The sequence below is a fragment of the Streptomyces smyrnaeus genome (assembly GCF_017676345.1).
Taxonomy (GTDB): domain Bacteria; phylum Actinomycetota; class Actinomycetes; order Streptomycetales; family Streptomycetaceae; genus Streptomyces; species Streptomyces smyrnaeus.
In genome coordinates, this window is record NZ_JAFFZM010000008.1 from 1 (window position 1) to 57,671 (window position 57,671).

At 71.4% G+C, this 57,671-nt stretch carries 46 protein-coding genes (1 of these 46 running past the window's edge); 17 read left to right on the plus strand and 29 right to left on the minus strand.

Features of this window, described 5'->3' with window-relative positions; all coding sequences use genetic code 11:
- Window positions 1-308 precede the first annotated feature (308 nt).
- A complete protein-coding gene (locus JW613_RS14535; RefSeq protein ID WP_209211249.1) occupies window positions 309-1,316 on the minus strand; it encodes a stage II sporulation protein M in 1,008 nt (335 codons plus the stop codon).
- A gap of 93 nt (window positions 1,317-1,409) precedes the next feature.
- Here JW613_RS14535 and JW613_RS14540 point away from each other — a divergent pair, with 93 nt between their 5' ends.
- Window positions 1,410-2,252 carry an RDD family protein gene (locus JW613_RS14540; RefSeq protein ID WP_209211250.1) on the plus strand — a complete coding sequence of 281 codons (843 nt, stop codon included), beginning with the start codon at window positions 1,410-1,412 and terminating at the stop codon, window positions 2,250-2,252.
- Between the two features lie 40 nt (window positions 2,253-2,292).
- Here the strand turns inward: JW613_RS14540 and JW613_RS14545 are convergent, their stop codons facing one another.
- Both JW613_RS14545 and ahcY read right to left on the minus strand, forming a co-directional pair.
- Complete coding sequence (locus tag JW613_RS14545) at window positions 2,293-2,907, minus strand: hypothetical protein (protein WP_209211251.1); 615 nt, start codon at window positions 2,905-2,907, stop codon at window positions 2,293-2,295.
- 185 nt (window positions 2,908-3,092) lie between these two features.
- On the minus strand, window positions 3,093-4,553 hold the full coding sequence (gene ahcY / locus JW613_RS14550; RefSeq protein ID WP_099881570.1) for an adenosylhomocysteinase: 1,461 nt from the start codon (window positions 4,551-4,553) through the stop codon (window positions 3,093-3,095).
- 396 nt (window positions 4,554-4,949) lie between these two features.
- Between ahcY and JW613_RS14555 the strand changes: the two genes are divergently transcribed.
- Window positions 4,950-7,211 carry a fructose-specific PTS transporter subunit EIIC gene (locus JW613_RS14555; protein ID WP_209211252.1) on the plus strand — a complete coding sequence of 754 codons (2,262 nt, stop codon included), beginning with the start codon at window positions 4,950-4,952 and terminating at the stop codon, window positions 7,209-7,211.
- Between the two features lie 116 nt (window positions 7,212-7,327).
- Here the strand turns inward: JW613_RS14555 and JW613_RS14560 are convergent, their stop codons facing one another.
- From JW613_RS14560 to JW613_RS14585, 6 genes are all read right to left on the minus strand, one after another.
- A complete protein-coding gene (locus tag JW613_RS14560) occupies window positions 7,328-8,296 on the minus strand; it encodes a cation diffusion facilitator family transporter (RefSeq protein ID WP_209211253.1) in 969 nt (322 codons plus the stop codon).
- A gap of 38 nt (window positions 8,297-8,334) precedes the next feature.
- Window positions 8,335-9,567, minus strand: a complete 1,233-nt coding sequence (gene manA, locus JW613_RS14565) for a mannose-6-phosphate isomerase, class I (protein ID WP_209211254.1) — start codon at window positions 9,565-9,567, stop codon at window positions 8,335-8,337.
- Between the two features lie 66 nt (window positions 9,568-9,633).
- The gene (locus tag JW613_RS14570) at window positions 9,634-10,953 is read right to left on the minus strand and encodes an SIS domain-containing protein (RefSeq protein WP_209211255.1); all 1,320 of its coding nucleotides are present in this window, start codon (window positions 10,951-10,953) and stop codon (window positions 9,634-9,636) included.
- A gap of 117 nt (window positions 10,954-11,070) precedes the next feature.
- Window positions 11,071-11,244, minus strand: coding sequence for a Trm112 family protein (locus JW613_RS14575; RefSeq protein ID WP_099881579.1), 174 nt, complete (start codon window positions 11,242-11,244; stop codon window positions 11,071-11,073).
- 90 nt (window positions 11,245-11,334) lie between these two features.
- Window positions 11,335-12,720: a phosphomannomutase/phosphoglucomutase gene (locus tag JW613_RS14580; RefSeq protein ID WP_209211256.1), complete on the minus strand. Its 1,386-nt coding sequence runs from the start codon at window positions 12,718-12,720 to the stop codon at window positions 11,335-11,337.
- Window positions 12,721-12,804: 84 nt separating this feature from the next.
- Window positions 12,805-13,251: a DUF3499 domain-containing protein gene (locus JW613_RS14585; RefSeq protein WP_099881583.1), complete on the minus strand. Its 447-nt coding sequence runs from the start codon at window positions 13,249-13,251 to the stop codon at window positions 12,805-12,807.
- Window positions 13,252-13,540: 289 nt separating this feature from the next.
- On the opposite strand from JW613_RS14585, the gene JW613_RS14590 reads away from it, so the two are divergent.
- Window positions 13,541-13,990, plus strand: coding sequence for a metallopeptidase family protein (locus JW613_RS14590; RefSeq protein ID WP_209211257.1), 450 nt, complete (start codon window positions 13,541-13,543; stop codon window positions 13,988-13,990).
- Window positions 13,991-14,039: 49 nt separating this feature from the next.
- Here the strand turns inward: JW613_RS14590 and JW613_RS14595 are convergent, their stop codons facing one another.
- The 3 genes from JW613_RS14595 to JW613_RS14605 all read right to left on the minus strand — a co-directional run bounded on the left by JW613_RS14595 (window position 14,040) and on the right by JW613_RS14605 (window position 20,052).
- Window positions 14,040-15,641, minus strand: coding sequence for a DUF5719 family protein (locus JW613_RS14595; protein WP_209211258.1), 1,602 nt, complete (start codon window positions 15,639-15,641; stop codon window positions 14,040-14,042).
- Window positions 15,638-19,507, minus strand: a complete 3,870-nt coding sequence (locus tag JW613_RS14600) for a glycosyltransferase family 2 protein (protein ID WP_209211259.1) — start codon at window positions 19,505-19,507, stop codon at window positions 15,638-15,640. The genes JW613_RS14595 and JW613_RS14600 overlap by 4 nt, the downstream gene beginning before the upstream one ends.
- A 281-nt stretch (window positions 19,508-19,788) precedes the next feature.
- The gene (locus JW613_RS14605; protein WP_004952403.1) at window positions 19,789-20,052 is read right to left on the minus strand and encodes a WhiB family transcriptional regulator; all 264 of its coding nucleotides are present in this window, start codon (window positions 20,050-20,052) and stop codon (window positions 19,789-19,791) included.
- Window positions 20,053-20,883: 831 nt separating this feature from the next.
- On the opposite strand from JW613_RS14605, the gene JW613_RS14610 reads away from it, so the two are divergent.
- The 3 genes from JW613_RS14610 to JW613_RS14620 all read left to right on the plus strand — a co-directional run bounded on the left by JW613_RS14610 (window position 20,884) and on the right by JW613_RS14620 (window position 23,980).
- Complete coding sequence (locus JW613_RS14610; RefSeq protein ID WP_209211260.1) at window positions 20,884-21,384, plus strand: cysteine dioxygenase; 501 nt, start codon at window positions 20,884-20,886, stop codon at window positions 21,382-21,384.
- Window positions 21,385-21,455: 71 nt separating this feature from the next.
- Window positions 21,456-22,460 (plus strand): 2-phospho-L-lactate transferase, encoded by a 1,005-nt coding sequence (cofD, locus tag JW613_RS14615; protein ID WP_209211261.1) that lies wholly within the window; start codon window positions 21,456-21,458, stop codon window positions 22,458-22,460.
- A gap of 149 nt (window positions 22,461-22,609) precedes the next feature.
- Window positions 22,610-23,980, plus strand: a complete 1,371-nt coding sequence (locus JW613_RS14620) for a coenzyme F420-0:L-glutamate ligase (RefSeq protein WP_307865915.1) — start codon at window positions 22,610-22,612, stop codon at window positions 23,978-23,980.
- Between the two features lie 19 nt (window positions 23,981-23,999).
- On the opposite strand, the gene JW613_RS14625 is transcribed toward JW613_RS14620, so the two are convergent.
- The 3 genes from JW613_RS14625 to JW613_RS14635 form a co-directional block, all read right to left on the minus strand.
- Window positions 24,000-24,914, minus strand: a complete 915-nt coding sequence (locus JW613_RS14625; RefSeq protein WP_209211262.1) for a DNA-3-methyladenine glycosylase family protein — start codon at window positions 24,912-24,914, stop codon at window positions 24,000-24,002.
- Window positions 24,915-24,970: 56 nt separating this feature from the next.
- Complete coding sequence (gene manB, locus JW613_RS14630; RefSeq protein WP_209211263.1) at window positions 24,971-26,053, minus strand: mannose-1-phosphate guanylyltransferase; 1,083 nt, start codon at window positions 26,051-26,053, stop codon at window positions 24,971-24,973.
- 160 nt (window positions 26,054-26,213) lie between these two features.
- Window positions 26,214-27,830, minus strand: coding sequence for an N-acetylmuramoyl-L-alanine amidase (locus JW613_RS14635; protein WP_245225688.1), 1,617 nt, complete (start codon window positions 27,828-27,830; stop codon window positions 26,214-26,216).
- A 79-nt stretch (window positions 27,831-27,909) separates the two neighbouring features.
- On the opposite strand from JW613_RS14635, the gene JW613_RS14640 reads away from it, so the two are divergent.
- From JW613_RS14640 to JW613_RS14655, 4 genes are all read left to right on the plus strand, one after another.
- On the plus strand, window positions 27,910-28,665 hold the full coding sequence (locus tag JW613_RS14640) for a TIGR03089 family protein (RefSeq protein ID WP_209211265.1): 756 nt from the start codon (window positions 27,910-27,912) through the stop codon (window positions 28,663-28,665).
- 198 nt (window positions 28,666-28,863) lie between these two features.
- Window positions 28,864-30,015 carry an LCP family protein gene (locus JW613_RS14645; protein WP_209211266.1) on the plus strand — a complete coding sequence of 384 codons (1,152 nt, stop codon included), beginning with the start codon at window positions 28,864-28,866 and terminating at the stop codon, window positions 30,013-30,015.
- Between the two features lie 147 nt (window positions 30,016-30,162).
- Entirely contained in the window at window positions 30,163-31,983 is a 1,821-nt protein-coding gene (locus JW613_RS14650) for an LCP family protein (protein ID WP_209211267.1), read from the plus strand.
- 70 nt (window positions 31,984-32,053) lie between these two features.
- Window positions 32,054-33,823, plus strand: coding sequence for an LCP family protein (locus JW613_RS14655; RefSeq protein WP_209211268.1), 1,770 nt, complete (start codon window positions 32,054-32,056; stop codon window positions 33,821-33,823).
- 130 nt (window positions 33,824-33,953) lie between these two features.
- Here the strand turns inward: JW613_RS14655 and JW613_RS14660 are convergent, their stop codons facing one another.
- Window positions 33,954-35,009: a glycosyltransferase family 2 protein gene (locus JW613_RS14660; protein WP_099886544.1), complete on the minus strand. Its 1,056-nt coding sequence runs from the start codon at window positions 35,007-35,009 to the stop codon at window positions 33,954-33,956.
- A 187-nt stretch (window positions 35,010-35,196) separates the two neighbouring features.
- On the opposite strand from JW613_RS14660, the gene JW613_RS14665 reads away from it, so the two are divergent.
- Window positions 35,197-36,639 carry an LCP family protein gene (locus JW613_RS14665; protein ID WP_245225690.1) on the plus strand — a complete coding sequence of 481 codons (1,443 nt, stop codon included), beginning with the start codon at window positions 35,197-35,199 and terminating at the stop codon, window positions 36,637-36,639.
- A 21-nt stretch (window positions 36,640-36,660) separates the two neighbouring features.
- Here JW613_RS14665 and JW613_RS14670 read toward each other — a convergent pair whose 3' ends face one another.
- Window positions 36,661-37,200 carry an acyl-CoA thioesterase gene (locus tag JW613_RS14670; RefSeq protein ID WP_209211269.1) on the minus strand — a complete coding sequence of 180 codons (540 nt, stop codon included), beginning with the start codon at window positions 37,198-37,200 and terminating at the stop codon, window positions 36,661-36,663.
- Window positions 37,201-37,387: 187 nt separating this feature from the next.
- On the opposite strand from JW613_RS14670, the gene JW613_RS14675 reads away from it, so the two are divergent.
- Window positions 37,388-38,647, plus strand: coding sequence for an LCP family protein (locus JW613_RS14675; protein WP_209211270.1), 1,260 nt, complete (start codon window positions 37,388-37,390; stop codon window positions 38,645-38,647).
- A gap of 136 nt (window positions 38,648-38,783) precedes the next feature.
- Here JW613_RS14675 and JW613_RS14680 read toward each other — a convergent pair whose 3' ends face one another.
- Complete coding sequence (locus JW613_RS14680; RefSeq protein ID WP_209211271.1) at window positions 38,784-39,167, minus strand: VOC family protein; 384 nt, start codon at window positions 39,165-39,167, stop codon at window positions 38,784-38,786.
- Window positions 39,168-39,283: 116 nt separating this feature from the next.
- Here JW613_RS14680 and JW613_RS14685 point away from each other — a divergent pair, with 116 nt between their 5' ends.
- Window positions 39,284-39,832: a CGNR zinc finger domain-containing protein gene (locus tag JW613_RS14685; RefSeq protein WP_209211272.1), complete on the plus strand. Its 549-nt coding sequence runs from the start codon at window positions 39,284-39,286 to the stop codon at window positions 39,830-39,832.
- Window positions 39,833-39,887: 55 nt separating this feature from the next.
- Here the strand turns inward: JW613_RS14685 and JW613_RS14690 are convergent, their stop codons facing one another.
- Window positions 39,888-41,231 carry a UDP-glucose dehydrogenase family protein gene (locus JW613_RS14690; RefSeq protein WP_209211273.1) on the minus strand — a complete coding sequence of 448 codons (1,344 nt, stop codon included), beginning with the start codon at window positions 41,229-41,231 and terminating at the stop codon, window positions 39,888-39,890.
- 220 nt (window positions 41,232-41,451) lie between these two features.
- Here JW613_RS14690 and JW613_RS14695 point away from each other — a divergent pair, with 220 nt between their 5' ends.
- Window positions 41,452-42,618, plus strand: a complete 1,167-nt coding sequence (locus JW613_RS14695; protein WP_280635170.1) for an acyl-CoA dehydrogenase — start codon at window positions 41,452-41,454, stop codon at window positions 42,616-42,618.
- 64 nt (window positions 42,619-42,682) lie between these two features.
- Here JW613_RS14695 and JW613_RS14700 read toward each other — a convergent pair whose 3' ends face one another.
- From JW613_RS14700 to JW613_RS14715, 4 genes are all read right to left on the minus strand, one after another.
- Window positions 42,683-45,952: an amidohydrolase family protein gene (locus tag JW613_RS14700; RefSeq protein WP_209211274.1), complete on the minus strand. Its 3,270-nt coding sequence runs from the start codon at window positions 45,950-45,952 to the stop codon at window positions 42,683-42,685.
- Window positions 45,953-46,113: 161 nt separating this feature from the next.
- Window positions 46,114-47,313: a dipeptidase gene (locus JW613_RS14705; RefSeq protein WP_209211275.1), complete on the minus strand. Its 1,200-nt coding sequence runs from the start codon at window positions 47,311-47,313 to the stop codon at window positions 46,114-46,116.
- Entirely contained in the window at window positions 47,310-47,822 is a 513-nt protein-coding gene (gene purE / locus JW613_RS14710; protein WP_099886547.1) for a 5-(carboxyamino)imidazole ribonucleotide mutase, read from the minus strand. Before purE ends, JW613_RS14705 begins: the two co-directional genes overlap by 4 nt.
- Window positions 47,823-47,955: 133 nt before the next feature.
- Window positions 47,956-49,161: a 5-(carboxyamino)imidazole ribonucleotide synthase gene (locus JW613_RS14715; RefSeq protein ID WP_209211486.1), complete on the minus strand. Its 1,206-nt coding sequence runs from the start codon at window positions 49,159-49,161 to the stop codon at window positions 47,956-47,958.
- A gap of 48 nt (window positions 49,162-49,209) precedes the next feature.
- On the opposite strand from JW613_RS14715, the gene JW613_RS14720 reads away from it, so the two are divergent.
- The gene (locus JW613_RS14720; protein WP_209211276.1) at window positions 49,210-49,719 is read left to right on the plus strand and encodes a protease inhibitor I42 family protein; all 510 of its coding nucleotides are present in this window, start codon (window positions 49,210-49,212) and stop codon (window positions 49,717-49,719) included.
- Between the two features lie 141 nt (window positions 49,720-49,860).
- Window positions 49,861-50,508 (plus strand): GtrA family protein, encoded by a 648-nt coding sequence (locus tag JW613_RS14725; protein WP_245225692.1) that lies wholly within the window; start codon window positions 49,861-49,863, stop codon window positions 50,506-50,508.
- On the opposite strand, the gene JW613_RS14730 is transcribed toward JW613_RS14725, so the two are convergent.
- Both JW613_RS14730 and JW613_RS14735 read right to left on the minus strand, forming a co-directional pair.
- Entirely contained in the window at window positions 50,428-51,714 is a 1,287-nt protein-coding gene (locus JW613_RS14730; RefSeq protein ID WP_209211277.1) for a sensor histidine kinase, read from the minus strand. The genes JW613_RS14725 and JW613_RS14730 overlap by 81 nt on opposite strands.
- Window positions 51,715-51,780: 66 nt before the next feature.
- Complete coding sequence (locus tag JW613_RS14735; protein WP_099881627.1) at window positions 51,781-52,461, minus strand: response regulator transcription factor; 681 nt, start codon at window positions 52,459-52,461, stop codon at window positions 51,781-51,783.
- Between the two features lie 321 nt (window positions 52,462-52,782).
- Here JW613_RS14735 and JW613_RS14740 point away from each other — a divergent pair, with 321 nt between their 5' ends.
- On the plus strand, window positions 52,783-54,309 hold the full coding sequence (locus tag JW613_RS14740; protein ID WP_209211278.1) for a peptide MFS transporter: 1,527 nt from the start codon (window positions 52,783-52,785) through the stop codon (window positions 54,307-54,309).
- 91 nt (window positions 54,310-54,400) lie between these two features.
- Here the strand turns inward: JW613_RS14740 and JW613_RS14745 are convergent, their stop codons facing one another.
- From JW613_RS14745 to JW613_RS14760, 4 genes are all read right to left on the minus strand, one after another.
- On the minus strand, window positions 54,401-55,522 hold the full coding sequence (locus JW613_RS14745) for a neocarzinostatin apoprotein domain-containing protein (RefSeq protein WP_209211513.1): 1,122 nt from the start codon (window positions 55,520-55,522) through the stop codon (window positions 54,401-54,403).
- Window positions 55,519-56,583 carry a COG1470 family protein gene (locus JW613_RS14750; RefSeq protein WP_307865902.1) on the minus strand — a complete coding sequence of 355 codons (1,065 nt, stop codon included), beginning with the start codon at window positions 56,581-56,583 and terminating at the stop codon, window positions 55,519-55,521. The genes JW613_RS14745 and JW613_RS14750 overlap by 4 nt, the downstream gene beginning before the upstream one ends.
- A gap of 3 nt (window positions 56,584-56,586) precedes the next feature.
- Window positions 56,587-57,354 (minus strand): LPXTG cell wall anchor domain-containing protein, encoded by a 768-nt coding sequence (locus tag JW613_RS14755; RefSeq protein WP_209211279.1) that lies wholly within the window; start codon window positions 57,352-57,354, stop codon window positions 56,587-56,589.
- A 173-nt stretch (window positions 57,355-57,527) separates the two neighbouring features.
- Window positions 57,528-57,671, minus strand: partial view of an ATP-binding protein gene (locus tag JW613_RS14760; protein ID WP_099886549.1) — the 3' end only. The gene runs 333 nt beyond the window's last position; the window shows 144 of its 477 coding nt (coding positions 334-477); its start codon lies beyond the right edge, outside the window; its stop codon occupies window positions 57,528-57,530.

Below are 57,671 nucleotides of genomic sequence, written 5' to 3' on the forward strand. Positions count from 1 at the left end.
CTTTTGGCACGCTGTTGAGTTCTCAAGGAACGGACGCTTCCTTCGAAACCATCTCACTGGTTTCTCCGGACGTTTGCCCTTTCGGTGTCTCCGACTCTATCAGATCGAATCTGCCTCGAGTTTCGGAGTGCTTCTCGCGCAGAATTCCGTTGCCGGATTTCTTTGCTCGAAGCGGAGAAGAATCTAACTGCTGCTGCCGAGCTTGTCCAACTCTAGGCAACTGTTCGAATCTACTGCCCATGGTTCACCGCGTCAACGGTTTTCCGGGGCGGAGAGGACAGTAGCAGGTTCCCTGCGGTCCGCGCACATCATGCGGCAGTCGGCACCTCGGCCGAGCGGTCCGACACGGCGATGTCACCGGTTTCGCCCACCTTGGCCGCTCGTCGGCCCACCACATGGACGTAGGCGAGGAAGAGCAGCTCCGCCAGGATCCCGATGAGCACACGTGCCCAGGTGGGCAGGCCGGAAGGGGTCACGAACGCTTCGATGACGCCGGAGACCAGCAGGACGGCTGCCAGACCGAGGGCCATGCCGACGGCGGCGCGCCCCTCTTGGGCCAGCGCCGTGCGTCGGCTTCGCGGGCCCGGGTCGATGACTGTCCAGCCGAGGCGCAGTCCGGTCCCCGCTGCCACGAAGACGGCCGTCAGTTCGAGCAGCCCGTGCGGGAGCAGCAGGCCGAGAAAAGTGTCGAGTCGGCCGGCGGAGCCCATGAGACCGATGCCGACACCAAGATTGAGGACGTTCTGGAAGAGGACCCAGAGCACCGGGAGGCCGAGGAAGGCTCCGAAGACGAGACAGATGGCGGCGGCCTGGGCGTTGTTCGTCCAGACCTGGGCCGCGAAGGACGTCGCGGGATGGCTCGAGTAGTACGCCTCGTACTGGCCACCTGGCCGGGTCATCTCGCGCAACTCTTCCGGAGCTCCGATGGTGGCGCGGACTTCCGGATGCGTAGCCACCCACCAGGCGATGAGGGCGGCCAGGACGGTGGACAGGAGTGCGGTGGGGACCCACCAGTTGCGGGAGCGGTAGACAGCGGCGGGGAAGCCCGCTGTGAAGAAGTGCGCGACATCGCGCCATGAGGCGGTGCGTGCTCCGGTGACCGTACTGCGGGCGCGGGCGACGAGGCGGGTGAGGCGGTCGGTGATCGCTGGGTCCGGAGCAGTCGACTGGACCTGGGACAGGTGTGTGGCGGCGCGCTGGTAGAGCGTGACGAGCTCGTCCACTTCCGCTCCGGAGAGGTGACGGTGGCGGCGCAGCAGTTCGTCCAACCGGTCCCACTCGGCGCGGTGGGCCGAGACGAAGACATCCAGGTCCATGGAGAGAGCTTGGCAGATCGTCGTACTGGAAGACTGGGCCCGAGGATGAAGTGTCAGGTGCCAGGCGACACGGGCCGGGGACTGGGGTGTGGGATGAGTGAGCTGGTCACAGGGGATGGTGTCGTGCTCGGGCTGCGTCCGGCGCGGCTGCCGAGCAGAGCGTTGGCCATCTGTGTGGACCTGCTGCTGGCCTGGGGCATCTATCTGGCTTTGTCTCTCGCACTGCTCACCGCCGTGTCCTCTCTTGATGTGGCTGCATTGGCGGCTGTCCAGGTGGGGCTCTTCCTCCTGGTCCTCGTCGGGGTGCCGATCGCTGTCGAGACGCTCACCGGCGGGCGCTCGGTGGGGAAGATGGCAGCGGGGCTGCGGGTCGTCAGGGACGACGGTGGGCCGATCCGGTTCCGGCATGCACTGGTGCGGGGAGCGCTGGGCGTGGTGGAGATCCAGTTGTTGTTCGGACTGGTGGCCTGTGTGACGTCGCTGGTCTCCGAGCGGGGGCGTCGGCTGGGAGATGTGTTCGCCGGGACGCTGGTGGTCCGAGAGCGCCTTCCGGCGGCTCAGGAGATGTTCGTGCCGCCTCCACCGCAGTGGCTGGGCGAGCAGTTCGCGGAGCTGGATCTGTCGCGTGTTCCGGACTCGCTGTGGCTCGCGGTACGGCAGTTCCTGCTGCGGGCGGGGCAGTTGGACCCGGCCGTCCGTCACACGATGGGCGAGCAATTGGCCGATGACGTCAGGGCGTGGGTCGGGACATCGGCCCCGTACGGGACACCCGCCGCCGACTATCTGGCGGGGGTTGTGGCGGAACGTCGGCGGCGGGAAGCGCAGCACGCCTTCCCCGCGCCCGGGGCGGCTCCCTCATTGCCCGGTACGCCGGTCCCCGAGGAGGACGGGGGTGGGCCACCTCCGCCGGCCACGGGCTTCGTGCCGCCCACGTGAGTCTCCGGAGCGGGTCGGCAGTCTCGGAGCGGGTCGGCCGTCAACCGAACGTCGACGGTGGTGTTTCAAGATCCTCCAGCTCGATGCCGGGGGCTGCGAGGACGACGTCGCCGGCGAGGTGCACGGCGTGCTGCTCCCCCGTCTCCAGGTCGTTGACCTGGTAGTTCTCCACGACGAGGGAGCCGTTGTCGGTGGCGTGTGTTTCTCTGTTCAGCAGCGCCCAGGACTGGTCGAGAGTGCGGGGGGCGAGGACGGGGGGTGTGAACGCGACGAGGCGGACGCGAGTGGCCCGGTCACCGGGAGCCGGGCGCAGCAGCCGCGAGGTCGCGACGAGGAACGCGGGGGATGCCCCGGTGAAGGAATGGGCGGCGACGTTGCCCTCCTGGGCCTGCTCACCCGTGGGGTCCGAGCGCACCCAGGTGACGCCGTCCAGTGCGGCGCCACGGACCTGCCAGTTCGCGGCGTGGAGTTCGAGCCGGATGGGGCGGCCGAGCTCGTCGAGGGTGAGGTCGACGGAGCCCGCGTGCTCGCCCGAGGGGGTGGTGAGCTGGGAGAAGTAGCGCCAACCGGAGGGGCCGGTGGCGCAGTGGAAGTGCTCTTCGCCGAGGAAGGTGTGGTCGTGCGGATCGTGAAGCGAGTATCGGCCGCGGGGCATGGGCGAGGTCCGGAGTCGGTGCGGTGACGGGCAGGCCCCCGCCGGGGCGGGGGCCTGGGACCGTGCTGCCTCCCGGCCGACCCGGCGGGCTGTGCCGCCGAGCTCGGCGCGGGCAGGTCAGAGACGGAGCGTCATGAACGGGTCGCTACCTGGACCGGTAGCGGGATCACTGGTCGCTGTCCGGCTCAGTAGCGGTAGTGGTCCGGCTTGTACGGGCCCTCGACCGGGACGCCGATGTAGGCCGCCTGCTCCGGGCGGAGGGTGGTCAGCTTGGCGCCGAGTGCCTCCAGGTGGAGACGGGCGACCTTCTCGTCGAGGTGCTTGGGCAGCACATAGACGTCGGTCGGGTACGACTCGGGCTTGGTGAACAGCTCGATCTGGGCGATCGTCTGGTCTGCGAAGCTGTTGGACATCACGAACGAGGGGTGCCCGGTGGCGTTGCCCAGGTTCAGCAGGCGGCCCTCGGACAGGACGATGATGGTCTTGCCGTCCGGGAAGGTCCAGGTGTGGACCTGCGGCTTGACCTCGTCCTTGACGATGCCCTCGATGGCGGCGAGACCGGCCATGTCGATCTCGTTGTCGAAGTGGCCGATGTTGCCGACGATGGCCTGGTGCTTCATCTTGGCCATGTCCGAGGCCATGATGATGTCCTTGTTGCCGGTGGTGGTGACGAAGATGTCGACGGTGTCGACCACGTCGTCCAGGGTCACCACCTGGTAGCCGTCCATCGCCGCCTGCAGGGCGCAGATCGGGTCGATCTCGGTGATCAGGACACGGGCGCCCTGGCCGCGCAGGGACTCGGCGCAGCCCTTGCCCACGTCGCCGTAGCCGCAGACGAGAGCGGTCTTGCCGCCGATGAGGACATCCGTGGCGCGGTTGATGCCGTCGATCAGGGAGTGGCGGCAGCCGTACTTGTTGTCGAACTTCGACTTGGTGACGGCGTCGTTGACGTTGATGGCCGGGAAGAGCAGGGTGCCGGCCTGGTGCATCTCGTAGAGACGGTGCACGCCGGTGGTGGTCTCCTCGGTGACGCCGCGGATCTCGGAGGAGAGCTGCGTCCACTTCTGCGGGTTCTCGCCGAGGGTGCGGTTGAGGAGCTGGAGGATGACGCGGTGCTCGTCGTTCTCGGCGGTGTCCACCGAGGGCGCGGCGCCGGCCTTCTCGTACTCGACGCCCTTGTGGACGAGGAGGGTGGCGTCACCGCCGTCGTCGAGGATCATGTTCGGGCCGCCGGTGGTGGCGTTCGGCCAGGTGAGGGCCTGCTCCGTGCACCACCAGTACTCCTCCAGGGTCTCGCCCTTCCAGGCGAAGACCGGGACGCCCTGCGGGTTGTCCGGGGTGCCGTTGGGGCCGACGGCGACGGCCGCGGCGGCGTGGTCCTGGGTGGAGAAGATGTTGCAGGAGGCCCAGCGGACCTCTGCTCCCAGGGCGACCAGCGTTTCGATGAGCACGGCCGTCTGCACGGTCATGTGCAGGGAGCCGGTGATGCGGGCGCCCGCCAGGGGCTGATCCGCGGCGTATTCCTTGCGGATCGCCATCAGGCCGGGCATCTCATGCTCGGCCAGCGTGATCTCCTTGCGGCCGAAGGCCGCCAGCGAGAGGTCCGCGACCTTGAAGTCCTGGCCGGTCGTGGAGGTCGTCGTCATTGCGAGCTGCTCCTCGGTGTCGAGATATAAGGCTGGCTGGTCCGTGCTGCGGCGCGGGACGGTGTGGTGCCGGTCGCGCGGAGGCGCACATCGTCGCCGGGCACACTCGTCCCCTGCTCGCAGCTCAGTCCGTCGGAGGCCCTCTCTCCCTCGGTGGCCCGCGGTACGGGCCTCCCGACCGCCATCAGCAGCGACGTCTGGCTCTACGAATCTACACCGCCCGTCCAGGGGACCGGACGGGCGGCGGTGACAGCAAGTGCGCCTCGGGGTCGGTTTTCGGCCGCTTGCTTTTTTGGCCGTCCGGCTGGTTCGGTGCACCCTGCGGCCTCTGCGACTGCGACTGCGATGGCGCGAGAACGCATCCCTCCACACACTGGCCGAGCTAGGAGTTCCCACGTGACCAGTCCTGCCGATCCCCGTGACGGAGCGGCTCCCCCGGCCGAGCCGGGGCTGAAACTGCTCGCCGTGACGGCGTGTCCCACCGGTATCGCTCATACGTACATGGCCGCGGAAAAACTGACCCAGGCCGCACAGGCCCGTGGTATCGCCATGAAGGTGGAGACCCAGGGCTCCATCGGGGCTGAGAACGTCCTCTCCGACAACGATGTCAATGCCGCGGACGGTGTGATCGTCGCCGCCGACAAGGACGTGGATCTCAGCCGGTTCGGGGGCAAGCGGGTGCTGGTCGTCGGAGTGGCCGACGGCATCAGCGACCCGGACGGCCTCCTCGACCGCGTACGCCGAGCGCCCGTCCACCAGGGCGGTGCGGTCTTCGACGCGGCCGACGGCGGCCGGGGCGACGGCAGCGGCGCGGACGGCGGCGGCCCGGAAGGCGGCACAGGTGGTGCCGGCACGGGCGGCGCCGGGGCGGGCGGCGGACTCCAGGGTCCGGCGGGGGCCAAGGGACGCGAGCGCAGCGTCGGCTACAAGGCGCTGATGAACGGCGTCTCGTACATGATCCCGTTCGTGGTCGTCGGCGGTCTGCTGATCGCCCTCTCGCTCGCCCTCGGCGGGCATCCACAGGCCGACGGCGGTCTGGTGATACCCGACGGGAGCTTCTGGAAGCACGTCAACGACATCGGCACCATCGGGTTCACGCTGATGGTGCCGATCCTCTCCGGCTACATCGCCTACGCGATCGGCGACCGGCCCGCCCTGGTACCCGGCATGATCGGCGGCTGGATCGCGAACACGGGCGAGCTGTACGACTCCAAGTCGGGTGCCGGCTTCATCGGCGCGATCGTGACCGGGTTCCTGGCGGGGTATCTCGTCCGCTGGATCAAGCTGGTGCCGGTCTCCCGGTTCGTGCGGCCGATCATGCCGATCATCGTGATTCCGATCGTGGCGACCTCCGCGCTCGGGCTGTTCTTCATCTACATCATCGGGAAGCCGATCTCCTGGGTCTTCGAGAACCTGACCGACTTCCTGGGCAGCATGACGGGTACCAGTGCCGCCCTGCTGGGCGTAGTGCTCGGACTGATGATCGCGTTCGACATGGGCGGCCCGGTCAACAAGACCGCGTTCCTGTTCGGGACCGGGCTGGTGTCCAAGAGCCCCGAGGTGATGGGCATGTGCGCGGCGGCCATCCCGGTGCCGCCGCTGGGACAGGGCCTGGCGACACTGCTGCGCCGCCGGTTCTACTCCGACCAGGAGCGGGAGACCGGCCTGGCCGCGCTGTTCATGGGCTTCTTCGGCATCACGGAGGGCGCCATCCCGTTCGCCGCCGCGCGGCCGGCCACGGTGATTCCGGCGAACATGCTCGGTGGCGCCGTCGCGGGCGGCATCGCCGGGCTCGCCGCGGTCGGTGACAACGTGCCGCACGGCGGGCCGATCGTGGCGGTGCTGGGCGCGATCGACGGAGTGGCGCTGTTCTTCGTGGCGCTACTGGTGGGCACGGCGGTCACCGGGCTGACCACGGCCGGACTGGTGACGGTGGGGGCGCGCCGTGCTGCGGAGCGTACGAAGGAACAGGACGCCCCCGTGGCCGCCGACGCCCGAGGCGCCGCGGCCACCACCGAGGCGACCGGCGCGCAGGGCAGCGACTCCGGTTCGTCGGCCGAGGAGCCCGTCGTACCGCCTCAGGCCGCCCCTGCCGAACCGGCGACGACCGGGCTCGAGGAGACGAGCACCGGGGCTGAAGAGAAAGCCACCGGGGCTGAGGAGGAAACCGCCGGGGTCGAGGGGAAAGCCGCCGGGGCGGCCGGAGTGCTGTCGGGGTACCTCACGGTGGACACCGTCAGCGAGCAGTTGGCAGCGGACGACAAGGAAGCCGGTATCCGGGAGATGGCCGCGCTGTTGGACCGCAGCGGCAAGGTCACCGACAGCGCGGCGCTCGTACGGGCCGCGCTCGCCCGGGAGGAGCAGGGCACGACGGGGCTCGGCGAGGAGATCGCGATTCCGCACGCCAAGACGGACGCGGTCACGGCTCCGGTCGTCGGGTTCGCACGGTCGGCCGAGGGCATCGAGTGGGGCGCGCTGGACGGGACGAAGGCACGGCTAGTGTTCATGATCGCCGTGCCCGAGGCCGCTGCGGGTGACGAGCATCTGCGCATCCTGGCGCTGCTGTCCCGCAAGCTGATGGACCCGGCGTTCCGCACCCGGCTGCTGGAGGCCCCCGGCAAGGAGGCGGTGCTGGACGCGCTCGCCGAGATCGAGTGACGGCCCCGGGCCGGTCGGGCGGCTGAGCCCACAGCGTGACGAGGGCCCGCCCCGGGATTCCGGGGCGGGCCCTCGTCACGCTGTGGCCGTACGCGGCAGCGGGTGGCCGCTCGCGGTCAGGCGCGCGGCCCGGTCACGTCCGACGGCTCCGAGACCGACTCGCCCTCGGTCTCCTGCGCACGGTAGATGTCCGGCTCCAGATAGATGACCCGGGCGATCGGCACGGCTTCGCGGACGCGCCCCTCGGCGGCGTCGATGGCGTCGGCGATCTGTACGGCCGTGTCGTCGTGCTGGACGGCGACCTTGGCGGCCACCAGGAGCTCTTCCGGACCGAGGTGCAGGGTGCGCATGTGGATGACGCGGGTGACGGTCTCACCGTCGACGAGTGCGGCGTTGATCTTGTCGCGTTCGGCCGGGTCGGCGGACTCGCCCAGCAGCAGCGACTTGGTCTCCACGGCCAGCACCAGTGCGATGACGACGAGCAGCGCACCGATGCACATGGTGCCCACGCCGTCCCAGACGCCGTTGCCCGTCAGCAGCGCCACTCCGACGCCGCCGAGGGCGAGGAAGAGGCCGACGAGCGCACCGAGGTCCTCCAGCAGGACGACGGGCAGTTCCGGCGCCTTGGCGCGGCGGACGAACTGGCCCCAGCTGAGCTTGCCGCGGACCTGGTTGGACTCCTGGATGGCGGTCCGGAAGGAGAACGTCTCGGCGATGATGGCGAAGACCAGAACGCCGACCGGCCAGTACCAGTGCTCGACTTCGTGTGGGTGAGCGATCTTCTCGTAACCCTCGTACAGGGCGAAGACGCCACCGACGGTGAACAGGACGATGGAGACCAGGAAGCCGTAGATGTAGCGTTCGCGGCCGTAGCCGAAGGGGTGTTCCTCGCTGGCCGCCTTCTTGGCCTTCTTCCCGCCGAGCAGGAGGAGCGCCTGGTTTCCGGAGTCGGCGACGGAGTGGACGCCTTCCGCCAGCATCGAGGCCGAGCCGCTGAAGCCGGCTGCGACGAACTTGGCGACGGCGATGGCCAGGTTGGCGCCCAGCGCGGCGACGATCGCCTTTGTTCCGCCTGATGCACTCACGAGTCCCGGATCCTTCCTGCTGCTGTGCGACCGTCCGGTCAGACGGCCACTGTGGCGCGGAAGAGCGTACCGTCCCCCGAGATCCGGACCGGCTCTCCTGCCGGAACGTACGCGGATTGTCCGGGGGCGAGGTCGATGTCCGCCGCACCGCCTTCGGCAGCACCGTCGGCGCCGCCCTCCGTGCGGCGCCGACCGGCTTCCTGTCCGCCGTGCAGGACGACTGCTCCCTCGGTGCACAGCAGGATCTGCGCGGCGGACGCGTGCAGGGTGTGCGGTGCGGCGCCGGGTACGAGGACGAAACGGGAGAGGCGGAACTCGCCGACGGGCGTCTCGTAGATCTCCTCGCCGGTCGCCTCGTCGGCCTCGGGGCGCAGGATGCCTGGTTCCGCCGGCTCGAAGCGGACGATGCGCAGCAGTTCGGGCACGTCCACGTGCTTGGGCGTCAGGCCGCAGCGCAGCACGTTGTCGGAGTTGGCCATGATCTCGACGCCGAGGCCGCCGAGGTAGGCGTGCGGGACGCCCGCGGCCAGGTACAGCGCCTCGCCGGGGCGCAGCACGACGTGGTTGAGGAGCATCGCGGCCAGTACCCCGGGGTCGCCCGGGTAGTGGTGTGCGATGTCCGCGTACACCGCGTACTCGGAGCGCTCGGACGCCGCCTCGGCGGCTTCGGCGACCGTGGCGGCCATCGCGTCCTTGTCGGCCGTCAGAAGAGCCGTCAGGACCTCGCGCAGCGCCTCGCTCTCGGGGCGGGCGCGCAGGATGTCCACGTACGGCTTGAGGCCGTCGACGCCGAGCCCCTCCAGCAACGCAGCGGCCTCCTGCGGGTGCCGGAAGCCGCACAGCCCCTCGAACGGGGTGAGGGCGCAGACGAGTTCGGGCTTGTGGCTGTCGTCCTTGTAGTTGCGCTCGGCCGCGTCCAACGGGATGCCGCGCGCCTCCTCGTCGGCGTAACCCTGGACCGCCTGCGTGCTGTCGGGGTGCACCTGGAGGGAGAGCGGGGCGGCGGCTGCGAGCAGCTTCAGCAGGAACGGCAGTCGGGGCCCGAAAGTGCGCACTGTCGGGACGCCCAGTTCGCGCTCCGGGTCGGCGGCGATCACCTCGGACAGCGGGAGCGGGCCGGTGCCCCTGTCGATGCGGGACGGTGCGCCGGGGTGGGCGCCCATCCACAGCTCGGCCTGGGGCTGACCGGTGGGCTTCTCACCGAGCAGTTCCGGGAGGGCGGTGGTGGAACCCCAGGCGTACGGCCTGACGGTGTTCTCCAGACGGTCCATGAGGTGCGCTGTTCCTGTCGTGCTCAGAGGGCCTGTGCGAAGTACGGGGTACTGGGTACGGGGTGGTCACGCCCAAGGGGAGTCGCTGTCGGCGAGCGTGAGGTAAACGGCGCAGAAATCGGCGGTGGCGATCAGCTCGGCCGCGGCCTCCAGCGCGCTGCTGCCCTCGGCCGGTTCCAGCTCGCTGAGTGCCGCCTCGTGCGCGTAGGCCAGGTCGCGGGCGGCCACGGTCGCGGACTCGCCGCCGGGCGCCGCCTCGCGCAGCAGGACGACCCGGGCACGCGTCGTCTCCGGTTCCTCGACCCGGTCGCGGAAGAAGTCGTCCGGGTCGGAGCCCGGCGCGAAGGGCCCGGCCAGCAGTGCGCCGTGTGCCGACATGGCCTCGGGCAGTTCGGCCGGGAGGGCGGGCCGGCCGCAGAGCGCTGCCAGCACGGCGGACCAGTGGCGGGCGGCGGCACCCGCGATGGCGCCCTCGCTCCACAGCAGCGGTACCGCGCCGGACAGTTCGACGGCCAGGGTCTTGCCGGGGTTGCTGTAGGGCGGGATGGCGGGGCCGCAGCGTTCGGCGATCTCGTCCAGCCGGTCGGCGAGCGCGGTGAGGGCCGACGGGCCGGTCTGCGTCAGTCCGAGGCGGTCGCACAGCAGCAACAGCGGGGTGAGCAGCGCCCACAGGGTGCCGGGGACGTCGACGGGCCGCCCGGCCGGGGTTCCGGCGCCCCGCCGCCCCTCCCGGTCGCCGTCCCGGTCACCTTCCTGGTCGACGCCGCCGTTCACGCCGCCTTCGCCGCCGAGGCCGCTTCCCCCGTCGAAGCCGTCCGAGCCGGGTGGGGCGGCGGCAGCGTCCACGTCCAGCGGGTGCGCGGGGACGTCCGGCGAGGGGTAGACCTGGTACGGGCCGGGCGCCAGCGGTACGGCCAGGCCCCGCGTCTCACCGAGCGCGTCGACGAGCGGCGCGCCCTGCGGGGTGACGGCGACGACGGTGCAGCCGCGGCGGTACGCCTGGTCGACCAGGGCGATGAGGCCGGGCTCGGTGCCGTCCGGGGTGACGAGCAGCAGCAGATCGAGCGGCCCCGCCCAGCCGGGCAGCGACCAGCGCAGCGCACCGGTGGCCGCCAGGGCGCCGGAGGGACGCAGCCCGGTGACGGGCACCGCTCCGTTGGTGAGGGCGCCGAGCAGATCGGTGGCACAGGCGGTCGCCGGACCCGGCCCGGCGACCAGGAGCGCGCGGGGCCGGCCCTCGGGCTGGAGCTTGTCCAAGCCCGCCTCGGCGGCCTGGCGCACCCCCGTGCGAACGCGTGCTCCGGCCTGTGCGGCGCCACGCAGCAAGCCGCGTACGTCGGCACGGGCCAGAGCCTCGGGGGTGTCGAGGAGCGTCTCGTCGAGCATCTTCCGTGGCCTCCGATCGGCTTCCGGTGCTGCGGGTACGCCTGCTGGTCGGGCCTGCTGGGCGTACGGCGCGTGCAGCGCGTCCCGGCGGGAGCGCTGGGGCTCAGCCGTACCGGCTCAGGCGGGTCGGCGTGCCTCGTCCACCAGGAGCACCGGGATGCCGTCGCGCACCGGGTACACCAGGCCGCACTCCGCCTCCGAGGTGCACAGCAGCTCGTCGCCCTCCTCGCGCAGCGGCGCGTGGCACGCCGGACAGGCGAGGATCTCAAGAAGTCCGGCTTCGAGCGGCATGTGTTCCTCCTGGTGCGGTGCGCGGCAGCTGTGTGCTGACTGTGCGGTCAGGGTACCGCCGGGGGCGGCCGACGGTACCCGGGGCGGCCGTCAGACCGCGGAGGTGGGCTCCTCCTCCGCCCGGACGATGGCCAGCACCTCGTCGCGGACGCGCTCGACGGTGGCGGTGTCGCGGGCCTCCACGTTCAGCCTGAGCAGCGGTTCGGTGTTGGAGGGGCGGAGGTTGAACCACCAGTTGACGCCGGTGACGGTGAGTCCGTCGAGCTCGTCCAGTGTGACGCCCTCACGGCCGGCGAAGGCCGCCTTGACGGCTGCTGTGCGGTTGAACTGGTCGCGAACGGTGCTGTTGATCTCTCCGGAGGAGGCGTAGCGGTCGTAGCGGGCGACCAGCTGGGAGAGGGTGCCGTCCTGCCTGCCGAGCGCGGCCAGCACATGCAGCGCGGCGAGCATGCCGGTGTCGGCGTTCCAGAAGTCGCGGAAGTAGTAGTGGGCCGAGTGTTCGCCGCCGAAGATGGCGCCGGTCCTGGCCATCTCCTGCTTGATGAAGGAGTGGCCGACGCGGGTGCGGACGGGCAGGCCACCGCTCTCCCTGATGACCTCCGGCACGGACCAGGAGGTGATGAGGTTGTGGATCACCGTGGAGCCGGGCTCCTTGGCCAGCTCGCGGGAGGCGACCAGCGCGGTGATCGCGGACGGGGAGACCGGGTCGCCGTTCTCGTCCACGACGAAGCAGCGGTCGGCGTCTCCGTCGAAGGCCAGACCGATGTCGGCGCCGACCTCGCGCACCCGCTGCTGGAGGTCGACGAGGTTCTTGGGATCGAGCGGGTTGGCCTCGTGGTTGGGGAACGTGCCGTCCAGCTCGAAGTACATCTGGTGCAGTTCGACCGGCAGCCCGGCCAGCACGAAGGGGACGGTCAGACCGCCCATGCCGTTGCCGGCGTCGACCACGACCTTGAGCGGGCGGCTGTCCGTCAGATCGACCAGGGAGTGCAGATGCGCCGCGTACTCCTCCAGCATGTCCCGCTGGGTGACGCTGCCTTGCGGCTTGTCCGCCGCCGGAGCGCCGCCCGCGTCGCTCCACCGTTCCACCAGGGAGCGGATCTCGGCCAGCCCGGTCTCCTCGCCCACCGGAGTGGCACCGGCGCGGCACATCTTGATGCCGTTGTACCGGGCGGGGTTGTGGCTGGCGGTGAACATCGCGCCCGGCAGATCGAGTTTGCCGCTGGCGAAGTAGAGCTCGTCGGTGGAGCACAGGCCGATCTCGGTGACGTCGGCGCCCTGGCCGGACGCGCCCCGTCCGAACGCCCGGACGAGGCCGGGCGAGGAGGGCCGCATGTCGTGTCCGACGACGACGGCCGAGGCCCCGGTGACGCGGACGAACGCGGCGCCGAAGAGCTCGGCCGTCGTCTCGTCCCACTGGTCCGGAACCACACCGCGCACGTCGTACGCCTTCACGATCTGAGACAGATCAGCCACGGCCAGCCTCTCCTGGGTCGTCGGTCGGCAACGGTCCCAAATCTACCCGCGCGGGTGAGGGCTGCGGTGCGGCAGCACGGTGGGCTACGGCTCCGGGGACCGCAGGACCCTCAGATGGCCGCGCCGGGCGACCTCCATCGGATCGGCGTCGCGCCCGCCGGGGCCCCTGAGCCGGTCCTTGGGGCCCGGGTCCGGCGGCTCGGGGCGCGGTGTCCTGGCCGCCTCACGGACGGCGTTGGCGAGGGCTTCGAGGTCGTCACTGCTGGGCCGGGCCGCGGCCGTGTCGACGGCCAGCCTGACCACCTCCCAGCCGCGGGGCGCCGTGAGCCGCTCGGAGTGCTCGGCGCACAGGTCGTAGCAGTGCGGCTCGGCGTAGGTGGCGAGGGGCCCCAGGACGGCGGTGGAGTCCGCGTAGACGTACGTGAGCGTCGCGACGGCGGGACGACCGCAAGCGGTGCGCGAACAGCGACGTACAGGGCTCACGACGTTGGACCGTACCGCACTCTTGAGCGGGCTGCGACGACTCTCCATGACGTCACCCTGCCGTGTCGTCCGCGTTCGCCGGAAACGCCTGATCTGCTGAAAGGTGTGCGCGTCGAGCGGGCGAGCGCCCCTTGGCCGACGACCGGCGGACACGGTCCGATCATCAAGCGTTCGCTATTCACCTGATTACGGTCATTTCCCACCCTCCGTTCCATCAAAAAGGGTGATCAGAGCGGCAGAAAGAGCAAAGAGGCTTCATGCGTTGATATGCGCGAGATGCTCCGCGCCCGCCCGTCGTGCCCCGCGTGCGACCTGCGGCGGGCTAGGCTCGGACGTGATGGACAGCCCCGTACCGCCGCGCCGGGCCGACGCCCGGCCGCGCCGCCGAGACCGCCACGGCCGTGGCATGCGCGGCCCCATCGCCCCTCCCCAAGTGCCGCTCGCCATCAGCCGGGCGGAGGCGTTCGACGATCTGGTGCGAGATTCGGTGACCCGGCTGGAGAGGCACTGGCCGCAGCTGGCCACCGTCGAGTTCGCCGTCCAGGAAGTGCCCCGGTCGGACAACGGCGAGGTGCGCGAGGGCGACGACGCCGTGCCGCTCGGCCGGGTCACCGAGGGCGGCGGCGAGCACCCGGACCGTGTGATCGTCTTCCGGCGCCCGGTGGAGATCCGCAGCAGGAGCAGGGACGAGCGGGCCCTGCTCGTGCACGAGGTCGTGGTCGAGCAGGTGGCCGAACTGCTCGGGCTGGCGCCGGAGTCCGTCGACCCACGGTACGGGCAGGACTGACCGGGCGCCCGTGCCACCGGTGGGCACGAGCGCCTGGCACACGTGCGGCTCAGTTCTCGTCGTTCAGCACCGAAAGATCCTGCTCCGACCCGGGGACCGCGACCGTGCTCCTGTCGTCCGGAAGCGTCTGCACGGTGAAGGCCGGAAGTCCGGACTGTTCGTCCTCCAGCGTGCGGGAGGCGTACAGCGGGCCGCCCGAAAGCCGCTCCACCGTCACCGCGTAGGTGCCCTTGCTGCCGGTGGGCCGCGGTGGGGTGAACGCTTTGGTGGTGTGGGCCTTGACCGTGACGGTGGTGCTCTTGGGGCTGCCGCCGTCGCTGCCCGGCGAAGCGGTCACCCGAACCTTCACCCCGGTCTCCGGAGCGGTCAGCGCCAGGGTGGAGCCGGTCGCCGTGTTGCCCGCGGCAGTGGCCCGCTTGTGCACCGGCGCCGTCGCGGGGATGAACGCCGTCTCCTGCTTGTCGCCCTTGCCGCGCAGGACCCGCGCCGCCGCCACCACGTCGGGGGCGTCGGCGCCGCCCTCGGCCGGGGAGAGCACCAGCGAGCCGGCCTCGCCCTTGGTGAGGTCCTTGAGGTCGACGGTGGTGACCATGCCCGCCTTCACATGGAGGGACTCATGGCCCGCCGGACTGATCAGCCCGTTCCGCCCCGCGAGCTTCACCTTGAGGTCGGCGTCCTCGTCCCCGGGGGCGAAGACGGACAGCCGGACGGAGCTCGCGTCCTCGGGGATGCCGGGCAGCACCAGGCGGGGGCTCGGGGCGGTTGCGGGCGGCAGCCAGTCGCCGCCCAATTCGCGGTCGGACGCCTGTACTTGCGCGCCCACCCGGCCGGACCGCGCGGTGACGCGCAGCGTCACATTGGTGACCGGTTCGGCGGTCAGGGTGGACAGCAGGACCGGGACGGTGGAGTGCGGCGGAACGGTGATGGCCTCTCCGGCGCCCGCACCGGCCTTCTCCTTGCCCTTCTTGCCGTACACGTCCAGATCGACGACCGCGCTGGTGCTGTCCGGGTTGGTGAGGTGGACGTAGTCCTGTCGGTCCTCGGCCGTGCTGGCGCCGGGGAACCAGAACGAGGTGTCGGGTGCCGTGCAGGAGGTGCCCTGCAGACCGCGGCCCGCGCCGGCGCCGATACTCGTGGTCTGCTGCACCGTCCAGCCGGGCGCGAAGGGGCCGTCTGCCGTGCCGGTCAGCGCGGGCGCCTTCGGGTCCTGCGTGTCAGCGGTCACGGGCGTGCCAGGGCTGCTGAGACGCAGGAAGGGCTTTCCGCTCCCCTTGTCGCCCTTCTCGCCGCCCTTGTCGTCCTTGCCGTCCTTCTCCCCCTTGCCTTCCTTGTCATTCTTGTCTTTCTCGCCCCCCTCGTCGTCGGGGCTCTGCGGCGTGCCCGTCTCGACGAGCTCGGCGGGGTACAGCGCAGCGCTGCCCTTCTTGCCGGTGCCGCCCTTGGGCGTGAACGCCTCGTAGGAGGTCTCCGCGACATCGGAGGCACTCGGCCGCGGGCAGACCAGTGTGGAGCGCTCCACGGGCTTGTGAGCGGCCGGCTTGGCGCTCTCCCCGCCCTGCGCCGCCTCGTCCGGGGCGGAGAGTGCGGCGACCCCGGTCACCGCGGCGAGCGCGACAGCGACGGCGCCGAAGCTGAGGACTGTGCGGTTCACTGCTGCTCGCTCCCGTTGCCGTTGCCGTACCTGCTGTCGTAGCCGTCGGGCTGGCGCGCCCCTGTGCCCTCGTAGCCCTGCTGGTAGCCGTAGGGGTCGGCATGCTGCTGGGCCGCGTACTGCTGGGCCTGCCACTCCTCGTAGGAGACCTGCTGCTGGTACGCGTCGTACGTGGACTGCGGGTCGTACGCGGACTGCGGGTCGTAGGGCGGCTGCTGGTACGGCTGCTGCTGATACGACTGCTGGTCGTACTGCTGCGGCTCGTACTGCTGGTCGTACTGCTGCTGGTCGAACTGCTGGCCGTACTGCTGGTCGTACGACTGCTGCTGCGGAACCTGGCCGTAGGTCGGCCGGCCGTAGGCGTCGTAGGCCGGCTGCTCGTACGGCCCCTGGCCGTGCCCCTGCCCGCCGGCGTCGTACGGCTGCTGCTGCGGGACGTAGGGCTGCTGACCGTAGGGGTCGTGGTCCGGCTGTGCGGGCACGTCCTGCGGGGAGGGCGGCGCCTGCGGCGGCACCGGCTCCTGCGGGGACTGCTCGGGCGGCGCCTGGGCGGCCTCGGCGGCAGCGCGGAGCCTGCGGGCCCTGCGGCCGTCACCGGCGGCGGACAGGTCGGGTTCCACCGGGGCGTCCGGGAGGTCGTCGTCCACGTCGCGCCGACGGCCCGGCAGTGCCAGGACGAGGACGACCAGCAGGAGGAAGCCCTGCGTCCAGACCCAGACCGTGTGGGTGAGCGGGGTCTCGTGGCCGAGGTCCAGCTTGCCGCCCTCGGCGGGCAGTTCGAAGCCCTGCGCCCAGCCGTCGACCGTGACGCTCTTGAGCGGGCTGCCGTCGAGCGTGGCCTGCCAACCGCTGTCGGCCCGGTCCGCGAGCCGCAGCACCCGACCCGACGGGCCGGACGGCAGTGTCGCGTGCGACTCCACCGGACCGGCGGGAACGGCGACCGGGGCGGTCACCGCACCGCCCGCGCCGTCCTCCTGCTCACCGGGGACGATGGAGACGCGGGAGACCTGACGGTCGACGCGCCACAGTGCGCTGCCGTCCGCCTGGCTGAGCCGGGTCAGGCCCGGCGTCGCGTCCAGGGTGCGGCTCGTCTCGCGTGAGGCGCCGTCGCGCAGCAGGACGTACCGGACGGCGTAACCGCCCAGTTGGCTGGACTGATCGGCGCCGGAGCCCGCGACGAGGTTGGAGACCACGTCGTCCAGACGCGTGTCGTCCCCGTCGGCCGCCGCGAGTTCGGCGTCCCCCAGCCGGGCGCCGGAGCCGCGCGCCAGCGTGTAGGTGACGTTCGAGGCGCCCTCGGGCTGGTCGAGCACCAGGGTGCGGGCCTGGTCGCTGGTGGTGCTCTCCTCCGCGACGAAGGCCGGCACCTGCACCGGGTCGCGCCGCGAGAGCGGTCCGTCGGCGCCGCGCACCATCCAGCCGGCGGCGGCCACCAGCGGTGCCAGTACACAGGCTGCGGCGATCAGTGCGGCCACGGGCTGCCGCCAGCCGAAGCTCTGTGCCGCGACGCGTTCCTTGGCGCCCTCGGCACCTACGGCGGCGGCGCACAGCAGCGCGAGGCCGTAGACGAGCGTGGCGGGCCCGGCCCAGGCGGAACCGTTGGACAGTGCCGCCGCCAGCAGTCCGGCCAGTGCGGCGACCCATGCGGACCGTACGGCCAGCTGGCGCTCGGTGCGCAGCAGTGCCGCGAGTCCGGCCGACACCAGGCCGACCAGGAACAGCCCGTCCGTCGTGCCGGGGCCACCGGGCGAGAGGGTCAGCAGATCGAGGGCGGAGGCCGCACCCGTGCCGTACTCCAGGCCCGCCTCGGAGAAGAACTGGTCGGGCTGGGTGAACAGCGACAGCGACCAGGGCGCGAGCAGCACCAGTGGTGTCACCAGGACGGCGGCCTGCCGGGCCAGGAGCGCACCGAGGGAGGCGCCTTCCGCCCGGCGCACCGCGAGCACCGCGAGTGCCAGCACGGCGGCGAGCGGCCACACGACAGGGGTGAATGCCATGGTGAGGGTCAGCAGCAGCGCGTACGCCCACGCCGAACGCCAGCCGCTCTTTCCGCGCAGCCCGCCGGCCGCCACCGCGGCGCGTGCCAGCAGGGGCAGCAGTACGGCGAGCACGGCGGTGCCGATGCGGCCCTGGGCGAGTGCACCGGTGGCGGCGGGCAGGAAGGCGTAGGCGACGCTTCCCCAGGCGCGCAGCAGACGGGAGTCGACCAGCGGCCGGGAGGCGAAGTAGGCGGTGACACCGGCGAGCGGGACCGAGCACACCAGCAGCAGCGTCAGCGCCAGGCCCGTGCTGCCGAACAGCAGCGTGGCGAACGTGGCGAGGACGGCCAGATAGGGCGGCGCCGACTCGGTGCCGCCCGTGCCGACCGGATGCCAGCCCTCCGCGTACCGTGCCCACAGGCCCGACACGCCGTCAGGGGCGGGCAGCAGCGCGCCTCCGGCCAGGGAGCCACCGCCGAGCAGTGCCCGGCAGGCCACCAGGGAGACGACGAGCAGTACGGCGAACAGGACGGGACCCGGCTTGTGCGCGAGCCGTTTGAGGCGCGCGAACTGTTCGACCTCCAGGAAGTCCGCGTCCTCGTCCCCCGGGCCGGATTCGACGGCGCCGTGCCGGCCTCCGGCGGACGAATCGGGCTCGGAGCGGCCGGTGAAATTGCTGGTGACCTGTTCCAGGGTGGCCCGCAGGGTGGCTCCGGGCGGCGGGAAGAGGGGGCGCAGCTCCTTGTGCGTCACGGCGGGTCTGCCCCGCCTGCGGCGTGCGGTCAGGACGCTTCCGCCGCGCAGCAGGGTGCCGGACAGTCCGGCGATCTCGTCCAGAGCCTGTCCGGGGACCTTGCCGACGAGGTAGGCGAGGGTGCGCAGCAGTGTGCCGACGACGAGGCGCAGCAGTACCCATGGCAGCAGTGCGCCCGGCATGTTGGCGAGCAGTGTGTAGACGGCACCCGCCTTGTCGACCCGGTGCGGGCTGGCGCCGCGGCTGGCGCGGCCGACGCAGTCGACGGGGCGGCGTTCCCGTGAGGCCGCCTCGGCGTGCCGCATCACGGCTTCCGGCGCGGTCAGCACCCGGTGCCCGGCGGCCTGGGCGCGCCAGCACAGGTCGATGTCGTCGCGCATCAGGGGGAGTCGGCGGTCGAACCCGCCGAGCTGGTCGAAGACGTCGCGGCGGATGAGCATGCCGGCGGTGGAGACGGCCAGTACCGGGCGCACCTGGTCGTGCTGGCCCTGGTCCTGCTCGCGGCGTTCGATGCCTGTCCAGCGCCGGCCGCTGTGGGCGATGGAGACCCCGGCCTCCAGCAGCTGCCGGTGGTCGTACCAGCTGCGCAGCTTGGGCCCGGTGACGGTGACCGACGGGTCGGCGTCGACGACGCGCAGCAGTTGCGCGAGGGTGTCCGGCTCAGGTGCGCAGTCGTCGTGCAGCAGCCACAGCCACTGCACCGGCTCTCCGTAGGGCAGTTCCGGCATGTCGTAGGCGTCGTCGCGCCAGGTGCGGTTGACCGGGTCCCAGCCGCTGGGCCGCTTGAGGTACGGCAGGTCGTCGGGGGTGAGCCAGCGCGCTGCGCGGGCGGCCTCCTCGACGGCGGTGCCGAAGCCGGTGCGTCGCGCCATGTGCAGCACGCGCTCGGCGCCGAGCGCTTCGGTCAGCAGCTGTGCCGAGTTGTCCGCGCTGCCGGTGTCGGCCGCGACGATGTTCTGGACCGGGCGGTTCTGCTCCAGCAGCCCGCTCAGCGCCTCGGGAAGCCAGCGGGCGCCGTCGTGGGCGACGATGACGGCGGTGACGACGTGCCGGGGGAACTCGGGCGGCTCCAAGGTGGCCAACCCTGCTGCGGCCGCTTCGTAGTGGGCCGCCATATGGCTGTGCACGGACATCGAGGTAGGGGCCCTCCCCGGGGTGCCGGGGCCTCGCGGCGGTGCCGCGGTCGGCTGCAAGCCCCCGGAAGACGCGTATCGGAGCGGTGAACGCACGCCCTTGGCAGGGTGGTGCGTCGCGGACGGCCCCACACTAACGGCTCGTCCTCACGGGTCCGGCGCTCCGTCGCAACTGTCCCGGGCGGGCTCCTGGTTGCCCGGTGAGCGGTGCGGGGGCACGGCTCGGGTTGCCGGGGCCGTGCTGAGCTGCGGCCGGCCGACCCTGTCCGGTAGGGACCAGGTCAGACAGCGGCTTTCTTCAGGCGGCGCCGTTCTCGTTCGGACAGGCCACCCCAAATACCGAAACGCTCGTCATTGGCGAGGGCGTATTCGAGGCATTCGGAGCGGACTTCACACGCAAGGCAGACTTTTTTCGCCTCGCGGGTGGATCCGCCCTTCTCGGGGAAGAACGACTCAGGGTCGGTCTGAGCGCACAAGGCGCGCTCCTGCCAGCCCAGCTCCTCGTCCGCCTCTTCGACGAGCAGTTGTTGGAACAGCTCGGTCATGTGCGCCCCTCGATCCGTCTCTTCGACCCCGTGATGCTGTCGTTATCGAACCCTCTTGAACGACACGAGTGAAATTACAAGTGTGCCGATCCGGGGCAGTCAAGCCGAGATCTGCTATTGAGCCCGTTATTCACCCGGCGGAACCAAGCCTTCGCAGTAAGTGTTCAAATCACTACGAAATATGACACTCGCGCCTGGAGCCGGGGCGTTTTGCCCGACTCCTGTATGCAGAACGCGATGACCTGCGATCACGTTCCGCACCACCGCCCGGATGGCCCTGATCACACTCTGATCACGGAAGTGCAACGGCGTACAGGCAGGTCTCGGGCGCCACCTCTCCCGCCCGGGACGGCACAAACCTTTCGCCAGCCATGGGGACCGGAAGGGATGAAACATTCACCACAAACGCGACAACAGGTTGACACCTGGGGCACGGGGGCGCTGTTCTGGAGCGCATGGCAGTGACCTCTGAGACCCGTACGACCCGCGGCCCCCTCGCCGCGCGGTCTGCCGGGGGTGCGCCCGTGCTCCCCCGCGCCGCCTCTCATGTCCTGGAGCCCCGCCGCTGTCGCTGTCCGCGTGGGTGTAACGCGCGCTGTTGCCGCTGAGGTCCGGCTCGTGCCGCTGTTGAGGACCGGCTCGGTCTGAGCCGGACGCCGGCAGTCCCGCCGTCGAGCACCCGCTCCGGCTGAACGTGTCGCGCGCCGCGTCCTTCCGTACCTCTCGACACGCCCGCCCCCGCCCTGTGCCGTGCCCGCTCCCCCACCGGAGCGGCCCCTCCCTGCTCCCGTCCGGCCCCCGGCCGGCCCTCCGACGAAGGCATCCCCGAACGTGAACAGCGACCTGGAAATCGCGGGCGACCTGCTCGCCATTCCGCATCTCCTCCCCCCGGCCCCCGCTCATCCCGTCACCGTCGCGGACTTCGCCGGGCTCATCCGCGAGCTCGCCGCCGACCGCGCCGCCTGGGCGCCGCTGGTGCGCTACGACCCGACCCTGCGCTGGTACCACCGGCTGCGCACCGGCCCCGGCTACGAGGTGTGGCTGCTCAGCTGGCTGCCCGGGCAGGGCAGTGGACGACACGACCACGGGCGTTCGTTCGGCGTGTTCGGCGTACTCGAGGGCGAGTTGACCGAACACGGCGAAGCCAAACGTGTGCTCGACGCCGGAACGGTGCGGGTCTTCGCTCCCGGATATGTGCACGAAGTGGTCAACGACGGGCTGGAACCCGTCGTGAGTGTGCACATCTACGCACCCGGGCTGACCGAGATGCCGCAGCACTGCTCCATCGGCCCCGCCACCACACGCGATGCCACCCACGAGGCCCTGGCCTGACGCCGTGCCACCCGTGCCGGGGCCACGGACCTGATGTCGGGGCCGAGCACCGGGCTGCGAGACTGGTGCCCATGCAGCGCATTGTGGTTCTGGCCGGGGGCATCGGCGGTGCCCGCTTTCTGCGCGGGCTCAGGTCCGCGGTGCCCGACGCGGAGATCACCGTCGTCGGCAACACCGGTGACGACATCCATCTGTTCGGCCTGAAGGTCTGTCCCGACCTCGACACCGTGATGTACACCCTGGGCGGGGGCATCCACGAGGAACAGGGCTGGGGCCGGGCCGAGGAGACCTTCACCGTGAAGGAGGAACTGGCCGCCTACGGCGTGGGCCCGGAGTGGTTCGGACTCGGCGACCGCGACTTCGCCACCCATATCGTCCGCACCCAGATGATCTCCGCGGGGTATCCGCTCAGCGCCGTCACCGAGGCACTGTGCGCGCGCTGGCAGCCCGGGGTGCGGCTGCTGCCGATGACGGACGACCGGGTCGAGACGCATGTGCTGATCGACGACCCGGACGCCGAGGACGGCCAGGGCGACACGGACACCGCGGGCGGCCGGGGCGGTCGCAAGGCGGTGCACTTCCAGGAGTACTGGGTGCGGCTGCGCGCCTCCGTGGACGCGCACGCCGTGGTGCCCGTCGGCGCCGACGCCGCGAAGCCGGCGCCGGGCGTCCTGGAGGCCATCGCCGAGGCGGACACCATTCTCTTCCCGCCGTCCAACCCGGTCGTCAGCGTCGGCACGATCCTTGCCGTGCCCGGCATCCGGGAGGCCATCGCCGACGCGGGCGTACCCGTCGTCGGCCTGTCGCCCATCGTCGGGGACGCACCGGTCCGGGGGATGGCGGACAAGGTGCTGTCGGCCGTCGGCGTCGAGACCACCGCTGCCGCGGTCGCCGCGCACTACGGCTCGGGGCTGCTGGACGGCTGGCTGGTCGACACCGTGGACGCGGGCGCCGTGCAGACCGTCGAGGAGGCGGGCATCCGCTGCCGTGCCGTTCCGCTGCTGATGCGCGACGAGGAGGCCACGGCCCAGATGGCGCGGCAGGCGCTGGAGCTGGCCGAGGAGGTACGGGCGTGACGGCGGCGGTGACCACGGGAACGACGGACCCGGCCGACACCCCGAAGGACCCGGCCGCCGGCCCCCCGGAGACGGCACGGAACGCGGAGCCGGCGCAGTACGCGGAGGCGGCGCAGTACGCGGAGGCGGCGCAGGGCAGCTCGTACGAGGTGTGGTCGCTGCCCGGTATCCCGGAGGTGCGGCCCGGCGACGACCTGGTCGAACTCATCCTGGCCGCCGCCGCTGCCCCCGGCGGACGAGGGCTGGTCGACGGTGATGTGCTGGTCGTCACCTCGAAGATCGTCAGCAAGGCCGAGGGCCGCATCGTGCAGGCGGACGACCGCGAGGCCGCCATCGACGCCGAGACCGTACGCGTCGTCGCCCGGCGCGGCGCCGCCCGCATCGTGGAGTCCCGGCACGGTTTCGTGATGGCGGCTGCCGGGGTCGACGCCTCCAACACCCCCAAGGGCACGGTGCTGCTGCTGCCCGAGGACCCGGACGCGGCGGCCCGGCAGGTGCGGGACGGGGTACGGAAGGCGCTCGGGCTCACCGTCGGCGTCGTCGTCACCGACACCTTCGGCCGGCCCTGGCGCGAGGGGCAGACCGATGTGGCGATCGGCGCCGCCGGGGTGCGGGTGCTGGACGATCTGCGCGGCAGTTTCGACATGTACGGCAATCCGCTGGGGGTGACCGTCACCGCCGTCGGGGACGAACTCGCGGCGGCCGGTGAGCTGGTCAAGGGCAAGGCGAGCGGGCTGCCGGTGTCGGTGGTGCGCGGACTGGCCCACCATGTGCTGCCCGCGGCGCGGCAGGGCCACGACCACGCGGACGGCGCGGCCCCCGACGGCGGCGCGGCCCCCGACGGCGGCGCGGCAGCCGACGGCGGCGGGGCGCGGGCGCTGGTGCGCGACGCCGCCAACGACATGTTCCGGCTGGGCACCTCGGAGGCCGTACGCGAGGCGGTGACCCTGCGGCGGACCGTACGGGAGTTCACCGCGGAGCCGGTGGACGGGCAGGCCGTACGGCGTGCGGTCGCCGCCGCGGTGACCGCGCCCGCCCCGCACCACACCACACCGTGGCGGTTCGTGCTGCTGGAGAGCGCCGAGTCCCGCACCCGGCTGCTGGACGCCATGCGGGACGCCTGGATCGAGGACCTGCGCGGCGACCGCAAGAGCGAACAGAGCATCGCCAAGCGGGTCAAGCGCGGCGACGTGCTGCGCAACGCCCCCTGCCTGGCCGTCCCCTGCCTGGTCATGGACGGCTCGCACACCTACCCAGACGAGCGCCGGAACGCGGCCGAGCGGGAGATGTTCGTGGTGGCGACGGGCGCGGGCATCCAGAACTTCCTCGTCGCGCTGGCCGGAGAGCGACTGGGCTCGGCGTGGATCTCCTCCACCATGTTCTGCCGCGAGGTGGTGCGCGAGGTGCTGGAGCTGCCGGCGGACTGGGACCCGATGGGGGCGGTCGCCATCGGCCACCCGGCGGCCCCGCCCCGGGAGCGCCCGGCGCGCTCCGCCGCCGACTTCGTCGTCGAGCGGTGAGCGGGAGCGCCGGGCACCCCTACAGCGGGGCTATGTTCCCCACCGGGAAGCGGGGCTGACGGCGTGGCATGCGCGGGCCGCCCAGCAGGATGAGACGGGAGGCGCGGTGCCGCTGCCCCTCGTAGGGGGCCAGCAACTCCAGCATGCCGTCGTCGTCGGTGCCCCGTGCGCCGGTGAGCGCGTAGCCGACCAGGCGCGGCAGATGCAGATCCCCGACCGTGACGGCGTCCGGCTCCCCGTTCGAGCGCTGCAGCACCTCGGCCGCCGTCCAGGGACCGATACCGGGGATGGCCTGGAGACGGGCCAGCGCGGCGTCGAGATCCATGTGTGCCGCCTCCTCCATCCGGCCGGCCCGTTGCAGGGCGCGCAGGATGGCGGCGGAGCGCTTCTGGTCGACACCGGCGCGGTGCCACTCCCAGGAGGGGATGCGCAGCCAGTCGCGCGGGTGCGGCATCACCCACAGGTCGGGGTGCGGTCCCGGGGCGCGCTCGCCGAACCGGCGGACGAGCAGCCGCCAGGCGCGGTACGCCTCATCGGTGGTGATCTTCTGCTCCAGGACAGTGGGGATCAGCGCTTCCAGCACCCGTCCCGTGCGGATGAGGCGCAGCCCGGGGTTGCGGCGGTGCGCCTCGTGAGTGATGTCGTGGTGCGGGACGAAGGCGTCCGGGTCGTCGTGGGCGCCGAGCAGTGCGGGCAGTCCGTCCAGCAGCCACTCCGCGCCCGGCCCCCATGCCTGGGCGCACACGACGCCGTGCGTTCCACCGCGCCGTACGCACACGCCGAGCGTCGCCGGACCGTCCGGAGTGCGGGTGCCGCGCCAGATCGTGCCGCCCTCGGTGCGGTACGTCGGGTCGTGCGGCCCGCGGCGCAGCACGCGGAGGTTGCTGTGCAGGTCGTACGGGCCCGGCGGGGTCCAGGAACGGGTCAGTGACACGGGCAGCAAGCGTACGGCCCGGCTCTGACAGCAGGCCGCCCGGTCGCCGGGGGCGGCTAGCGGTCGGAGGAGAAGCGCACCGCACCGGCCGGGATGCGGGCGTGGCACCACACCCGGATGCCGCCGCGCAGTTCGTTGCCCTCGCCGATGACGGCGCCGTCACCGATGACCGCGCCGTCCAGCACGGTGTCGGCGCCGATGCGGGCACCGGCGCCGATCAGTGAGTCCCTGATGCGCGCTCCGGGTGCCACTACCGCACCGTCCAACAGTGCGCTGCCGTCGATCCGGGCACCGGCTCCGACCTCGGCTCCCGCCCCGGCGACGGTGCCACCGGTGAGCTTCGCGTCCCGCGCCACTGCTGCTCTCTCCAGTATCAGCCGCTCCCCGCATCTGCCCGGTACGGCGGGCGAGGGGGCACGGCCCAGTACGAGGTCGGCGGAGCCGCGGACGAAGGACTCCGGGGTGCCCAGGTCGAGCCAGTAGGTCGAGTCGACCATGCCGTGCAGCTCGGCCCCGGCCGCCAGCAGTCCGGGGAAGGTCTCCCGCTCCACCGAGACGGGCCGCCCGGCGGGGATGGTGTCGATGACGGAACGGGTGAAGACGTAGGCGCCCGCGTTGATCTGATCGGTGACGATCTCCTCGGGCGTCTGCGGCTTCTCCAGGAACGCAGTCACGCGTCCGGTGCTGTCCGTGGGGACGAGCCCGAAGGCACGCGGGTCACTGACCCGCGTCAGATGCAGCGAGACGTCGGCGTCGGCCCGGGTGTGCTGGTCGACCAGGGCGCGGATGTCGAGGCCGGAGAGGATGTCGCCGTTGAAGACGAGCACCGGCTCGTCGGGGCGCGAGTGGAGCCGGGAGGCGACGTTGCGGATGGCGCCGCCGGTACCGAGCGGCTCCTCCTCGGTGACGTACTCCAGATGCAGCCCCCACTGGGACCCGTCCCCGAAGTACGGCTCGAAGACCTCGGCCAGGTAGGAGGTGGCCATCACCACATGGTCGACACCCGCGGCGCGGGCCCTGGCCAGTTGGTGGCTGAGGAAGGGCACCCCGGCGGCGGGGACCATGGGCTTGGGGGTGTTCACCGTGAGCGGACGCAGCCGGGTGCCCTTGCCCCCGACCAGAAGGATCGCTTCTGTCACCTGTTGTCTCTGCTTCCTGCCGGGGTCCGCCGACCGCCCTTCGGGTGGTCGGCGGACAGTGTATGCAGACACCTGCGGACGCGTGGTCGGCCCTGTGCGCCCGTCCCCGGCAGACGCCTTCGGCGGCCGGACGGTTCACCGGCGGTCGGCGGCCCGGCGGTCAGCGGCCCTGCAGCCGGGCTGCAGCGGTGCGGATCTCGCCGAGCTTGCCGTAGAGGCGGGCGCCGGGACACTCGGTGACATACCCGTCCTTGTGCCCGGAGACCGTATGGAATCTGATCTTCCGGCCCTTCTTGAACTTTCCGCCGCCTGACTTCAGCCAGGTCTTGCCGGCCGGGTCCACTCCGAACAGGCCCAGCTTCCAGCCGGTGAGCCGGGCGATGGCGTCGACGGCACGCTTGGAGGGCTCCGTCTTGTCGTAGGAGCCGAGGACGGCGATGCCCGTGGTGTTGGTGTTGAAGCCGTAGGTGTGTGCCCCCATCACGGGCTTGGCCACGCCACCGGCCCGGCCTTCGTAGATGGTGCCGCACTTGTCGACGAGGAAGTTGTAGCCGATGTCCCGCCACTTGCTGCTCTTGACGTGGTAGCGGTACATCGCACGAATGATCGAGGGTGCCTGGCCGCACTTGTAGTGGTTCGTCATCGCGGTGTGGTGCACGAAGGCGGCCTTCACCGTCTTGGTGTAGGCGTGACCGGACTCCCGGAGCTTCTCGTCCGCGCCCCAGCCCTTACGGGTGACGATGCGCGGGCGGGGACCGACGAACGACTCGGCGGTCGGATACTGCTTCCGGGTCGCCTCCTTGGAGAGCGCGGGCAGTACGGCGGCGCCGGCCTCGGCCTGGCCGCCCGCACCCCCGGCTTCGGCTCCGGCATCCGTCCCCCCGCCGGTTCCCGGGTCCGTTCCGGCTCCGGTGTCCGTTCCGACCCCCGGATCCGTTCCGGGTCTTGTGTCCGTTCCGGGCCCTGTGTCAGCTCCAGGCCTCGTATCCGTTCCGGCTCCGGTGTCCGTTCCGGGTCCCGTCTCGGTGCCCGTGTCGGGCCCGGCGCCGGTGCCGGGCTCCGAGCCGGTTCCGGGCGCCTTGTCCGGGTCGGGTACCTGGCCCGGGTCGGGGGCCTTGTCGGCGCCGGGGCGCCGGGTCGGCTCCGCGGGCTTTGCCGGCTCTGCCGCGTCGGGCGCCTGCGAGGGGTCGGCGGTCTCGCCCGATGCCGTCCCGCCCGGCCCCGGGTCGACCAGTTCCAGACGGAGCCCCTCCGGCAGCGCCGGGTCGGCGTCCGTCCGCTCCAGCAGTACGCGGGCCTCGACGCCGTCGGAGGCACCGACCCACAGCGGGGCCGTCGCACCGCGCGCCCCTGCGCCCTCTCCGGTGCGCCCCGCGCCGCTGGGGTGGACGTCCAACTGCCGCCACGCCGACCAGCGGCCGGTGTCCGCGTCACGCGTGCGGACTTCGACGCGCCCGGGGAGCGGTTGGTCGGCGCTGTCCCAGACGACGCCGAGCAGCGAGTACGGGCGCACCGTTCGGGCGGCCAGCCGCACCGAGGTTCGCGCTTCGCCCGGGGCGCGGGTGCCGGGTGGCTCCGCTGCCGCGTCACCGAAGGAGAGCGACTGGGTGTGGCCCGGGATCTCGTCCGGGGAGGAGGCGGCGGACCGCGAGGACGGCGATGACGGGGAGGTCGGGGCGGAGGGGGACAGCGCGGCTGCCGTGGCGAGGGGAGCGAGCGGCAGCAGCAGGGCCGCCGCACTCGCGACACCGATCGATTGAGCAAGATTGGCACGCATACCCATGATCATGGGCATATGTGATCATTCCTGTCTATTGACGCACCGCCAGCTGGGCGCCCGGCGTACGCTTGCGCGGATGAACGACTCAGACCGCACCCCCGCCGACCTGCTGCGGACCGCCCTGTCCGACGACCCGTCACGTCCCCTGGTGACCTACTACGACGACGCCACGGGCGAACGTGTCGAGCTCTCGGTCGCGACGTTCGCCAACTGGGTGGCCAAGACCGCGAACCTCCTCCAGGACGAGCTCTCGGCCGAGCCCGGTGACCGGCTCGCGCTGCTGCTGCCGGTGCACTGGCAGACGGCCGTCTGGCTGCTGGCCTGCTCCTCCGTGGGTGTCGTCGCCGATCTGGGCGGGGACGCCTCGGGCGCCGATCTGGTGGTGAGCGGGCCGGACACGCTGGAGGCGGCCCGGGGCTGCTCCGGCGACCGGGTGGCGCTCAGCCTGCGCCCGATGGGCGGGCGCTTCCCGCAGCCGCCGGAGGGTTTTGTGGACTACGCGGTGGAGGTTCCGGGCCAGGGCGACCAGTTCGCACCGTATGTCCCCGTCGACCCGGACGCGCCCGCGCTGGCGCTTCCCGACGGCAGTGAGCTGACGGGTACGCAGGTGGTGGAGCGGGCGCGGGCGGACGCCGCCGCGCGCGGACTGGGGCCCGGTGGGCGGCTGTTGTCCGCACTGCCGTACGACGGCTGGGAGGGCGTCAGCGCGGGGTTGCTGGCGCCCCTGGCGGGAGGCGGTTCGGTGGTGCTCGCGCCGCGGCTGGAGCGGCTGGACGCCGCCTCGCTCGACCAGCGCAAGGAGAACGAGCGGGTCACGCACACCGTCGACTGAAGAGCGCGAGGACCGCGATCCAGGGCCTGCGGATGGCCCACGTCGCGGGTCGGTGGAGGGCGGTGCGCGGCGTGAGTCGGATGGTCCGTACAACCTTGCGAGTGGTTCGGGCGTCTGTCTTCATGACCGGCGCACCCGTACGTGTGTACGCCCTGTACTCCGTGTGCGCCGGCGTCGTCACCCGAGGGATGAACAGCCGTGACCGAAGCGGGCACCACCGAAGCCGACCCCGGCGCGTCCAGTTCGGCTTCCGTACGCCCCCGTAGGCGCCACTGGCTGCGCTGGGGCGCCCTGGGGGCCTCGGTCCTCGTGCTGGCCGTCGCGGCCACCGGCTGGTCCCTCTACCGGAAGCTGGACGGGAACATCCGAACCGACTCGGACACCGCCCAGGCGCTGGCGCCGTACGAGAAGGAGCGCCCCACTCCGGTGCGGGCGGCGGGCAAAGCACGCAACATTCTCGTCCTGGGCTCGGACAACCGCGGCGACGGCAACGGCGCCTACGGCCGCGACGAGGGCAGCCAGCGCTCGGACACGGCGATTTTGCTGCACATAGCGGCCGACGGGCGCAGTGCGACGGGGGTGTCGATACCGCGTGACCTGATGGTGGACATCCCCGACTGCCGGCGGCCGGACGGTTCATCCCGCCAGGCGCAGTTCGCGCAGTTCAACTGGGCGTTCCAGACCGGTGGCGCGGCCTGTGCGATCCGCACGGTGGAGAAGATGACCGACATCCGCGTGGATCACCATCTGGTCGTGGACTTCCAGGGCTTCAAGAAGCTGGTGGACGCGGTGGACGGGGTGGAGGTCTGCCTGGCGGAGCCGGTGCACGACCGGGAGGCGAAGCTCGATCTGCCCGCCGGACGGCAGACGCTGAACGGCGAGGACGCCCTCGGATACGTCCGCGCCCGGCACGGCCTGGGCAACGGCAGCGATACACAGCGCATCGAGCGCCAGCAAAGATTCCTGGGATCTCTGGTGAAGAAGGTGCGCAGCAACGGCGTACTGCTGAATCCCACCCGGGCGTATCCGGTGCTGGACGCGGCGACCTCGTCATTGACCGCTGATTCCGGTCTTGATTCCCTCTCCGAACTGTACGAACTGGTGCGGAGCGTGCGGGATATCCCCGAAGAGCACATCCGATTTCTCACGGTGCCCCGGCAGTCGTACAGACTGGACATCAATCGGGACGAGTTGGTGCAGCCCGCCGCCGACGAGCTCTTCACCAAGCTGCGCGAGGACCGCCCGGTACACGTCGGGGACAAGAACGCGGAGAAGAACGACGGAAAGGAGAAGCCGGACGGGGCGTACCGCGGGACAACGGCAGACGTGGACATCTGCGCGAACGAATGACGCTGGGAATGAGGCGAATTGACCGTTTCTGGGTGCACCGAATTTGTCACCAGCGTCGCTAGCCGCAGAACCTGCCGGATAGTGTGAGCGCTCCGGTCGGCCCCGGGGCGGCATCAGCAGCCGGTTCTATGGAGGACTTACGCAATCGTGGACGCGCAAGGCCGTGGGCACGCGGGAGATGTCGATCCCGCGGATCAGTGGGTGTTCAACCCGAACACCGGCAGCTACGAACTGCGACTGAACCCCGTCGCCGACGACTCGCAGAGTCGGTACGGCTCCCGCCGCACCTCCGCCCCGCGCCAGAGAAGTTCTTCCCCCGATGAGCGCACTTCCACACCTGCCGAGCCCGGCGCCGGTGAGCGTTCCGGGGGGCGCACCGGGGATCGTGTGCGCTCCCGTACCGGTGAACGCGCGAGTGAGCGGGCCGACCGCCCCGGCTCACGCTCGGCCCGGCGCGCCGAGGCCAAGCTTCCCGCCCAGCGGCGGGCCCGCGCCTCCGAGCGGTCCGGCTCGGCGGAGGGGCCGGGCAGGGGCGGCGGCCGGGGGCGCAGAAAGGCCAAACGGCAGCTCTCGGGCAAGCAGAAGGCGCTGCGCATCGGCGGCGGCGTCGTCGGTCTCGTCCTGGTGGGGGGCTGCATCGCCGGCACCGTCCTCTACCAGAAGCTCAACGGCAACATCAACAAGATCGACGTGGGGGAGAACAACCCCGCCGTCACCGACGGTCCGGTCAACATCCTGGTCATCGGCACCGACGCCCGCTCCGGCAAGGGGAACACCGGCTACGGGGACAAGGGCAGTGTCGGCCATGCGGACACCACGCTCCTCTTCCACGTCTCCGAGGACCGCTCCAACGCCACCGCGCTCTCCATCCCGCGCGACATGATCACCGACATCCCCCAGTGCGAGACCACGCTGGAGAACGGCGAGAAGAAGATCATCCCGGGTGAGCAGGGCGTGCGCTTCAACACCAGCCTCGGCCAGGCGGACCGGAACCCGAAGTGCACCTGGGACACCGTCGAGAAGCTGACCGGTGTGCAGATCCACCACTTCATGATGGCGGACTTCAACGCCGTCAAGGAGCTGTCCACGGCGATCGGCGGCGTCGAGGTCTGCACACGCAAGCCGATAAACGACCCCAAGTCGCATCTGAAGCTGAAGGCGGGCAAGCACGTCGTCGAGGGCGAGCAGGCCCTCGCATTCGTACGGACCCGGCACGCGGTCGGCTTCGGCAGCGACCTGGACCGGATCAAGCTGCAGCAGCAGTTCCTCAGCTCGATGATCCGCAAGATGAAGTCCAGCGGCACGCTGACCAGCCCCTCCAAGCTGTTCAAACTGAGCAACGCCGCGACCAAGGCGCTGACGGTGGACACCGGGATCGGCAGCGTCAAGAAGCTGATGGACCTGGCGAACGACCTCAAGCGCGTGAACATCAAGAACATCACCTTCGCCACGGTCCCGGTCGTCGACAACCCGAACGACCCGGCCACGGTGGTGCTCAACCGCCAGAAGGCCGAGCCGCTGTTCGAGATGGTCCGCGAGGACAAGTCGCTGACCGGGAAGAACAAGAAGAAGAAGGCGGACAAGCCGAAGGCGAAGAAGGCTCCGGCCTCCGAGGTGAACGTCTCCATCCTGAACGGCGGCGGCCCCTCGGGTGCGGCGGCGACAACGGCGGACTGGCTGCTCAACAGGGGCGTGGGGCAGGCGGCGTCCGGCGGCAACGCGGCGCAGCAGCTGTCCAAGACCCGGCTGGAGTTCCCCCCGTCGCAGGAGGGTGAGGCGGCCAGGCTGGCGGACATGCTCAAGCTGCCGGCCTCGGCGCTGAAGAAGACCGAGGACTCGGGATCGAGCATGACGCTGACGCTCGGCAAGGACTTCTCCGAGCCGGGCAAGTCACCGGGCGCTCCCGACAAGGCGCCTTCCGGGGTCGACAAGGTCCGTGCCAATGACAAGAACGTGTGTGCGAAGTGATTTCTACCCCTCCGGTACGTCCCGCCAGGCGCCCGGGGGCAGCACAACCTGAACATCTCGGGGAGGTCCCGTGCGGCAGAACGACACCGGCGGCGGCAGGGAGGCGCAGCGCGGCGCCCCCACCGCCGCCGACCGCGGCTGGGACGAAAGCCTGTACGGGGCCCACCCGGCAGAGCGGGACCCGAGCCCCGAGAGCGCATCCGGTGCGGCGTCCGCACCCCTGGATACGCCCGGCGCCGACGGCGGCCGGGGCCGCCGCGGACAGCGCGGGAGCGAGAAGACAAGCGGGGCGGGAAACAGAGCCGGCCGGGGCGGCGGAGGCGGGGCAGCGGTGAGCCGTGCCAAGCGGCCGAGCCGGGGCAAACGCGCGCTGCGCTGGTCCGCGGTCGTCCTCGCGGTGCTCATACTCGGCACGGCGGGAGCGGGCTACCTCTACTACCAGCACCTCAACAGCAACCTCGACAAGGACGAGCTGAACCTCGGGGACAACAAGCTCCACCGCTCCGACCCCAACGCCGCCGGACAGCGGCCGATGAACATCCTGCTGCTGGGCTCCGACTCACGCGCCTCCGAGGAGAACGTACGGCTCGGCGGCTCCCGCGCCGACCGCGACCGGCCGCCGCTGGCGGACGTACAGATGCTGCTGCACGTCTCCGCCGACCGCAGCAACATGTCGGTCATCTCCGTACCGCGAGACACCAGGACGACGATCCCCAAGTGCACCGACCCGGACGACGGGAAGGTCTATCCGGCGACCACCGACAAGATCAACACCAGCCTGCAGCACGGCGGCCCCGGGTGCACCGTGGCCACCTGGGAAGAGATGACCGGCATCCCGATCGATCACTTCATGATGATCGACTTCTCAGGCGTGGTCTCCATGGCCGACGCGGTCGGCGGTGTCCCGGTCTGCGTCAAGGAGAACGTGCACGACCCGAAGTCGAAACTGAAACTGAAGAAGGGCACCTCCGTCATCAAGGGCGAGCAGGCCCTCAGCTGGCTGCGCACCCGGCACGGCTTCGGCGACGGTACGGACATAGGGCGTGCCAAGGCGCAGCACATGTACATGAACGCGATGGTGCGCCAGCTCAAGGCGGGCACCAAGCTGACCGACCCGGGCAAGCTGCGCGATCTGGCGGAGGCCGCCACCAAGGCGCTCACCGTCGACAAGGGCATCGGCTCGGTCAAGAAGCTCTACGACCTTGGCAACGATCTCAAGCAGGTGCCGACCAAGCGCATCACCATGGCCACCATGCCGTGGGAGTACGGTCCCGGCGGCAGCTATGTGGTGCCCAAGGAGGGCGACGCGGACAAGGTCTTCTCCCTGGTGCGCAACGACGTGGCGCTCGACGGCAAGGACAAGAAGAAGGCCGAGGCCAGCAAGTCGGCGCAGCCCACCGAGCCGTCGCAGCCGAAGGCCGAGATCCCGATCAGCGTGATGAACGGAACCGGCACCGCGCTCCAGCGGCCGGTCACCGGCCGGGCGAGCGTCATCGCGGGCGCGCTGGCCAACAAGGGCTTCCGCCAGGCCACCGCCGACCAGACGCCCCAGTCGCGCGCCGACACCACCATCAGCTATCCGCGTGAGGAACAGCGCGGTGACGCGCTGGCCGTCGCCAAGGCGCTCGGCATCCCGGAGCGGCTGGTCAAGCACTCCGCGGGCGTGCAGCGGGTCACCCTCATCATCGGGGCCGACTGGCGTGAGGGGCCGAGCTATCCCAAGGGAGACAGCGGCGCGGACGGCAAGAAGGACGACCAGAAGGCGCCCGACAGCGCGGACGCGCTGCGGGGCGACAACAAGAAGGCGTGCATGGACGTCAACCCGAACTACACGTGGTGAGGCGCTGACGCCGCCCGCGGCGGGTGACGCGGCTGAACGCGTAGGACGCAACTGAACGCGTAAGGGGCGCCCTCCCAGGGAGGGCGCCCCTTACATACGTTCGTCCGCCGCCGGTGCGCTCCGGCTGCCGCTACTGCGTGGCCGGCACCGGCGCCCGCCGGCTCGCGATGACCTTGCGGGCCAGCTTCTTCGGGCTGGTCAGGAAACCCCACCCCCACGACATGTGCATGGTGGCGAGCGCGACGGGGATCTGGGCGCGGGCCTTCAGCGACAGCCCCCGGCCCGCGGGCAGCGAGCCGGCGACGATGGCCGCCAGATAGCCGCCGGGCACCACCAGCCCCCACGGGGTGACGGCGACGCCCACCACCAGGCCGGCCGCGATGGCGCACACGGCGGCCGGCGGTGCCAGATAGCGCAGATTGATGGACCCGGCGTGGTAGCGGGCCACGACGTGCCGCCAGCGGCCGTAGTTGCGGTACTGCTTGGCCAGCGCGCGCACGCTGGGCCGGGGCCGGTAGGAGACCCGCAGTTCGGGCGAGAACCAGATCAGCCCGCCCGCCTCGCGGATGCGGAAGTTCAACTCCCAGTCCTGGGCGCGGATGAACTCCTCGTTGTAGCCGCCCTGCTGCTCCAACACCTCGCGGCGGAAGACACCCAGATAGACCGTCTCGGCCTCGCCGGCGGTGCCGCCGGTGTGGAAGGCGGCGTTTCCCACACCGATCTTCGAGGTCATCGCCGCCGCGACGGCGTGCTCCCAGGCGTTCTCGCCCTCGGCGTGCATGATGCCGCCGACATTGGCGGCGCCGGTCTCCTCCAGCAGCCGCACGGCCGTGGCGATGTAGTCGGCGGAGAGCATCCCGTGCCCGTCGACACGCACCACCACCGGATGCCGGGACGCCTTGATCGCGGCGTTCAGCCCGGCCGGGGTACGGCCGGTGGGGTTGGGCACCGTGTGCACGCGGGGGTCCTCGGCGACCAGCTCGGCGGCGATCTCGTCCGTACGGTCCGTGGAGGGCCCCAGCGCGATGACCACCTCCAGCTCGCCGTCGTAGCGCTGCTGCAGGATGTGCCGCACGGAGCTGCGCAGATGCCGTTCCTCGTTGAGGACCGGCATGATCACGGAGACGGGAGGCTGGGCTGCGTCCGGGGGGGAGTCCGGGGAAGGACGTCGGTTCTCGCGAGTCACGGCGCTCACGTTACCGCGATCGGGCGAACGGTCCGTACGCCCGCGCCCCTCCTGGGGCCGGTCCCGGGACGGGACGGCGTGTACGCACGATCCGGAGATCGTACCGGCATACAGTGTGGGAACTTCAAGTCACCGTATTGTCACCCTAAGTACTTTCTCTGTTCGTCTCTGCGGAAGGCGGCCACTCTTGCCTCGACGCGCCTCCTCCCCCCACAACGGCCCACGCCGACGCCGTCAGGGCCCGCGCTGGGGCCTGCGGATCGCCACGGGCACCTCCGTGCTGCTGCTGGCCGCCGGTGGCGTCGGGCACGCGATGGTGACAGGACTGAGTTCGGACGTGCGCAGGGTCGACCCGTTCGACGGACTGGACACCGACAGCCGCCCCAAGGACGACAACGGCGTCAACTTCCTCGTCGTCGGCACCGACCGCAGAGACGGGCTCTCGGCCACCCAGAAGGAGCGCTACAACCTGGGCGGCTCGGCCTGCGACTGCACGGACACGATGCTGCTGGTCCACCTCTCCGGCGACCGGGAGCGCGCCACGGTCGTCAGCCTGCCGCGCGACACCTACACAAAACTGCCGCCGCACAAGGACCGCACCACCGGCAAGCGGGTGGCCGAGCGACCCGCCAAGCTGAACGCCGCCTACACGGCGGGCGGCGCCCCCTTGACCGTGCGGACCGTGGAGAAGCTCACGCGCGTCCATGTCGACCACTACCTGGAGGTCGATTTCACCAGCTTCATGAGCACCGTGGACGTGCTGGGCGGCGTGCCGGTCTGTACGACCAAGCCGCTCAAGGACAGCTACTCGGGTCTCGACCTGCCCAAGGGCACCACCAAGCTGAACGGCGGACAGGCACTGCAGTACGTCCGGGCGCGGCATCTGGACGGCGGCTCGGACCTGAGCCGGATGAAGCGGCAGCAGCACTTCCTCGCCTCGGTGATGTCGCGGGCCACCGACACCGGGGTGCTGATGAACCCGGTGCGCTTCAACAAGGTGGCAGCGACCCTGCTGGAGTCGGTGCGCGCCGACCAGGGATTCGGCACCGAGCAGATGATGGCCCTCGGTCAGGCGATGCGCGGCTTCAGCCCGGCGTCCTCGGAGTTCGCCTCCGTACCGCTGGCCGACACCGACCACCGGGTGCCCGGCCTGGGCTCGACCGTCAAATGGGACGAGCGCAAGGCGGCCAAGCTGTTCGCGGCGCTGCGCGAGGACCGTCCGCTGTCCGGGCCGACCGAGCCGAAGCGGGGCGGACCCCCGCAGGTCGAGGTCGCCCCGCGCAACATCAAGGTGGAGGTGGCCAATGCCACGGGCCGCCAAGGGCTCGGTGCGCGGATCGACCGGCAGCTGCGCGGCACCGGCTTCGCCACCGCCGGGGTCGCCACCAACGCTCCGCGCGCCGACCGCCCCCGGACGACCATCACCTACGACCCCCGCTGGAACCGTTCCGCCCGCTCTTTGGCCGCAGCGCTTCCCGGAGCCGAACTGGTGAAGGCCGAGCGCCGGGGCGCACGGATGAAGGTGACGATCGGTGACCCGGACCAACGGGTGCGCCGGGTCGAGCCCCCGGAGGTGGACAGCTCCCCGGGCGAGGCACCCATGCGGGGGGACGAGGTGGACTGCGAGTAGCCGTCCGCCCGGGTGCGGGTGCTACTGGTCGGGGCGCTGTTCGCGCAGCTCCCTGATGGCCCGGCGCCGGGCGAGCCGGTGCGTACGCCTGATCTGCGCCTCCTGGAACCGCCGGTGGTCCCGCTCGGTCTCCGGGAGCACCGGCGGCACCGAGCGCGGCTTGCCCTCCTCGTCGACCGCGGCGAAGACCAGATAGGCCGATCCGACCTGCTGTGCGGGGGTCGACTCGTTCCAGCGCTCGGCCATGACGCGTACGCCCACCTCCATGGAGGTGCGGCCCGTCCAGTTGCACTGCGCGTGGACGTGGACGAGATCGCCGACGCGGACCGGTGAGAGGAACGCCATCTCGTCCATGGACGCCGTTACCGCGGGCCCCGACGAGTGACGGCCGGCGACCGCCCCGGCCGCGTCGTCCACCAGCTTCATGATCACGCCACCGTGGACGGTACCGAGGAGGTTGGTGTCGGCCGCCGTCATGATGTGCGACAGCGTCGTGCGAGACGCCGATGTCGGCTTTCCGGGAAGGTCGTCCCCTGCCGACTGAGGGCCCTGATCAGACATGACACCACCATAAGCGGACGGCTCCGGGCCCCGTGCTCCGCCGAGGTCGGGCCGCCCCGCTCCCCGCCCCGCGCCGCCTGGGGAAGCCCCGCAGACCGCGGCAATTTGCATCAGAACTGCTACAGCCTGACCCCGAAGTGGTACCCGCCCTGTGTTCCTCCCCTCCAGGGCAGGCACACTGCGGGGCATGAATCAGTGGCCCGATAGCTCGCGGGGCCGGGAAGGTCGTGGCAGCGGCGCGTCCCGTCCCGACCCCACACGTGTCATGCCCCATACATCGGCCCCGGGCGTCCCTCCGCAGAGCCGGGGCCCGGGCCAGGGGTCCGGCTACGGCGGGGGGCCCGGATACGACGCGGGCTACGGAAGGCCGCACGACGGGTACGACTCCGGCTACAACGAGGGCCAGGTCTACGGAGGCGGCCGGGGCGGCGACCGCGGCGACTACGGCGGCCGGCCACGACCGGACTGGCGCCGCCGTACCAAGTGGACACTGATCACGCTGGTCGTCGTGGTGCTGGCCTGGTCGATCGGCACCTACTTCTGGGCCGACTCCAAGCTGCGCCGGGAGGTGGACCTCAGCATCGTCGAGGACCGCCCCGAGGCCGGGGACGGCACCAACTACCTCATCGTCGGCTCGGACAGTCGCGAGGGCATGAGCGACGAGGAGAAGAAGGAGCTCCACACCGGCGGGCCCACGGACGAGGGCCGCACCGACTCGATCATGATTCTGCACGTGGGCAGCAACGGGAACACCATGATCTCGCTGCCGCGCGACTCGAACGTCGAGGTTCCGTCCTACACCGGCTCGGAGTCCGGCAAGCACTACCCCGCGCAGGGCCGCCAGACGAAGATCAACGCCACCTACGCCGAGGACGGGCCCGAGCTGCTCGTCCGTACGGTCGAGCACAACACCGGGCTGAAGATCGACCACTACGCGGAGATCGGCTTCGGCGGCTTCGCGAAGATCGTGGACGCGGTCGGCGGCGTCGAGATGGACATCCCGCGCGACATCAAGGACGAGAAGTCCGGCGCCGACCTGCAGAAGGGCAAGCAGACCCTCGACGGCCGGCAGGCGCTCGCGTTCGTCCGCACCCGTTACGCGCTGCCCGGCAGCGACCTGGACCGCACCAAGAACCAGCAGAAGTTCCTCTCGGCGCTGGCGAACCAGACCGCGACTCCGAGCACCGTCCTCAACCCGTTCAAGCTCTACCCGACGATGGGCGCCGGCCTGGACACCCTCAAGGTGGACAAGGACATGAGCCTGTGGAACGTCGCCTCGATGTTCTGGGCCATGAAGGGCGTCTCCGGCGGCGACGGCAAGTCCATGAACATGCCGATCGCCGGCAACGCCCCGAACGGCAACCTCCAGTGGGACAAGGCCAAGGTCAAGAAGTTGGTCAGCCAGCTCAACAACGACGAGAAGGTGACCGTGACCTCCGACCGCTGACCTCCAAGCGCTGCGGTGCCGGCCGCCGACACGCCAGGCGCCGAGGCGTGCCGGTGAGCCGAGCGGAGCCGAGAACCGAGGCCGGGCCCTGGACAGGGCCCGGCCTCGGTGTTTCCGCCCGCCGCTGCCGTTCGGCTCAGCGGTCGACCAGACAGAGGCAGAAGGGGTGCCCGGCCGGGTCGAGATAGACGCGGAAATCCCGGGCGCCGTCCCCGTCGTCCTGCAGGAGGCGTGCGCCCAGCGCCAGTGCCTCCTGTTCGGCCTCCTCGATCCGGGACGGCGGTACGTCCAGATCGAGGTGGAACTGCTGCGAGTGCTCCTCGCTCGGCCACTGCGGCGGGACGAACCCCGGCGCCTGCTGGAACGCCAGCCGCCGCCGGCCGTCCTCGTCGAGCACCTCCGTCCACGAGCTGTCGCTCTCCGGGTCCACCTTCCAGCCCAGCAGCTGCGCGTAGAACTCCGCCAGACGCCGGGTGTCGGGGCAGTCCAGTACGACTACGCCCATCTTGGGGATGGCCATCGTGAATCCTCTCGGTTGCTCGCCGTCGACCACCGATCGGCCGTTACCGGTACCAGGCCTCAAGTGGTAACGGTCGGGTTACCACATGATGGACGAATACCGGTAACGTCACAAGGGTGGGAGACAGACAGGCGCCGGAACCACTCCTTCTGGTGCAGGAGTTGGTGAACACGCTCGACATCGAGACCGGCAAGGACCAGCTCGCCACCCCGGAGGGCCTGGCCCGGTTCCTCAGCGACCACGGGTTGACGCGCTTGCGGCTGGGCAAACCCGACCTGGCAGGCCTGCGGGAGCTCCGCGAGGCGCTGCGTGCCGCCTGTCTGGCCCACACCAGCGGTGCACCGGTACCGCCGGAGGCCGCCGAAACGCTGGAGCGGCACCTGGGCGCGGCACCGCTGGCCCTGCGGATCGAGGCGCGGGGCGAGGCCGCGCTGGAGGCGGCACCCGGCCTCACGGGGCTGCCCGCTCTGACGGCCCACCTCGCCGCCCGCATCGCCACCGCGGCGGGCGACGGCAGCTGGCAGCGCCTGAAGGCCTGCGAGACACACGACTGCCAGTGGGTCTACTACGACCGCAGCCCGGCCGGCCGCAGCCGCTGGTGCACCATGGCCGTGTGCGGCAGCCGCGCCAAGATGCGCACCTATCGGGCACGCCGCGCCCGATAGCAGGCCGGAGGGGCCCGCCGCCTGCGGCTACGAGGCTACGGGCGGGCGGCCGGGGTCACAGCGTCGGCCGCCCCAGAGCGCGGAACGTCCAGCCGGCCTTGCGCCACAGCGCCGGGTCCAGCGTGTTGCGGCCGTCGAGGATGTGGCGGGTGGCGACGACGTCACCGAGCCCGGCCGGGTCCAGCTCCTTGAACTCCGACCACTCCGTCAGATGCAGCACGACATCGGCCCCGCGGGCGGCGTCCAGGGCGCTGTCCGCGTAGCCCAGCGTGGGGAAGACGGCCCGCGCGTTCTCCATGCCCTTCGGGTCGTACACCGTCACCTGCGCGCCCTGCAGATGCAGCTGGCCGGCGACGTTGAGTGCGGGCGAGTCCCGTACGTCGTCGGAATCGGGCTTGAACGTGGCGCCCAGGACGGCGATGCGCTTGCCCAGCAGCGCGCCGCCCAGCGCATCGCGCGCCAGCTCGACCATCTGGGCACGGCGGCGCATGTTGATGGAGTCCACCTCGCGCAGGAAGGACAGCGCCTCGGAGGCGCCCAGCTCACCGGCGCGGGCCATGAAGGCGCGGATGTCCTTGGGCAGACAGCCGCCGCCGAAGCCGATTCCGGCCCGGAGGAACTTGCGGCCGATGCGGTCGTCGTGGCCGATGGCCTCGGCGAGCTTCACCACGTCACCGCCCGCCGCCTCGCAGACCTCGGCCATGGCGTTGATGAAGGAGATCTTGGTGGCGAGGAACGAGTTGGCGGAGGTCTTGACCAGTTCGGCCGTCGGGAAGTCGGTGACCAGGAACGGGGTGCCCTCGGCGATGGGCCGCGCATACACCTCGCGCAGCAGCCCTTCGCCGCGCGGCCCGCCGACCCCGACGACGATGCGGTCGGGGTGGAGGGTGTCCTTGACGGCGAAGCTCTCCCGCAGGAACTCCGGGTTCCAGGCCAGCTCGGCCTCGTCCCCGGCGGGCGCCAGCTCGGCGATCCGGGCCGCGAGCCGCTCCGCACTGCCGACCGGGACGGTGGACTTGCCGACGACGAGCGCGGGCTGGTGCAGATGCGGCGCGAGGGAGTCGACGGCCCGGTCGACGTAGCTCATGTCGGCGGCGAACTCACCGTGCTTCTGCGGGGTGTTGACGCACAGGAAGTGGACGTCGCCGAAGGCGCCGACCTCCTCCCAGGAGTCGGTGAAGCGCAGCCGCCCGGTGGAGCCCTCCACGCCGGCGACGTGTGCGCGCAGCAGCTCCTCCAGTCCCGGCTCGAACATGGGGGCCTGCCCCTGCTCAAGCTTGCGCATCTTCTCCGGGACCACGTCCAGCCCCAGCACCTCGAAGCCCAGCTCGGCCATGGCGGCCGCGTGGGTGGCGCCGAGGTAGCCGAGGCCAATCACGGTGATCTTGGGCGAGGCCATGCGGATAGCTCCTTGTGACGGCAGAACGCTGTCCGCGAGCATAACGGGACCGCTCCTGTCGTGAACCTCACGTACCCCCAGGGAGCCCTCGGCCACTAAAATCAGTGTTACTTAACGGTAATTAGCAGTGCCGGGTCACTCGGCAACCAAGCACCCAGGCAACCCCCAGCGAGCCCGGCAGCCCCAGGCCTTGGCGGGCTCGGCGAAGGAGTGAGACACCTTGGCGTCTGATTTCGACCTCTACCGGCCGTCCGAGGAGCACGAGATGCTCCGCGACTCGGTGCGCGCGCTCGCCGAGGCGAAGATCGCCCCGTACGCCGCCGAGGTGGACGAGGAGGCGCGGTTCCCGCAGGAGGCGCTGGACGCGCTGGTGGCCAACGACCTGCACGCGGTGCACGTACCGGAGGCGTACGGCGGTGCCGGCGCCGACGCGCTGGCCACCGTGATCGTCATCGAGGAGGTCGCCCGGGTCTGCGGCTCCTCCTCCCTCATCCCGGCCGTCAACAAGCTCGGGTCGCTGCCGGTGATCCTCTCCGCCTCCGAGGAGCTCAAGAAGCGCTATCTGGCGCCGCTGGCCAAGGGCGACGCGATGTTCTCGTACTGCCTGAGCGAACCGGACGCCGGCTCGGACGCGGGCGGTATGAAGACCAAGGCCGTACGCGACGGGGACAGCTGGGTGCTCAACGGCGTCAAGCGCTGGATCACCAACGCCGGGGTCTCCGACTACTACACGGTGATGGCCGTCACCGACCCGGACAAGCGCACCAAGGGCATCTCCGCGTTCGTGGTGGAGAAGGACGACGAGGGCGTCTCCTTCGGCGCCCCGGAGAAGAAGCTGGGCATCAAGGGCTCCCCCACGCGCGAGGTCTATCTGGACAACGTGCGCATCCCGGCCGACCGGATGATCGGCGCCGAGGGCACCGGCTTCGCCACCGCCATGCAGACCCTGGACCACACCCGTATCACCATCGCCGCGCAGGCTCTCGGCATCGCACAGGGTGCCCTGGACTACGCCAAGGGGTATGTGCAGGAGCGCAAGCAGTTCGGCAAGCCCATCGGCGACTTCCAGGGCGTGCAGTTCATGCTTGCCGACATGGCCATGAAGATCGAGGCGGCCCGGCAGCTCACCTACGCGGCTGCCGCACGCTCCGAGCGGGTCTCGGAGGGCAGCGAGAAGGAGGACCTGACCTTCTTCGGCGCCGCCGCCAAGTGCTACGCCTCGGACGCCGCCATGGAGATCACCACCGACGCCGTCCAGCTGCTCGGCGGCTACGGCTACACCCGTGACTACCCGGTCGAGCGGATGATGCGGGACGCGAAGATCACCCAGATCTACGAGGGCACCAACCAGGTCCAGCGCATCGTGATGGCGAGGAACCTGCCGTAACGGCGCAGCGCACGCATCGGAGGGCCGGCGTCCTGGGACGCCGGCCCTCAGGCATGCTGGTGGCTCAGTGCCCCATGTCGCAGCAGCCGTCCCGGCGCAGCTGGCTGCTCACCTGCCGCCAGTGCGACTGCCGCCCCTCGCCGTGGGCGCGGGTCCGCTCGGCGCCGTAGGCGTCGACCAGCTCCTTCTGTTCGTACGGGACGCCGCCGCGTACGACCGTCACCGTGCGCACCAGGGAGTCGAAGTCGGTCAGCGGGTTGCCGTCCACCAGGGTGAGGTCCGCCAGCTTGCCCTCCTCCACGGTGCCCAGCTCGCGCTCGGCGCCGAAGACCTTGGCGGGCAGCACGGTCGCCGTACGCAGCGCCTCGTGCGGCTTGAGCCCGGCCCGGTGCAGTGCGCGCAGCGCCAGGTGGAGGTGGAGCCCGACCGGCACCAGCGGCTGGTCGGTGCCGAGCGCCACATAGCCGCCCGCGGCCAGCACGCGCCGGTAGACGGCCGTCTCCACCTCGAGGGTGGCCAGCTCGTCCTTCGTGGGCGAGGTGGCCGCCCGCTCCCGTACGGCCTGCACGTCCCACGGAGGCAGCAGCCGGGTCACCCGCTCGTCCTCGGCCAGCTCCGGATGGGAGCCCAGCAGCGGGAGGGCGGTGAAGGGCGTGGCGACCAGGTGGAAGTCGCCCGGCGTGGAGTAGATGCCGACGACGTCCTCGTAGGCGCGCCCGGTGGCGGTAGTGGCATGGCCGAACTCCAGCCGCTGGGTGGCCTGCAGGTGGGTCGTCAGATCCTGGCCGACCTGGACGCCGGGGGTGCACAGGTGGCTGCCGGAGCGGACCTGGAGCTCTTCGTGGGCGTAGCGGGCCGCCTGGCGCATCGCCGTGGCGGGTGCGCGTACATACGTCTTGACGAAGTCCCAGTCGAGCGCTCCCGCACGCTCCAGGGAACGCCGCAGCCCGTCCGCCGTGCGGTGGGCCCTGCCCATGCTGTAGGCGACGCGGGCACCGTCCAGCAGTTCGCCGGTGGCCAGCAGCCGCGGGCCCGCCAGCTTTCCGGCGGCCACCGCCTCGCGCAGCCGCGCCTGTTCGTAGGCGAAGCCGCCGAAGGAGACCGCGGTGGTGATGCCGTAGGCGAGCTGGGCGACGGTCTGTCTGCCGCCGTAGGTCGTCTGCCAGGGGTGTGTATGGGTGTCCCACAGGCCCGGCAGCACCGTCAGCCCGGAGGCGTCCAGCCGGCGCTCGGCGCGGCGGCCCGCGCGGTGCGGGGAGATCTCGGCGATCCGGCCGTCCCGCAGCACCAGATCGACGTCCTCGACCACGCCGTCCCCGGTGCCGTCCCACAGCCGTCCGGCGTGGACGACGGTCTGCTTGGGCGCGGGCCGCCGCCAGGACATCTCCAGCCGGACGGTACGCGCCTTCCCGCCCTTGACCTGGCGCAGTCGCAGCTTGCCCGCGGACAGATACAGCAGGGTGCCGGAGTCGCCGGACCAGGAGGGGTGGTCGGCGCTCTCGTCGGACAGCCGCCGCGCCTCCCCCGCCGGGCTGCCGTCCTTCCCCACGGGCAGCACCCACAGCGCCGACTCGGACACGGCCGCCATCCACTTCCCGTCGGGCGACCAGACGGGCCCGGCGGCGTAGCGGTCGGCGAGCGAGGCGTGCGGCGCCAGCGGGTGCAGGGCCTCCTCGCCGCTGTCGGTGTCGAGGACGCGGATGAGGTTGTAGCCCTCGCGGAAGCGGTGGTTGAGCCGGTTACGGTCGCACAGTGCCAGTCGGCGGCCGTCCGGCGACCAGGAGGGCGGACCGGGGAGGCCACCGCCGCCCAGCGGCCCGGCCAGCGTGCGCTCCCGGCCGCTGTCCAGATCCTTGACGAGCACATTGCCCGCCATGTCCAGGCAGGCCAGCTTGTCGCCGTCCGGGGACAGCGCCCCGAAGACGCGGCCACCGGCGGCGAGTTCCTTGTCCTTCCCCGAGTCGAGTTCTCTGCGGCGCACGGCCGGCAGCCCGTCGCGGTCGTCGCTGTAGAGCAGTGCTTCGCCGTCCCTGGAGAAGGAGGGCGCGCAGATGTAGCGGGACTCGGAGGCCTCGACGAGTTTGCGTGGGCGGCCCCGGCCGTCGGTGCGGGCCAGCCAGAGCGCGTTGAGGGCGACGTAGGCGACGTGTTCGCCGTCCGGGGAGAGGACGGGCTGCTGCACACCGCGCACCCGGTGTCTGCCGGGCGCCTCGAAGCCGTAGTCCTTGACGCGGTAGCGGGGGCGCTGGGTGGGGAGTTCGGCGGTGAAGTCGATGCGCTCGACCGACTCGGGGCGGGCCGGGCGCAGCAGCCGGAAGGTTCCGGAGACGGTCAGCAGCAGCGTCTCGCGGTCGGCCCAGCGGGGCGGCACCGGCGCCAGGTCGCCGTCGACCCGTACCGCCTCGCCGTCCACCACCAGGGTGCAGGACGCCTTGGGCGCGGCGGTGGTGCGCAGATAGGCGACCTTGCCGGCGGGCGAGACGGCGGGCGTCATCAGGGCGACGCCCTCGGTCGGGTCCTCGTGCTCGGTGCGGACGTCCCCGGAACCGTCGGCCGCGACGGAGACGAGGGTGCGCGCCCGCAGCTGCGGGCCGGACTCCCCCTCGATCACGCTGCCGCGCACGCACAGCACCCGCTCGCCGTCGGGCGACCAGGTGGGGTCGAAGTCCTCCCAGTCGCCGCCCTGGAGCGGCCCTTCCTGCCCTTTCCTGCCGGTGAGGCGGGTCAGTTCACCGCTGCGTACGTCCAGCACCCAGATGCGGTACGGGCTGCCCTTGACCGGGTCGCCCTCGCGCTCGGAGGCGAACGCGATGCGGGTGCCGTCCGGCGACCAGGAGGGGCCGCGGTCGTCCCAGGGCCCGTCGGTGCGCTGTTGGAGGCCGGAGCCGTCCGGGCGCAGGGTCCAGATGTGGAAGCCGCCGTCGTGGTAGGCGCACACGGCGACCGTCTTGCCGTCGGGGGCCAGCACGGGCCGGGTGGGCTCCAGTCCCGGGGCGCTGAGCGCACGCGCCGCGCCACCCGAACGGGGGATGGACCAGAGGATGTTCTGCATCTCCGCGATCATCCGGTCGCTGCCGGGTACCAGCGTGGCGGCGCCGTTGGTGGCGGCGGAGAAGGAGACGGTGCGGGCCTTGGTGGCGGCCTGCGCGGGGGCGGCGGTCGGCGTCGGTGCGGCGGCTGCCGGTGCGGTGAGGGCCGTGCCCGAGACGGCGAGGGCGCCGCCCGCGGCGGCGGACGCCTGGAGGAGGCGGCGCCGGGCGAGGGCGCCGGGGGAATCGGAAGGGGTGGAAGTTGCTGGGGTGGGGTGCGAGCCGGACGATTCCGAAGTGGCCAATGGTCCTCCCTGGACACAAGGAGTGGGCCCGCTGATGCTCGCGGGCCCCGGGGGCGAGGTCAAGACCGCTCACCGCCTCGGGGCCCGCTGCTCCACGGCCGCCTCCCGCAGGGAGTCGGCGCCGGCCGCGGGGAGTTGACGCCGGCTCGGCCGGCGGCCGGTCAGCCGTCCAGCTGTCCGATCGTGGCGATCGAGGGCCCGCGCCGGGTCTGCAGCGTGCGGGCCACCTCCTCCGCCTCGCGCAGCACCCGCAGGGCGTTGGTCCACGTCAGCTTGGCCAGGTCCGCCTCGGACCACTTGCGGTCCAGCAGTTCGGCGACCAGATGCGGATAGCCGGCGACGTCCTCCAGCTGGGCCGGGGTGAAGGCGGTGCCGTCGTAGTCGCCGCCGATGCCGATGTGGTCGATGCCCGCGACCTCGCGCATGTGGTCGAGGTGGTCGGCGACCGTGGCGGCGTCCGGGACCGGCCGCGGGTTGGCCTGCTCGAACGCGCGCTGCACCTTGCGCCCCTCGTCGCTCAGGTCCAGGTGGTCCAGGCCGTGCGCCCGCATGTTCTCGTCGGCCGCCCGGGTCCAGGCCACCGCCTCCGGGAGGATGAACTTGGGCACGAAGGTGGCCATCGCCACGCCGCCGTTGGCGGGGAGCTGGGCGAGCACGTCGTCGGGGATGTTGCGCGGGTGGTCGCAGACGGCGCGCGCGGAGGAGTGCGAGAAGATCACGGGCGCCTCGGTGACCCGCAGCGCGTCCCGCATCGTCTCGGCCGCCACGTGCGAGAGGTCCACCAGCATGCCGAGCCGGTTCATCTCGCGGACGACCTCCTCGCCGAAGCGGCTCAGCCCTCCCGCGCGCGGCTCGTCGGTGGCCGAGTCGGCCCAGTCCAGCGAGTTGTTGTGGGTGAGCGTCAGATAGCGCACCCCCAGCTGGTGGAGGGCGCGCAGCGCGGCCAGCGAATTGTTGATGGAGTGCCCGCCCTCGGCCCCCATCAGCGAGGCGATGCGGCGCTGGGCGTGTGCGTCCTCCACGTCCTGAGCGGTGAAGGCCAGCTGGAGGTCCTCGGGGTAGCGCTCCGCCAGCAGCCGCACGGCGTCGATCTGCTCCAGGGTGGCGCTCACCGCGTCGTCCCCGGTCAGCTCGCCGGGGACGTAGACGGACCAGAACTGCGCGCCGACCCCGCCCGCGCGCAGCCGCGCGAGGTCGGTGTGCAGCTTCTCGCGCTGGTCCTGGGCGATGTCGAGCCTGTCCAGGTCGTAGCGCGCCTGTTCACGCAGCGCCCAGGGCAGGTCGTTGTGCCCGTCCACGACGGGGTGCTCGGTCAGCAGCGCCCGGGCGCGCTGAAGGTTGGGGTTGTCGGGACGGGTCATCGGTTGCCCCCCGCCTGGCCGAAGCCGAACCCGGTCTCTCCCGCGGCCTTGGCGCGCAGCCGCTTGCCCTTCTCGGTGGCCTGCTCGTTGAGCTCCTGCTGGAAGTCGCGCATCTTCTCGCGCAGTTCGCTGTCGTGGGCGGCCAGCATCCGTACGGCGAGCAGCCCGGCGTTGCGCGCCCCGCCCACCGAGACGGTGGCGACGGGAACGCCGGCCGGCATCTGCACGATGGACAGCAGCGAGTCCATGCCGTCCAGGTACTTGAGCGGTACGGGCACGCCGATGACGGGCAGCGGGGTGACCGAGGCGAGCATGCCCGGCAGGTGCGCCGCGCCGCCGGCGCCCGCGATGACGGCCTTCAGCCCGCGATCGGCGGCGTCCTCGCCGTAGGCGATCATCTCGCGGGGCATCCGGTGCGCGGAGACGACATCGACCTCGTACGGCACCGCGAACTCGTCCAGCGCCTTGGCCGCCTCCTCCATGACGGGCCAGTCCGAGTCGGATCCCATGACGATCCCCACGAGAGGGCTGGCTGTACTCAATGCGGCTCCTAGTAAGAGAGAAACGGCTCAGGGCGGGAGCGAGGGGCGGGTGGGAAGGGCACGCACCCCCACGGCGGGACAGCCGGCCGTCACGGGGTGCTCACTCCACGATGGTGCCCCGTAGGTAACCCGCGGCGTGTGCGGCACGTTCCCGTACGTCGGCGAGGTCGTCCCCGTAGACGTTGACGTGTCCGACCTTGCGGCCGGGCTTCACGTCCTTCCCGTACATATGGATCTTGAGCTGGGGGTCGCGCGCCATGCAGTGCAGATACGCCGCGTACATGTCCGGGTAGTCGCCGCCCAGCACATTGGCCATCACGGTCCAGCGCTCCCGGCAGCGCGGGTCGCCCAGCGGCAGGTCGAGCACGGCTCGCACATGGTTGGCGAACTGGGAGGTCACGGCGCCGTCCTGGGTCCAGTGCCCGGAGTTGTGCGGCCGCATGGCCAGTTCGTTGACGAGCAGCCCGCCGTCCTTGGTCTCGAACAGCTCGACGGCCAGATGCCCGACGACGCCCAGCTCGTGCGCGATGCGCAGCGCGATCTCCTGGGCGCGCACGGCGGCGTTCTCGGGCAGCTCGGGCGCGGGTGCGATCACGGTGTCGCAGACGCCGTCGACCTGGATGGACTCCACCACGGGGTAGGTGACGGCCTGTCCGTGCGGGGAGCGTACGACGTTCGCGGCCAGCTCCCGCGCGAAGTCGACCTTCTCCTCGGCGAGCACCGGGACGCCCGCTTTGAAGGGCTCGGCCGCGTTCGGGTCGTCGGCGCCGCGCACGATCCACACGCCCTTGCCGTCGTAGCCGCCGCGCACCGTCTTGAGGACGACGGGGAAGCCGTCGCCCCCGTCCTCGCCCGCACCCTCCGCCGCGAACGCCGCCACGTCGTCGGGCCCGGTGACGATCCGGTTGCGCGGCGCGGGCACGCCGAGTTCGGCGAGCCGGGCGCGCATCACCCCCTTGTCCTGCGCGTGGACGAGCGCGTCGGGGCCCGGGCGCACCGGGATGCCGTCCGCCTCCAGGGCGCGGAGGTGCTCGGTGGGCACATGCTCGTGATCGAAAGTGATCACGTCGCAGCCCTCGGCGAAGCGCCGCAGCGTGTCCAGATCTCGGTGGTCACCGACGACGACGTCGCCTGCGACCTGCGCCGCGGAGTCCTGCGGCGTAGCGGAAAGGAGCTTGAATCTGATGCCGAGCGGGATGCCCGCCTCGTGGGTCATACGAGCGAGCTGGCCGCCGCCGACCATGCCGACTACCGGGAATGTCACGGTTCCAGGGTACGGGGCGGGCCGGAGCGCTCCGCCCGCCAGGTCCGCCTTCCACCGCTCCGGCTACCCTCGGCACCGGCCGATCTTGATATGGACCTGTCCACAACGGGGGACGAGATGCGCTGTACGAAGCGACGGAGGAAACAAGCCACGCCGGCCCTCGCCGTGCTGCTGGCCGCCACGGCGTGCGGCGGTGGCGGGAGCGGCGGAGCCGGCGGGGGCAGCGACAGCGGCGGTGACGGGGGGAGCGGTGTCCCACGGCCGCGGGAGTTCGGCGTCGAGCAGACCAGTGTCCACGTCCGCCCAGACGAGCAGTTCGTGCTGAAGGTCCCCTACCGGCCCGGCGAGGGGTACCGGTGGATCGTCCGCGGGCAGCGCCCCGACCCGAAGATCGTCACTCGGCTGGAGACCTCCTCGCACGGCTTCGACCCGGACAGCGCGGGCGACCGGGGCGAGCGCTGGTACTCCTTCCGGGCCGAGAAGCCCGGCAGCACCCGGCTCCGGCTGCGCGAGTGCTTCCAGTGCGGGACCGGCAACCAGCGGATCGACGAGGACCACGGCGTTACCGACGTCACCTTCCGTATCACCGTCGCCGACTGACCAGCGGCTGCCGCCGCACCCTGCCGGGCCGCGCTCAACCCTCGCCGCCCGGTGTGCGTCAATCGCCCTACAGAGCTCATGCACGGCTGGTTAGCATGGGCAGCCTTCGACACGCCGACCGGAACGGGGCTCAGTATCGCTATGGGTGAATGGCGCACGATGCGCCCGGGACTGGAGCGGCTCGTGCGCGAACTGGCCAAGTTCGGCGCCGTCGGTGCGCTGGGCTTCCTGGTGAACGTCGCGATCTTCAACCTGTGCATCCACACGTTCCAGCTCGCACCCATCCGCTCCGGTGTCATCTCGCAGGTCGTCGCGATCGGCACCAACTACCTGGGCAACCGCTACTGGACCTACCGGCACATCGACAAGAACCGGATCCACCGCGAGACGGTCCTCTTCTTCTTGTTCAGCGGCGCCGGGCTGGTGCTGGAGAACGGCATCCTGGCCCTCTCGCACTACGGTTTCGGCTACACCTCGCCGCTGGCGGACAACATCGCCAAGAACGTCATCGGGCTCGCCATCGGCACCGTCTTCCGCTTCTGGGCGTACCGCACCTGGGTCTTCAAGGTGGGAGCGCGGGCAGCAGCGGACACCGGCGCCGGTACGGACGCGGGCCCGGCGCCCGAGCAGGCCCGGGAGGCGCGGCCCGGTGACGAACCCGCGGGTGCCGGATCGGGCGGTGTCCGGTTCGCCGTGGAACCGGCGGGCTCAGCCGGAGGCGGACGCGTCGACGTCGGCGGCCTCGCGGCTGAGGAACAGCGCGAAGACCGGCGGCAGCTGCTGAAGTAGCTCCAGCCGTCCGCCGTCGGCCTCCGCTAGGTCGCGGGCGACGGCGAGGCCGAGACCGGTGGAGTTGTGGCCGCTGACCGTCCGCTCGAAGACACGTGAGCCCAGCGCCTCGTCCACCCCGGGGCCCTCGTCGGTGACCTCCACCACCACCTGGTTGCCGGTGACCCTGGTGCGCAGCGCGACGGTGCCCTCGCCGTGCATCAGCGAGTTCTCGATCAGCGTCGCCAGCACCTGAGCCACCGCGCCCGGCGTACCCACGGCACGCAGGCCGGTCTTGCCGGAGCGCACGATGGCCCGGCCCGCACTGCGGTAGGCGGGTTTCCACTCCTCGATCTGCTGCTTGACGACCTCGTCCAGATCGAAGCTGACCGCGGACCCGGTACGCGGGTCACGGGAGTTGGTCAGCAGCCGCTGCACCACGTCCGTCAGCCGCTCGACCTGGGCGAGCGCGATGGTCGCCTCCTCGCGGACGACGGCGCGGTCCCCCGGCTCGTCGCCCTCGGCCATCGCGATGATCTCCTCCAGCCGCATGGACAGCGCCGTCAGCGGGGTGCGCAGCTGGTGGGAGGCGTCGGCGGCCAGCCGCCGCTCGGCGGTGAGCATCCGGCCGATGCGGTCGGCGCTGGCGTCCAGCACATCCGCGACCCGGTCCAGCTCCGGCACCCCGTAGCGGCGGTGCCGGGGGCGCGGGTCGCCGGAGCCGAGGCGTTCGGCGGTCTCGGCGAGGTCGGTGAGCGGGGCCGCCACCCGGTGCGCCTGACGTACGGCCAGCACAGCTGCGGCGACCACCGCCAGCAGCGCGACCGCGAGGATGATCAGCAGGGTGCGGCCGACCTCGGCCCGCACCGCGGAACGCGACGCCTGCACGGTCACGTGCTCGCCGTGCGCGCCGGTCTCCTTGGCCTCGACGACATCGCCGGAGGGCCGCTCACCGACCTCGATGGGCCGCCGGTCGGGCAGCTCGATGCGGATGTAGCGGACGTAGCGGTCCTTGGAGGTGGTGACGCCGATGGACTCCTTGGTCACCCGCTCCCCGGCCAGCAGCCGGCTCTCGACGGTGGAGACCACGCGGACCGCCTCGGCGCGGACGTTCTCCTTGGTGCTGTTCTCGATCGTGCGGGACTCGACGATCACCAGCGAGATGCCGAAGACCGCGACGACGACGAGGACGACGGCGAGGATGGACAGGATGAGCCGACGGCGCACGTGCTGGCTTCTTTCCTAGCTGTTGCAGGGGGCGCACCCCAAACGTACGACTCTCCGCCGACGGCCCTAGCTCTTCTCGAAGCGGAACCCGACGCCGCGCACGGTGGCGATGTAGCGCGGGTTGGCCGCGTCGTCGCCGAGCTTCTTGCGCAGCCACGAGATGTGCATGTCCAGCGTCTTGGTCGACGACCACCAGGTGGTGTCCCACACCTCGCGCATCAGCTGGTCCCGGGTGACGACCCGGCCCGCGTCCCGCACCAGCACCCGCAGCAGGTCGAACTCCTTGGCGGTCAGCTGCAGCTCCTCCTCGCCCATCCAGGCGCGGTGCGACTCGACGTCGATCCGCACGCCGTGGGTGGCGGGGGGCTGGGCCGGCTCGGCGGGCGTACCGCGGCGCAGCAGCGCGCGGACGCGGGCGAGCAGCTCGGCGAGCCGGAAGGGCTTGGTGACGTAGTCGTCGGCGCCCGCGTCGAGGCCGACGACGGTGTCCACCTCGTCGGCGCGTGCGGTCAGGACGAGGACCGGGAAGGCGTGGCCCTCGTTGCGCAGCCGGCGGCACACCTCCAGGCCGTCCATACCGGGCAGCCCCAGGTCGAGCACGACCAGGTCGATGCCCTCGCGCAGCCCGGCGTCGAGCGCGGTGGGGCCGTCCTCGCGCACCTCGACCTCGTATCCCTCCCGGCGCAGGGCGCGGGCCAGGGGCTCCGAGATCGACGCGTCATCCTCGGCGAGCAGTACACGGGTCATGGACCGATGGTAGTCCGCGTGGCAGAGCGCCAGTGGTGACCTGGTGCGCTCTCCCCCGAACACTGTCGATCATGAGGTGAGATGGACACGACACCAACGAATACGCGGGCAGGTTGCGCGATTCACCTGTGATGTATCTCGCAACCTCTTCCCTGGTGCGGTACACGGTGACCTATGGTGAATGCACTTATGTAGTGAACGTCGAGGACTCCTGGCGCCACAGCACCATCGGCCGGGGGTCCTTTTCCGTGTACGGGTCCCGCTGCGAGCATCGCCGCTGGGCAGCGCGGCACCCGCAGCGCAATGGCAAGGAACACCGATATGGCGCCCAGCCTGACGAAGGACGCCCCCGGCAACACCGGCGGCAAGACCTTCTTCGGCCACCCACGAGGTCTGGCCACGCTCTTCATGACGGAGATGTGGGAGCGCTTCAGCTTCTACGGCCTCCGCGCACTCCTCGTCGTCTACCTCGTGGCCGGCGGGCCCGACGCGGGTGAAGGCGGCGCCGGGCACCAGGGTGGCGGGCTCGCCATGGACCTGGCCACGGCGACGGCGATCTACTCCGTCTACAACGCCATGGTCTATCTGCTGACCATGCCGGGCGGCTGGTTCGGCGACCGGCTGTGGGGACCCCGCAAGACGGTCACCGTCGGCGCGGGCATCATCATGCTCGGCCATCTGACCCTGGCGATGCCGGGTGAGCCGACGTTCTTCGCCGGCCTGGCCCTGGTGGCCACCGGCTCCGGTCTGCTGAAGGCCAACATCTCCAAGATGGTCGGCGACCTGTACAACGGCCCCGACGACCCGCGGCGCGACGGCGGTTTCACCGTCTTCTACATGGGCATCAACGCGGGTTCGTTCTTCGCCCCGTTCGCCATCGGTACCGTCGGCCAGACGGTCAACTGGCACCTGGGCTTCGGGATGGCGGCCGTCGGCATGGGCCTGGGCCTGATCCAGTTCCTCATCGGCTCGCGCCACCTGGACCCCAAGAGCAGCCAGGTCCCCTCGCCGCTGTCGGCACAGGAGAAGGCGGGCGTGCTGCGCAAGGCGCTGCTGTGGCTGGTCGTCGCGGTGATCTTCTACGGCGTCGTGGTCGCCACCGGCACCTTCACCCTCAACTGGGCGATGATCCCGCTCACCGTCCTTGGTCTGCTCATCCCGCTGGGCATGCTGGTGCGGATCAAGCGCGACAAGGACCTCACCCGGGCGGAGCAGGGCCGGATGACCGGGTACATCTGGTTCTTCGCCGCCGCGGCGATCTTCTGGATGATCTACGACCAGGGCGCCTCGACCGTGCAGGCGTTCGGTGACGCCAAGACCACCACCCAGATACTGGGCTGGCACTTCCCCTCGACCTGGTTCCAGTCGATCAACCCGCTGTTCATCATGCTGCTCGCCCCGGTCTTCGCGGCGCTGTGGCTGGCGCTCAACCGGCGCGGCAAGGAGCCGTCGACCACCGTGAAGTTCGCCTTCTCGCTGGTCGTGATGGGCCTGTCGTTCTTCGTCTTCGTCGTCCCGATGGGCATGGCCGCCGACGGGGCGAAGGTGACCCCGATGTGGCTGGTCCTGATCTTCCTGCTGCACACCGTCGCGGAGCTGTGCCTCTCGCCGGTGGGCCTGTCGGTGACCACCAAGCTGGCCCCCGCCAAGTACGCGAGCCAGCTGATGGGTGTCTGGTTCCTCGCCGTGACGGCGGGCGACAGCATCACCGGCCTGCTGTCGATCGGCGGCGCCGATCTGAGCACCACCGGTGTGGTGGCCACGGAAGCCACCCTCTCCGTGCTGGCGGGCTTCGCGATCTACATGTACCGGCGGCAGATCGCCTCGACCATGTCCGAGGCGAAGTAGCCCTTCGCCCCTTGCCCCTCGTCGCCGGGGAGTTCTCCCTCCGCGACGACGAGAAGCCAGCGACGCGAGGGTCCGGGGAGCGGCGATCCGCTCAGCGGGTCGCCGCTCCTCCCCCGGCCTGGGGCCGGGAGGCCCCCGGACCCTCGCCGTCCTCGTCGCCCCCGCCTCCCCCGGGCTCCGTCCGGGCGGGCGTATCCCCAGCGGTGGCAGGGGAAGTGCCCCCTCGACGGGAAGCGGGAGCTGAGTCGTCCGAAAGGGCCGCCCTCGCCGTGTCGGGGGCGAACCAGGGGAGGGTGCCGGAGGTCGGGCCCTCGCCGGGGGAGCCCGTACGCGCGGAGCGCTGCGAGAACGGCGCCACCCGCGCCACCAGCGCCATGCCCAGCCGGAACGCGGCCAGCGGGACCACCACGCACAGCAGCACCCAGAAGAGGGTCACTCCCCACGGTCGGCCGACGTCCCAGGGCTGCTCCGTCAGTACGCGCTTGCCGAGCTTGGCCGCGACCGTGTACTCGCCGTGGGCGCCGGAGGCCAGCTCGACGGTCAGCTCGACCCGCGCCTTCTCGCCCGGGTCGATGGTGCCGCGCCACTGCTGACGCTCCCACTCGGGGGCGAGGACGCCGTGCGAGGTGCCGACCTCGAAGACCGGGTCCCGGGCGCGGTCGGCGCCCAGATTGCCGACCGTCAGCACCAGCTTGCGCTGCTCGGGGGCGCCGAACCAGTTGAGCAGCCCGCTGTCGCCCTCCAGCCGGGCCGCCAGCACGCTGAGCCGCCCGCCGGCCCGCTTGGCGGGCAGCGGCTCCACCGGGTGGCCCGCGACCCGGAGCTTCGCGTTCGCCGCCGCGTGGTCGCCGGTCACCGTGGTGGCCCGCACGACGCAGGGGCACGGCTTCGGCGGCTCCGCGACGGGGATCTTCTTGCGGAAGCGGCCCTCGCCGTCCGTGGTGACGGCCCGCCCCTCGGCGTTGGCGCAGGCGTTCGTCCCGCCGATCGCGTTCTGGCCGCACACCAGCAGGGTGAGCAGGGTCTCGGGACGCCATCCGGTGCCCCGGACCGTGACGGTCGCGCCCGCCCCCGCCTCGCTCCGCGACAGGGTGACCTTCGGCTGCTGCTTCGTCGCGGCACCCGCGGGCGTGTCCACCGGTACGGTCAGCGAGAGGAGGCAGCCCACCAGGGCGCCCAACAGGCCTACGGTCCGCCGGATGTTCGTCCTCACTTCGCCGCTCCCGTGGTTGGCGCCGCAGGCTGGGGTCGAGGCCTTCGTTCGTGCCGTTCCGGCGGGGCCGGGGGCGAGGGGGTCCGGTCCGCCCGGCCCCCTGCACGTCTGCGGCGGGCGTACCAGCCGACCGCTCCCCCGGCGAGGACGAGGAGTACGCCGACGAGCCATCCGACCGGCACGGCCGGGTACGTGGTGGTGGCCGTGGCGCGGGCCCCTGCTTCCGCCGTCACCGTGAGGCGGACGTGCGCCACGTCGACCGAGGGCGGCTTGGGCCATCGCTCATGGCGGGTGACGCTCCGGCCGGGGAGCAGTTCGACGGGCAGGGCGCGGGCGGGTTGCCGGATCAGCGAGCCGAACAGCCCGTCGGCGTCGACGGCGAGCCGGGGCCGCAGCGTGGTGTTGCCGCGGTTGACCAGGGTGTAGCCGATCGCCGCGGAGCCGTCGTCCCGCTCCTCGACGGAGACGTTCTCGATGCTCAGCGCGGCCAGGGTCGGCCCGCTCACCCGCAGATACATCCTGACCCCCACCTTCCGTTCGCCGTCGTCGACGACGAGCGCGGCGGGATGGTCGCCGGGTACGGCACTGTCCGGGAGGGTCACGCTCAACGGCACCTCGGCCCGGGTGCGCGGCGGCACCTCGACCGTGTCCTCGGCGGTGGCGATCCACTTGCCCGGCCCCCGGCTGCGGCCCTCCTCCCGTACCGCGAACCCGCCACCGCGCTCGTTGTAGGCGTCGGCGCCGCGCAGCCGGAAGGTACGGGACTCGTCACCGGGGTTGGTGAGCGCGACGGAGTCCCGGAGCACGGTGCCGGGCTCACCCTCCAGGTAGAAGTACGAGCGCGCGTCCGGGCCCGGGGTGCCCGCGGGCGGAGCCGGCGCGGCCGACCATGTGGGATCGTCCCTGAGCGGTGCCGCCCGAGCCGGGCTGCCCGCCGTCGACACACAGAGCGCGACGAGCACACAGACCAGCGCCCCCCGGGTGCGGCCCGGACGCGGTGCGGGGGTACGGGGGGCCGGCGCGGTGCGGGCGCCGTGGCGGGGCGGCCTACGGCCCACCACGGGCTAGTGCCGTACCGCGGCCCTGCGCCGCGTCACCCACAGTGTTCCGCCGATTCCGGCCAGCAGCACGGTGCCACCGAGGGTGCCGAGGGCGACCGCGGAGTCGGCGGGACCGGTCTTGGGCAGTTCACCCCCGCTGGGCGTGGTCCCGCCGCTCGCCGCGCCGCCGGACGCGTCGCCCCCGCCGCTCGCCGCGCCACCCGAGGAGTCACCGCCGCCCGAGGTGTCGCCGCCGCCCGAGCCGCCGGCCGCCGTCACATCGAGGGTGAGGGAGGGCTTGGGGTTGTTCTTCGGGTTGCAGGTGGTGGTGGTACCCAGCGCCTTGATGGTGAGGGTGCTGGCGGTGAAGGTGACCTTGCCGGACTTCTTCGGTGTGTAGGTACCGGTCAGGTCCGGAATCTTGATCGGAGTGTTGGCCGGGATGGCCTTGTCGTTGCCGGGGCCGCTCACCGGCACGTCGCCGGTCTCGGCACCGCCGAGCTTGATCTTGGCGCTGGGCTTCATCGCGCCCTTGCCGAGTTCGACGGGGCTGGAGGAGACGCCCTTCTCGAAGGACATGGTCAGCTTGTAACCGCTGCCGCTCTTGGTGGACTTGATGTCGATCGGCGAGACGGCACTCTTGTCGCCGATGGGGGTCTTGCACTGGTAGTCGACGTCGACCGTGGTGGCGCTCGCCGCGGGCGCCGACAGCAGGACGGCCGATCCGGCGAGGGCTGTTGCCACCGCCGTGGCTGCGGCGTTGCGGGTGTGGCGTTTCTTGCTGTGGGACACGGGGGTTCCCCCTTCATCCGGACTCGCAAGTTACTGACGACACATCAGATTTGCGCCGACAGTAGCCCCAGCCCCTTACAGAGGGAAGAGCCCCCGCATCCCGAGTCGAAGCGAACGCGCACCGCCCCGAGCGCATCGGTGCGGGCCCGAAAGAGCGGCGTCGGCCGGTGCGGTCAGTGCGGGGCCGCGAGCTCCGCCCACACCGTCTTGCCCGGTCCGTCGGGGTTGCGCACAACGCCCCAGTCCAGGCACAGCCGCTGGACGATGAACATCCCGTGCCCACCGGGGCGCCCGGCGCGGTGCGGGGTCCGGGGGGA

Bases quoted from the DNA above. Each gene is read 5' to 3' on its own strand.
- JW613_RS14535 (WP_209211249.1), bottom strand. From the start codon at position 1,316: ATGGACCTGGATGTCTTCGTCTCGGCCCACCGCGCCGAGTGGGACCGG.
- JW613_RS14540 (WP_209211250.1), top strand. From the start codon at position 1,410: ATGAGTGAGCTGGTCACAGGGGATGGTGTCGTGCTCGGGCTGCGTCCG.
- JW613_RS14545 (WP_209211251.1), bottom strand. From the start codon at position 2,907: ATGCCCCGCGGCCGATACTCGCTTCACGATCCGCACGACCACACCTTC.
- ahcY (WP_099881570.1), bottom strand. From the start codon at position 4,553: ATGACGACGACCTCCACGACCGGCCAGGACTTCAAGGTCGCGGACCTC.
- manA (WP_209211254.1), bottom strand. From the start codon at position 9,567: ATGGACCGTCTGGAGAACACCGTCAGGCCGTACGCCTGGGGTTCCACC.
- JW613_RS14570 (WP_209211255.1), bottom strand. From the start codon at position 10,953: ATGCTCGACGAGACGCTCCTCGACACCCCCGAGGCTCTGGCCCGTGCC.
- JW613_RS14575 (WP_099881579.1), bottom strand. From the start codon at position 11,244: ATGCCGCTCGAAGCCGGACTTCTTGAGATCCTCGCCTGTCCGGCGTGC.
- JW613_RS14585 (WP_099881583.1), bottom strand. From the start codon at position 13,251: ATGGAGAGTCGTCGCAGCCCGCTCAAGAGTGCGGTACGGTCCAACGTC.
- JW613_RS14590 (WP_209211257.1), top strand. From the start codon at position 13,541: ATGGACAGCCCCGTACCGCCGCGCCGGGCCGACGCCCGGCCGCGCCGC.
- JW613_RS14600 (WP_209211259.1), bottom strand. From the start codon at position 19,507: ATGTCCGTGCACAGCCATATGGCGGCCCACTACGAAGCGGCCGCAGCA.
- JW613_RS14605 (WP_004952403.1), bottom strand. From the start codon at position 20,052: ATGACCGAGCTGTTCCAACAACTGCTCGTCGAAGAGGCGGACGAGGAG.
- cofD (WP_209211261.1), top strand. From the start codon at position 21,456: ATGCAGCGCATTGTGGTTCTGGCCGGGGGCATCGGCGGTGCCCGCTTT.
- JW613_RS14635 (WP_245225688.1), bottom strand. From the start codon at position 27,830: ATGCGTGCCAATCTTGCTCAATCGATCGGTGTCGCGAGTGCGGCGGCC.
- JW613_RS14640 (WP_209211265.1), top strand. From the start codon at position 27,910: ATGAACGACTCAGACCGCACCCCCGCCGACCTGCTGCGGACCGCCCTG.
- JW613_RS14670 (WP_209211269.1), bottom strand. From the start codon at position 37,200: ATGTCTGATCAGGGCCCTCAGTCGGCAGGGGACGACCTTCCCGGAAAG.
- JW613_RS14675 (WP_209211270.1), top strand. From the start codon at position 37,388: ATGAATCAGTGGCCCGATAGCTCGCGGGGCCGGGAAGGTCGTGGCAGC.
- JW613_RS14680 (WP_209211271.1), bottom strand. From the start codon at position 39,167: ATGGCCATCCCCAAGATGGGCGTAGTCGTACTGGACTGCCCCGACACC.
- JW613_RS14690 (WP_209211273.1), bottom strand. From the start codon at position 41,231: ATGGCCTCGCCCAAGATCACCGTGATTGGCCTCGGCTACCTCGGCGCC.
- JW613_RS14705 (WP_209211275.1), bottom strand. From the start codon at position 47,313: ATGACCCGTCCCGACAACCCCAACCTTCAGCGCGCCCGGGCGCTGCTG.
- purE (WP_099886547.1), bottom strand. From the start codon at position 47,822: ATGGGATCCGACTCGGACTGGCCCGTCATGGAGGAGGCGGCCAAGGCG.
- JW613_RS14720 (WP_209211276.1), top strand. From the start codon at position 49,210: ATGGACCTGTCCACAACGGGGGACGAGATGCGCTGTACGAAGCGACGG.
- JW613_RS14725 (WP_245225692.1), top strand. From the start codon at position 49,861: ATGGGTGAATGGCGCACGATGCGCCCGGGACTGGAGCGGCTCGTGCGC.
- JW613_RS14735 (WP_099881627.1), bottom strand. From the start codon at position 52,461: ATGACCCGTGTACTGCTCGCCGAGGATGACGCGTCGATCTCGGAGCCC.
- JW613_RS14740 (WP_209211278.1), top strand. From the start codon at position 52,783: ATGGCGCCCAGCCTGACGAAGGACGCCCCCGGCAACACCGGCGGCAAG.